Source organism: Citrobacter sp. 50677481, from assembly GCF_001463265.1.
GTDB classification, from domain to species: domain Bacteria; phylum Pseudomonadota; class Gammaproteobacteria; order Enterobacterales; family Enterobacteriaceae; genus Citrobacter_A; species Citrobacter_A sedlakii.
Genome location: NZ_LNHZ01000027.1, coordinates 57672 through 115188, shown reverse-complemented (window position 1 = coordinate 115188; position 57517 = coordinate 57672). Strand labels below are relative to the sequence as shown.

The window sequence follows — 57517 nt, the reverse complement described above, 5'->3', positions numbered from 1 at the left end:
CAAGCGAAAGGTGAACAGGCCAAACAGGCTGGCGCTGAAGGCTAACATGACCAGCATCATCACGCCGATAAACCACGGGTTCTGGAACTGTATTCCCCACCCCAGTGCCTGGTTGCTCAGGCGCAGAATGGTCATTAACAGCGACAGCGCCATGAACGACGCCAGTATGCCGACCACCGAAGCAAGGAACTGGCGACGGACCTGCCGGCGACTTTTATCTTCCACCAGCAATACCGAACCCAGCTTCATAGCCAGTACCGGCAGCACGCAGGGCATAAGATTCAGGATCAAACCGCCCGCCAGCGCCATCAGCACGACCTGCCAGAGCGGTAACCCGCCGCCGACCGCGGCGGGCGCATCGCCAGGCGTAAGTTCACTCTCCTGCGCAACCTCGTTATCCGCCAGCACCAGCGTCAACGGTTGGCCGCGCAGATCGGGCGCGCCTTCTCCCCAACTGTCGTGAACCGGAACCGTCGCCCGCATCGTGTCACCGTCAACACGAATATGCGGTTTGCCAAAATCCACCTCCCCAACGCTATCGAGAAACAACGCGGGATCCGTCCAGCCTGCGCTCCGCTGCGCCGTCACGATCAGTTCGCCGGGACGCGCGTCGGCCTGAAGCGTATCCGTCAGCCCTTGCGCCAACGGAATGCGCCCCATCGCCTGAGCGTAATCGTGGGCAAAGCCAGCATCCCGGGAAGATGGCGTGACGGAAAAGGGATAATCGGTGAGCAGACACACGTTGCTACAGGTAGAAAGCGTCAGCACGCCAGCAAGCGTGGCGGGCGCTTTCCCCTGAACGCGCAACGGAAACGTGACGCGCTGGTGATAGCCCTGGGTGGTGATACCGGCAACGTCAAAACGCGCGGGCGTCGGCCAGAACCAGTTGACGGCTGGCGAGTTCTCTTTCCACGCGATGGACGGCGCAATGCCGCCTTCGCCGGGCGAACGCCAGTAGGTTTTCCAGCCGTTTTCCAGCTTGACGTCTATGAGCAGGCGCGTTTCACCCTGCGCAGTGGTGTCCGCACGAACCCGTACGCTGGCATGATCGTTCTGCGGGGAACGCAACCAGCCGCTCTCTGCCGCCCAGGATACGGGCAGCCAGAGGAATAACAGACAGATCAGCGCCTGCCTGAATGCAAGAATCATAATTTTTCTCCATGAATGATTAACTAACTGTGCAGCACAGCCGGTCTGTCATTCACGGAAGACGCAGAATCGGAGATGGACCCGTAGTCCGGGCGGAGAAATAACGCGTTGCGGAAAGAACGGTAAACGCACCGTCCGTCGCGGGGTTAGCAGGGCAAGGAGTAGACAAAACGCCAGTATCGCGCCTTCGAAAACCACCGGCGGCGCGGCAAGCAACGATTTTGCACTGAGCTCACACGGCGTGACGGGCGTTGCGTCATCCGGTGCCGACGAGGGCGCAGAAACGACCGTCGTCGCCGTGGCCGTGTCCATCTGCAACGCATGCAGGCCCGCCATGCGCTGCGCGGTACAAACTATCACCACAACACATGCCAGGCAGAGAAACCACCATCCCATCCGTTGACGTTTCGCCATTACACCCTCACTCATTGACGCGAGTTATCTTAGCCACTGTCGGGGAATAAGCAACTGTTGGGCTGTAAAGTTATGTGGGTCATAAGGTTGGCATACGGCGACGGGAGGATTACCCTACACTTAACGGTGACACCTTTTCAGGGATCCCTTCAGCCTGTATTGATTAACCCGAGAGAACGCTATGGAATTAAAGGATTATTACGCCATCATGGGCGTGAAGCCGACGGACGATCTCAAGACGATCAAGACCGCTTACCGCCGACTGGCCCGCAAGTACCATCCAGATGTCAGCAAAGAAACCGACGCCGAAGCCCGCTTTAAAGAAATTGCCGAGGCGTGGGAAGTGTTGAGCGACGAGCAGCGCCGCGCTGAATACGATCAGCTGTGGCAGCACCGTAACGACCCGCAGTTTAACCGTCAGTTTCAGCAGGGCGAAAACCCGCGCTACAACGCCGAAGATTTTGACGATATTTTTTCCTCCATTTTTGGTCAGCAAGCGCGGCATACGCGTCAGCGTCACGCCAGCCGCGGCCATGATATCGAAATCGACGTTGCGGTCTTTCTTGAAGAAACGCTGGCGGAACATAACCGCACCATCAGCTATAACCTGCCGGTATATAACGCGTTTGGCATGGTAGAGCGCGAAATGCCTAAAACGCTGAACGTAAAAATCCCGGCGGGTGTGGGCAACGGTCAGCGGATCCGCTTAAAAGGCCAGGGAACCCCGGGCGAAAACGGCGGGCCGAACGGCGACCTGTGGCTGGTGATTCATATCGCGCCCCATCCGCTGTTTGACATAGTGAATCAGGATCTGGAGATCGTGGTGCCACTGGCGCCATGGGAAGCCGCGCTGGGTGCGAAAATTGCGGTGCCTACGCTGAAAGAGAGCATTCTGGTGACCGTTCCCCCCGGCAGCCAGTCCGGGCAGCGCTTGCGCATTAAAGGCAAAGGCCTGGTAAGCAAAAAACAGACCGGTGATTTATACGTGGTCATCAAAATTGTGATGCCGCCGAAACCTGACGAACACGCACGCGCGCTGTGGCAGCACTTGGCGGAGGCGCAGTCGGGGTTTGATCCGCGCAAAGACTGGGGGAAAGCATAATGGCTAATGTCACCATCACCTTCACGGTTACTGAATTTTGTCTGCATACCGGCGTCACGGAAGAGGAACTGAATGAGCTGGTCGGGTTGGGTGTGATTGAACCGTATGACGATACCGCTCCCGGCTGGCAGTTTGACGATCGCGCCGCAGCGGTGGTACAGCGCGCGCTCCGGCTGCGTCAGGAACTGGCGCTGGACTGGCCGGGTATCGCCGTTGCCCTTACTCTACTGGAAGACAATACGCGTTTGCGCCAGGAAAATCGCCTGCTGCGCCAGCGGCTTTCGCGCTTTATTGCCCATCCATAAATTCCGGGCGGCGAAAGCTGCCCTTTTATCCAGCAATGATATAAATCAACGCTGACGCTGTCGGATCACCGTAGAATAGTAGCATCTAGAATACCACTTTATGGGAAGCCGTGGGCCATGAGCGATAAGAAACGAACGCGCTGGCAGCGCCGTCCGGGAACGACAGGCGGTAAACTCCCTTGGCATGACTGGCGCAACGCCACCAGTTGGCGTAAAGCGACGCAGTTTCTGATGTTGGCGATCAATGGGTATATTGGCGTGACCTTTTATTACTGGGTGCGCTATTACGAAACCGGCGGAGCCAGCCTGTATCTGCCCCGCCCTGGCGGAATTGAAGGCTGGCTACCTATCGCCGGTCTGATGAATCTGCGCTACACGCTGGAAACCGGATTTCTGCCGCCAATTCATGCTGCCGCCATGCTGTTACTGGTGGCCTTTATGCTAACCAGCCTGCTGCTGAAAAAATCTTTCTGTTCGTGGCTGTGTCCTGTCGGTACGCTGTCGGAACTTATCGCCAATCTTGGGAAGCGGCTCTTTGGCCGTCATTTCAGTCTTCCCCGGTTTCTGGATATTCCCTTGCGGGGACTAAAGTATCTTTTGCTGGTCTTTTTTCTCTCTATTTCGTTGTCGATGCCTGCGCAGGGTATACAGTATTTTCTGATGTCCGCCTACGGCATTATTATCGATGTCAAAATGCTCGATTTCTTTCGCCATATCGGCACGATAACGCTCCTCAGCGTCGCGCTGCTGGTGGTCCTGAGCTTATTTATTCGTCACGCCTGGTGTCGCTATCTGTGTCCTTACGGCGCATTGCTGGGGCTGTTATCTCTGCTTTCACCGTTCAAAATCCGCCGTAATGCCCGTCGCTGTATTGACTGTGGTAAATGCGCGAAAAACTGCCCGTCGCGTATTCCGGTAGATAAGCTGATCCAGGTGCGCACCGTGGAATGTACGGGCTGTATGACCTGCGTGGAGTCCTGCCCGGTCGCCCAGACCCTGAGTTTTTCTCTGCGCACGCCTGGCGGAGAGACAGGTAAACGGCACGGCGCGCTGTCCGGGGTGACGATGACGCTGCTGGTGTTAGGGATTATGTTCGCCAGCGTGGCGTTCGCGATGCTGGCAGGCGTGTGGGAAAGCCCGGTGCCAGAACATCTCTATTTTCGCCTGATTCCGCAGGCAGGCGCCATTGGGCATTAAATCCGAGCCGGATGAGGACGTCATCCGGCACGAAAGATTTATTCCGGCTTCTGGTCGTCGGCGATACCATCCTCGATAAAATCTTTATCCAGTTCTTCCGCGTTGCCTTCATGATCGCGCCCGGAAAGAATGTTCCAGCAGGCGATAAACAACGCGGCGACCAACGGACCAATCACAAAGCCGTTAATGCCGTAGATTTCCATGCCGCCCAGCGTGGTGATCAGGATCAGGTAGTCCGGCATCTTCGTGTCTTTGCCGACCAGAATCGGTCGCAGAATGTTATCCACCAGACCGACAATCACCATAAAGAAACCGACGATAAAAAAGCCCTGCCACAGCTGCTGCGTCGCAAACAGATAAATGGCCGCAGGCACCCAGACAATGGCAGAGCCTACCGCCGGGATAAGCGACAGGAACGCCATCAGCGCGCCCCATAAAATACTGCCTTCGATTCCGGCAATATAAAACGCAATCCCGCCCAGCGTCCCCTGCACTATCGCCACCACAACCGTACCTTTTACCGTCGCGCGGGAAACGCCGGCAAATTTCGCAAACAGATGCTGCTTCACAAAGTCTGACAGGGGAAGCGAATCGAGGATCTGACGCACCAGAAAAGGCCCGTCTTTTAGCAGGAAGAACAGCAGATACAGCATTACGCCGAAACTGATGGCAAAGCCAAAGGTTCCTTTGCCAATCAGAAACGCGCTACCTGCCAGATACTGCCCCCCTTTCAGGGCCACCTCAGAGAGTTTTTGTTGGATTTCCGCAGCGCTGTCGAGATTGTGATCGGCAAGAAACGTTCGCGCCCAGTCAGGCATATGGGCAAATAAACTCGCGATCACCTCCGGAAACTGGGCGTTATTATTCTGTAGCTTGACGTAAACGACGTTCAGTTCGAAGGCCAGCGAGGAGAGGATGAGTGTCAGCGGAATGAAGACGATCAGACAGATAATCCCCAGCGTCAGCAGTGACGCCAGACCATTGCGTTCTCCCAGCGCGACGCGCAATTTGTTCTTTATGGGATAAAAAATAACCGTAAGGATCGCAGCCCAAAGGATAGCGGAGAAGTACGGTGACAAAACATCGAAGAACACCCATGTCACCATAACCAGCAGGAAAAGGAAAAATCCTTTTGTCAGTCCGTTAAAACGCATTAGTCAGTCCTGTAAACAAAACAACTCTTTGGACTATAGGTCTGATTGGGAATTTTACAATCCCGGAGAGCAGGAAAAATGCGGCAACAAAGGCGCCCCCTTTCCATCGTGCGTTGTGGAAATGGCCACTCAAGAGCCAGAGCAGGCATAATTATTACTCTCTCTCTGGCAAAACCACCCAATCTGTCATAATTTTAGGTGTTAATATTTTATAGCCAATAGTTCTCGCCGATATTTTTCTTGCCAGAATCATCTGAGGCGAGGTAAATCAGAACCAACAAAATATTACTGTCGGCATTTCTATTTTGCAGCTTACCGCTTCGCTTTATTTGATCAAAAAATGATCGCATTTTAATTAGTAACGTAAAGTTATGTATAGCTTTCAATAAGATTTTTACCGCTTACCTGCTGAATTAAAAAGAAAAATAAAAAGAGATAACAAAAACGATCGTTTTTCAAGGACTTACATCACCTTGAAACATAGTGAAACGTTGTTTACTTTTAGAAACAAGCCTACACCAGCCTATTTCAAATGATATCAAGAAGTGCGTAACTTAAAGGAGTTAAGTGTGAAGTGGACAGTAATTGACACAATTGCATGCCCTAATACTGGTATTGCGTTTTCCAGCATCGTCAGCCTAAAAATGCTCAAACTGGTAATTTGGTATGAAGGAGATGTCATTATTCCAGCCGGATCAACAATTGAACCTTTTGCGGAAGGCATAAAAATTGATGGAGAATATCATCCACTAAAAGTCTACAATATCACGACGCTTAAACTTTCTGTCTGGCGCGAAATGAAAGAGAAAATTAAATGTCCGGAAAGCAGTCGCGACGACGATGATCTCTGCCTTACCCCCTTCAAATGCGCACTCAAAGTTTGCCCTTACGGTAAAAAACGCCCACAACATTCATTGGTGTCCTGAAGGACTCTTTCAACAAGGATGTGCTTACGCGCGCGTCTGTTAGGTATAACGAGCAAGCATCGCTTCCGGGATGGGGCACAGCGCGGAGTCCGCTCGATAGACGGGTTGCGATGCCTATTCGCCCGCGACGCAAAAGGTGACGCGTTTTTTATCGCCGACCAGCTTATCCTGTACTTCCATTCTGACGACTGACTGGAGGTTTCCTGTGTGTGGACGCTTGCACAAGCTCAAACCAGTGAAGAGCATCTTGCCTACCAGGCAGACGAAGCCTGTCGTGACATAACATACGACCCGGTATAGCCGGAGAGTAACTCCGGCTGAATTTATCCGAAGTATCCAAAAAGACGAAGATCTCTGATTTAGCATTGCACTGATTTTGGACCAGGGTCACCGCAACAAAGAATATAGTTTGCTGTCATAGAGGTTACCGTTCTTATATGCTGCCTTTTTTAACACGCCCTCTAATTCAAAACCGTTTTTTTCAAGAATCCTGCATGATCCCAAATTATGAGAAAAGACGGTCGCATATAATCGGATGATATTGTGATCCTGGAATGAAAGCTGCACCATCTGTTTTACAGCTTTTGTCATGATCCCTTTTCCCCAGTGATCTTCTCCAAGCCAGTATCCAAGTTCTGCGCTTTTCTCATACATATCACAACCTACTTTAATACCGATACCGCCCACCGCTTGACCGTCAATGACGATTGCAAGGTTGCGAGTTTTCTTTAAATCTTGCGTTTGGCAAAATTCAATAAAGCGCACAGCATCTTCTTCCGTATAGGGGTAGGGAAAGATATTTCTCAAATTTCGGGCAATGTTCCGGTTATTTGCATGATGGACCAGGTCGTGAACATAGCCTAAAGACCATTCTTTTAATTCCATAAATTTTCTCCTAAAGCTATAACAACCTTTCCAAACCAAGACCACTTATTAAACACCGATTCTTTTTACTCCCGGTCATTTTGCTAATCCAATCAACAAAACCACCATCGCCGATCTCAATTTGCTCGTTATCTTTTTGTACATAAATCTTAAAGTTGATTCCTTTGTAGTAGTTGTTGTTCTCACTTTTTAGATCAACAGAAACAGGAGTATCAGGAAACATCTCTTTTACAGCAGAGTACATTTCTTCAAAAAAGTCCTCATAGGCTGTATACCCAGTTCGCCGTCTTAGCACAATCGACATTTTACGATGGTATCTTGTCTGTACTAAATGATCATAGAATTGAAGATGGTGCTTTAACAGCTCCTTTTCACACAGATAAGAGCCCTTATCCTTTGCGGCGGATACAATGCAAAAAATCCCAAAATGTGCATATAAATTTTCGCCTTCCCACTTCTGACCTCTGACCACGCGTGACGTCGTCGCATAATGTGTACAGCGGGTATGGTCAATTTGGTTGTTCAATATATCATTGGAAAGCATGATTGCCAGAATATTAGACGGGTCGGAAAGCACCTCAACATTCCGTACCGCACTTAATACATTGTTTTGGTTTACACAGCCAAACACACTACAACTGCCAATCGGTGCAACCGGGGACAACAGTTTGTTTGTAATTCCGGCTTTTGATGTCATTGATAATAGTTCAAGCTCCAACTGGTGCAGTTTAATCGGATCAAAGCTGCCGGGAGCAACAAAGCGATTTTCCCTGAAAGCATGCAGGACTTTTTGTGGTGAGGATTTCGCTGTCCTTAGTAAAAAAAGTTTCAATAAAAGAGAATTGAAGTCTGCTGTATTTAAAGAACATATTCTGTCGAAAAAGTCCTGTACTTCTATTTTTTCTAATATTCTCTTGCAAATTTTGTCCATGAAAATCTCTCTTTTTTACAGCATAGTAAAAGTGTTTTTCAGCATAGTAAAAGTGAGAAATCCTATCAAGGTCAATTGACCCGACATTATAAATATGGCACACTTTTTTGGAGTTGTGTCATATCCTTAATCAAAAACGTGTTGTTACTATATGAAATTATCCCCTCGTTCTCGCAAGTGCTGATAGCCCTATTCAAACTCCGAATGGGGGTGTTAATTTCCTTTGATAAATTTGCTTTTGTGAGATTTTGCAAAGTGTCTCGTCGATAATGCATCAGAATACTTCTCAAAAGTCTTTCTTTCACGGTAAGGCTTAGTATATGTTCTACCAATTCAGCGTTTATTATCAATTTATTTGCTAATTCTTTAATTAAAAATTTAGTAGCTTCAAAATCAGATTGTAACCATGACAGAAAGTCTGTTTTATAAAGACGTTTGGCAATACATGATGTAATGGCTGTAATTTCAACGGGTTTCCTTCCATCGTAGAATGGTTCTATTTCACCGAAAAAACTTCCTTTTTCATACAAATGCAGAGTAGCAAATGTTCCGTGAGGGCTTTGAATATACGCCTCAACTGTGCCCTCCATCAAGAAATAAATGTAGTTATTCTCCCGCTCTGCAAATAATATTGTTTCATTGGGATTATATATTTTAGTTTCCAGCTTCTCTTTCATACGGCTAGGTATAATATCATAAAAGAACATTGCACTCTCCTCTTGTTATTCAAAACTATTACCATAAATATTGTTGTAAAGAAAACGCCTAAATTAACTTCAGGCAACCAATATTTTATTCGTACTTTAACTTTTTTCTTCTTCCAACACTAAGCTTTTCCAGAGTGTGCGGTTTGTCGCTTTCGCCCACCTCACGTACCCAGACATATTCAGCCCGGCCAAAAATCTGTTGGCTGGCGCAAAATTGATTTGAATAACGGCACAGAAAGAATGCCCGAGACTGTCACCTGACGCGCTGGTGCTTTACAACAACGATCGTGGTCAGTTCATCCGCAAGACATTTAATAACCGCTGGCTTAAGGCTGTACGTGCAGTACAAAGCGAACTGGGCCATGAACTGGATTACACGTTTCATGTTATTAAGGCAAAAGCTATTTCAGATTTTGAGGGTAGCAACAGGGATAAGCAGCTTTTCAGCGGTCACAAAACAGAAAGCCAGGTGCTCATCTACGACAGGAAGGTACAAATCAACCCGACACTTGATCGTCCGGTTATTGGGGAAAAGTGATTTTTTATGCAAATGGAGGGGTGGGATATTCTTCGAGAATATTCTTTTTTTATTGTTCGCCCCTAAAAACAAAGGGGCTACCTTTCGGTAACCCCTTGTTTAATCTGGCGGAAGCGCAGAGATTCGAACTCTGGAACCCTTTCGGGTCGCCGGTTTTCAAGACCGGTGCCTTCAACCGCTCGGCCACACTTCCGGAATGAGGCGCACTATAAACATCCCGATGCGCCGTGTAAAGCCCGAATGTGTTTGTTTGCCTGAAAAACAGTCAAAATGCTGTTAATCGACTGAAATAACAACACATTGACCATTTTAACAGCACAATCTTCAGCCTTTGAGCGTGCAGGCGCTTTATGACCGTGAAACCTGATGAAGATCAAATGAGTAAAGATGGGTAAAACCGCTATGTCATCGCCTGGGATTTCATTATCTTCTGTCATTAATTACATCTGTCATCATAAGAGAGTGACTCATGGATCGTATTGTTAGTTCTTCACATGACCGTACATCGCTACTCAGCACCCATAAAGTGCTGCGCAATACCTATTTTCTGCTGAGCCTGACGCTGGCGTTTTCTGCGATCACGGCGACAGCCAGTACCGTATTGATGCTACCTTCTCCGGGTCTGATTCTGACGCTGGTCGGTATGTATGGTCTGATGTTCCTGACGTATAAAACCGCGAACAAGCCAAGTGGTATTATCTCCGCGTTTGCCTTTACCGGCTTCCTTGGCTATATCCTTGGCCCGATTCTGAACGCTTACCTTTCCGCGGGGATGGGTGATGTGATTGGCATGGCGCTGGGCGGCACCGCACTGGTGTTCTTCTGCTGTTCAGCCTACGTACTGACTACGCGCAAAGATATGTCCTTCCTCGGCGGTATGCTGATGGCAGGTATTGTGGTGGTGCTGATCGGCATGGTTGCAAATATCTTCCTGCAACTGCCAGCGCTGCATCTGGCGATTAGCGCGGTATTTATCCTGATTTCTTCAGGCGCCATTCTGTTCGAAACCAGTAATATCATCCGTGGTGGTGAGACCAACTATATTCGTGCAACGGTTAGCCTCTACGTTTCGCTGTACAATATCTTTGTCAGCCTGCTCAGTATTCTGGGTTTCGCCAGCCGCGACTAAGCTGACGGTATAAACACGAACGGAGAATGCTTGCGCATTCTCCGTTTTTTTATGCCTGATTCCCGCGACAGAGGTATGTCGGATAGAGGCGATCCTGGATTAACCAGACTGAAGGCGCCACTTCCGCAATGGACAGATAATAACGCGCGTCGGCGTGCGCGAAACTTCCCCACTGTGCGTCCGGCGTGTCATCATTGTGCCGCCGCCAGGTCTTCGTATAGGTCAGTACAATGACGTTATTATCCTCTCTCGGCGTCCAGGTAAAATTCATGTCGCGATCGATAATCATGTCACGTCCACCAGCCTTCGCCGCACCTTTATAGGTGGTAAGCCCCGTACCGTCACGATGAAAATAAAACTGTGCAACCGCGTTCACCCTGACTTCACTCTCTTTGCCCTGGTTGCGGGTGAAATTAAACTCCGTTGTGCAGGCAATGACGTCATGACTTCTCGACCACGACGGGTAAAAATATGTCGCCAGCGCGCCGCCAATCAACGTACCGCAAACGCCATACAAAAGTTTGTTTTTCATTTTCCTGCCCCACTCTTATAACGGATCGTTTTACAGAAACGGCTCTTACTTTCCGGACAGGCGCCGATAAAAACCTCATCGGCCTTCGCAATGGAAAATCTGGCGCTGAAATAATAAATGTCGTAATTCTCTCTCTGACACTCCACTTTGTTTTCTGCCAATAACGCCGCCAGTTTCGCGATGACCAACGGGCGCCCGTGATCGTTAATTAACCAGATACGTCAACGCTTCACGACGTTGCAGATCCATATCCTTAACGATCGTCTGGCGATGCGCGACATTGTCTGCCTGCTTACGAAAGCACCGCGTCGTTCAACCTGTTGGCGGACTGAATTTGGCCTAACCGTCAGAGAACTCACGGTACTGTGTCTGCTCATTAAAGGCTTGCCTGTCCATCGCGTCGCCCGCGCGACGCAGATGTCCGAGAAGCAGGTTTCAACGCACAAATGCAATGCGCTAAAGAAGCTCAATGCCAGCAATCTGCTGCAATTACTCATCTGAGCAGTCTTATCGGCTGCGCGGATATTTGCTACACTGCGACCTGTTTTATGATAACGACAGACTGCTATGTTGATTTTTGAAGGCAACGAAATAGAAACCGATAGCGAAGGCTATTTGAAAGACACCACCCAGTGGAGCGAACCGCTGGCGATAGTCATTGCTGAAAACGAAGGCATTACCCTCTCGCCTGAACACTGGGAAGTGGTGCGTTTCGTCCGCGACTTTTACCTGGAATTTAATACCTCACCGGCCATTCGCATGCTGGTCAAAGCGATGGCGAATAAATTCGGCGAAGAAAAAGGCAACAGTCGCTACTTGTATCGCCTGTTTCCGAAAGGGCCGGCGAAGCAGGCTACCAAAATCGCCGGCCTGCCCAAACCGGTAAAATGCATTTAATAGCGAATACTGAATCCGGTGAGTTCTTCGCGCGAACGGTGCGGTTCACTTAGCACTCTGTCAACCCGGGCAGAGCGTGGACCGCCGTCTTTCAGCCACCTCATTAGTTTTTCAACCTGTTCGGCTTCGCCGCAAGCCACCACTTCTACACTGCCATCGTCCATGTTTTTCGCATAGCCGGTCACCCCCAGCCGCCGCGCTTCCTGCTGGGTGGTATAGCGAAACCCCACGCCCTGCACCCGGCCATGTACCCACGCGATTATGCAGACTCTCGACATTGCTCTTCTCCTTCTCTTGCCCGGGCGCGTTGCAAATCCACGAAAAACTCAGGACAATGGCGCCCATTTCTTTGAATCGACAGAATTGTAAATTATGAGTGTACGTTTAGTGTTAGCCAAAGGGCGCGAAAAATCTTTGCTTCGTCGCCATCCGTGGGTCTTTTCCGGTGCCGTTGCCCGAATGGAAGGTAAAGCCAGCCTCGGCGAAACCATCGATATTGTTGACCATCAGGGTAAATGGTTAGCCCGCGGCGCGTATTCTCCGGCATCGCAGATCCGCGCGCGCGTCTGGACGTTCGACCCGTCTGAATCTGTCGATATCGCCTTCTTTACCCGTCGACTGCAACAGGCGCAGCAGTGGCGCGACTGGTTGGCCGAAAAAGATGGCCTTGACAGCTATCGTTTGATCGCCGGTGAATCCGATGGCTTGCCAGGCGTGACCATCGACCGCTTTGGCTCATTTCTGGTACTGCAATTACTGAGCGCTGGCGCTGAATATCAGCGTGCCGCATTGATTAGCGCGCTGCAAGCGCTGTACCCGGAATGTGCGATTTATGACCGTAGCGATGTCGCGGTACGTAAAAAAGAGGGAATGGAACTGACGCACGGCCCGGTGACCGGCGAGCTTCCGCCTGCCCTGTTGCCGATTGAAGAACACGGTATGAAACTGCTGGTGGATATTCAGGGCGGCCATAAAACCGGGTATTACCTGGACCAGCGCGACAGCCGACTGGCGACGCGGCGTTATGTGGAGGATCAGCGTGTTCTGAACTGTTTCTCTTATACCGGCGGTTTTGCCGTTTCTGCACTGATGGGCGGCTGCCGTCAGGTGATCAGCGTCGATACGTCACAGGAAGCGCTGGACATTGCAAAGCAAAACGTGGAACTGAACAAACTGGATCTGCGCAAAGCTGAATTTGTCCGCGACGACGTTTTCAAACTGTTGCGAACCTATCGCGATCGCGGCGAGAAGTTTGATGTGATCGTGATGGATCCACCGAAGTTTGTCGAAAATAAAAGCCAACTGATGGGGGCCTGCCGGGGTTACAAAGACATCAATATGCTGGCGATTCAGTTACTGAATCCGGGCGGCGTACTGCTGTCCTTCTCCTGTTCTGGCCTGATGACCACGGATTTATTTCAGAAAATCATCGCAGATGCGGCAATAGATGCTGGTCGTGATGTACAATTTATAGAGCAGTTCCGTCAGGCCGCCGATCATCCCGTGATCGCCACCTACCCGGAAGGGCTGTATCTGAAAGGGTTTGCCTGTCGCGTCATGTAACTTGAAAAGTGGAATGTTACCCTCATATAAAAGGTAATGATTTCCCGGGAGGTGACTATGATTGCCAGCAAATTCGGTATCGGCCAGCAGGTCCGCCATTCCCTGTTAGGTTATCTCGGAGTGGTCGTGGATATCGACCCGGTCTATTCGCTCGAAGAGCCGTCGCCTGATGAGCTGGCGGTTAACGACGAGCTTCGTGCCGCTCCGTGGTATCACGTGGTAATGGAAGATGATGACGGTCAGCCGGTGCATACCTATCTGGCCGAAGCGCAGTTAAGCAGCGAGACGCAGGATGAACATCCTGAGCAGCCATCCATGGATGAGCTTGCTCAAACCATCCGCAAGCAGCTGCAGGCGCCTCGTCTGCGTAACTAAGATTGTAAGGCCCGACAGCGTTTCGCTATCGGGCCTTCTGTTATACGTGCTTTGCCAGTCCCAGACGCGGGATCTCAATGGCCGGGCAACGATCCATCACGACCTTCATCCCGGCCTCTTGCGCCAGCACCGCTGCCTGCTCGTTAATCACGCCCAGTTGCATCCACAACGTTTTCGCGCCAATCGCGATGGCTTCCTGCGCAACGCCCCAGGCCGCTTCAGAGTTGCGAAACACATCGACCATATCCACCTTTTCCGGAACCTCCGCCAGCGTCGCGTAGCCCTGTTGACCGAGCAACGTTCTCCCTGCCACCTTTGGTGAAACAGGAATGACGTGATACCCCTGGTCGAGGAGATACTTCATTACCCGGTAGCTGGGACGGTCGGGTTTGTCGCTTGCCCCCACCAGCGCAATTGTGCGGGTAGAGTTCAAAATATCAGCAATATCACTCTCTTTCATCGTCTTTCTCCAGGCTGTTTAGCCAAGTGTACGACAATCCTGCCAACCCAACCACGTGCGCCATACGCAAGTATGAGAGCAAAAGTCGAAAATATGTCTATATGTTAGTGAACATGATTTTCGAAAAATCTTGATACATTCTTACCGGCGGTTTGTGGACAGGAGGATCTTATGAAAACCGGCACCGTGACTGTAATACTCGCCTTATGTTTGCCGGTAACCGTCCTCGCCACGACGCTTCGTCTGTCAAATGATATCGATCTGCTGGTACTGGACGGCAAAAAGGTCTCCAGTTCTCTGCTGCGCGGCGCAGACAGTATTCAACTGGACAATGGTCCTCATCAGATTGTTTTCCGGGTTGAGAAAACCCTGCGGTTTAACAACCAGGAAGAGCGGCTGTATATTTCCCCACCACTGGTGATGAGCTTTGATACGCAACAGGTCGGTCAGGTTAATTTTCACCTGCCACGTCTGGAAAACGAACGCGACGCGGGCCATTTTGACGCCGCGCCGCGTCTGGAACTTCTGGACGGCGACGCCATGCCTATCCCGGTAAAACTCGATATTCTTTCCCTGACTACACGCACAAAAATCATTGATTTTGAAGCCGAAACTGAGCGCTACAACAAAGCAGCGAAACCCGCGTCGCTGCGCCAGTTTGCCACGATGATGGCGGACGACAGCACGTTGCTTTCGGACGTTTCGGAGCTGGACACCGCTGTGCCGCAGTCGCAAACGCTCACCGAGCAACGGCTGAAATACTGGTTTCGTCAGGCCGATCCCCAAACCCGAAGCCGTTTTTTACGCTGGGCAGAAAAACAACCCTCTTCATGAGGTTGTTGCGCCGTGCGGCATTTTTTTTCTCTTTCTCTTGCAGCGTCAGTCACTTCCAGTACTCTGTAGCAAAGCCAACAACGGAATAAAAATATGGAACTGACAACCCGTACATTACCGGCGCGCAAACATATTGCGCTGGTCGCTCACGATCACTGCAAACAAATGCTGATGAACTGGGTGGAACGGCACCAGCCGCTGCTGGAAAAGCACGTTCTCTATGCCACCGGCACGACCGGGAACCTGATCCAGCGCGCAACAGGCCTGGACGTCAACGCGATGCTGAGCGGCCCAATGGGGGGCGATCAGCAGGTTGGCGCGCTGATCTCGGAAGGAAAAATTGATGTCCTGATCTTTTTCTGGGATCCGCTGAACGCGGTACCGCACGATCCGGACGTGAAAGCGCTGCTGCGTCTGGCGACTGTCTGGAATATTCCGGTCGCCACGAACGTCGCTACGGCGGATTTCATCATCCAGTCGCCTCACTTTAATGACGATATAGACGTCCTGATCCCGGACTACCCGCGCTATCTGGCGGAGCGTCTGAAGTAAACGGATTGAGGCGGCAACTGCCGCCTGATGTCAGGGCTTTCTGGCGACCGGCACATCAAGCGCTTTCAGGTCCGCAACAAAGCGTGACGGATTCTCTTTGTTATAAAGTAACCAGACGCGATGCCGAGCGCGCGTTAACGCAACGTAAAACAGGCGTCGCTCCTCGGCATCCGGGAAATCTTCCATCTGCGGCAGCAGCGCTTCTTCCATGATCGATTCCCGCGCCGGAGCCGGAAATCCATCGCTGCCCTCCTGCAAACCCACGACGATAACGTAATCTGCCTGCTGACCTTTACTGGCGTGGACAGTCATAAAATCAAGCTGCAGCTTCGGCCAGCGGGTCGTCGCTTTCTCCAGACTTTCCGGCCTGAGATGATGATAACGCGCCAGCACGAGGATCCGTTCATCCGCTTTTGCATAGCCGGAAAGCTTATCCAGCAGCGCGTCAAGCTGGGTTTCATCCAGCAGCGTCACCGCCTTTTTATCGCCGGTTGTCAGACTGTTCAACGGTTTCTTTAGCTGATGGGGGTTCTGCTGGATAAAACGGTTCGCGACTTCGCCTATCCGGTTGTTGAAGCGATACGTAGTGTCTAGATCGCAGCGGTCTCCTTCGCCAAAGGTTTGATGGAAAGCGGTGGTTAATGAAAGCTGAGCGCCGCTGAATCGGTAAATAGCCTGCCAGTCATCGCCGACGGCAAACAGGGTGGTATGGCTGTTTTGCTTACGCAAGGCGGCCAGCAACGCCGCACGCTGTGGAGAGATATCCTGAAACTCATCCACCAGTATGTGCTTCCACGGGCTGATGAAGCGTCCTTTCTCCAGAATCACTATCGCCTGATGGATGAGTCCGGAAAAATCAACCGCGTTTTCAGCTTTCAGCGCGCTCTTCCAGGCCTTCAGCAACGGCGCCATCAATTTGATACGCTTGCTGAACAGATCGCGGATGTCCTCGGGCGCACTGGCGATCATTTCCGCCTGAGCGCCGCCGTGCATGCGCATCAGGCTGACCCAGCGATCCAGACGTGGCGCCAGACGGCGCTGTAACGTCTTATCATCCCAGAAGTTTCCTTCGGCCACCGTCCACTGCATTTCCTCTTCCAGCCACTGTCGCCAGCCCTTCGCCTGCGCCTTTTTCTCGCTGCACTGCTGACGCCACGTATTGATAAACAGCGTATTCCGCGCCGCGGCGTCATTTTCCAGTTTGCTGATGGTTGGCACTTTTTTACTGCCCTGCTGAATAATATGCAGCGCAAGGGCATGAAATGTGCGTGCGGTAATCTCATCGGTATGCAGACGCTCGCGGATACGCTCATCCATCTCCTGCGCCGCTTTACGCCCAAACGCCAAGAGCAGAATTTGTTCAGCGGCCGCGTCACCTCGCGCGAGCAGCCAGCCCGCCCGCGCCACCAGCACGGAGGTTTTACCGCTTCCCGCACCGGCCAGCACCAGCAGAGACTGTTCGCCATTTACCACCGCCCGCGCCTGAGCCGGATTTAACGGCGAGGATTCCACCTGCTGAAAGAACGCCGCATGTTCGCTCAGCATCGTTTCGGTATAAGCCTGGTTATGCCGCAGGCGACAACCTTCGATATCGTTAAGCCATGCCTGGCACTGCTGCAGCGCCTCGCGACAGTTATCGAACGCGTCAAGCCGGCTGACGGGCAACGGCAAGGCGGCAAACGCGCGCAGGATCTGCTGTCGTAAACCGGCGGTCTGCTCACGCGTTAGCCAGGCGTTTTGCCCCGTACGCGCGGCGATAGAGGCAAGCTGTTCCTGAAGTACGCCCGCGGCAACTTCACTCATCTCCTGGCTCCACTGCTGCCAGCGGGCATTGAGGTGATGGTGAAAACGCTGGGTTTCCGCCCATTCGGTTCCGTGTAGACGCACCACTTTTTCATCCGGGAGAACAAATTCCAGTTCACCCCACACCAGACCGCGCTTACAGTGAATAGCCATTAACTGATTGAACGGAATAAGGTATTCGTGGCGATCGCCCGACACTTTTATCCCGGCATTAAGAATCACCGCCCGATCGTAGGGGTGTTGCGCCAGACGTTTTCCCAAAGAAGTTGCTTTCAGTTCCATGACTCAGTCGATCCAGACAAAGAGGATTTCTTCTCAGTGTAACCGCCAGAGAATACGTGCTCCAGCCCAAAAAAACGTTACAATTGCCGACAATAACCAAAAACCAGAAGCAACCGAGGGTTTATGCGTACCGTTCTGAATATTTTGAATTTTGTGTTGGGTGGTTTTGCGACAACGCTGGCCTGGTTACTGGCGACGCTGGTCAGTATCGTTCTGATCTTCACTCTGCCCCTGACTCGTTCATGCTGGGAAATTACGAAACTGTCGCTGCTGCCTTATGGCAACGAAGCGATTCATGTTGATGAACTGAATCCGGCGGGCAAAAGCGCGCTGATGAATACCGGCGGGACGCTGTTGAATATTTTCTGGCTGGTTTGCTTTGGCTGGTGGCTGTGTCTGATGCACATCGCTTCCGGTATCGCCCAGTGCATCACCCTCATCGGTATCCCGGTTGGGATCGCAAACTTTAAAATTGCCGCTATTGCTCTGTGGCCGGTAGGACGGCGCGTTGTCTCGGTGGAAACCGCGCAGGCTGCGCGTGAAGCCAACGCGCGTCGCCGTTTTGAGTAATCAGGACTGAAAGCCGTTATGTTGAGTCCCCTGCTTCGCCGTTATACCTGGAACAGCACCTGGCTGTATTACGTGCGGATTTTTATCGCCCTGTGCGGCACGACCGCCCTTCCCTGGTGGCTGGGCGATGTTAAGCTGACTATCCCGTTGACTCTGGGGATGGTTGCCGCCGCGCTGACCGATCTCGACGATCGGCTTGCCGGGCGGTTGCGCAATCTGATCATCACGTTAATTTGTTTTTTCATTGCTTCCGCTTCAGTAGAACTGCTGTTTCCTTATCCCTGGCTGTTTGCCATTGGCCTGACGCTGTCGACCAGCGGGTTTATTCTGCTCGGCGGGCTTGGCCAGCGCTACGCCACAATTGCCTTTGGCGCGCTACTGATCGCCATTTACACCATGCTGGGAACGTCGTTGTACGCCGACTGGTATCAGCAGCCCGTTCTGCTGCTGGCGGGCGCTATCTGGTACAACGGGCTGACGCTCATTGGCCATCTCCTGTTTCCCATTCGCCCCCTGCAGGATAACCTGGCGCGCAGCTACGAGCAGTTAGCGCACTATCTGGAACTGAAATCGCGACTGTTTGACCCGGACATAGAAGATGAAAGCCAGGCGCCGTTATACGACCTTGCGCTGGCTAACGGCCAACTGATGGCGACGCTGAACCAGACTAAAGTCTCCCTGCTGAGTCGACTGCGCGGCGATCGCGGCCAGCGGGGAACGCGCCGTACTTTGCATTATTACTTCGTGGCTCAGGATATCCACGAACGCGCGAGTTCATCGCACATTCAGTATCAGACGCTGCGTGAGCATTTTCGCCACAGTGACGTCATGTTCCGCTTCCAGCGTCTGATGTCGATGCAGGGCCAGGCCTGCCTGCAGTTGTCACGCTCAATTTTGCTGCGTACGCCGTATCAGCACGACCCGCATTTTGAACGCGCCTTCACCCACCTGGATGCCGCGCTTGAGCGGATGCGCTCCAGCGGCGCGTCGGCTGATTTGCTGAAAACGCTGGGCTTTTTGCTGGCGAACCTGCGAGCTATTGATGCGCAACTGGCGACCATAGAATCAGAGCAGGCGCAGGCCATGCCGCGCGCGGAAACAGAAAATCAGCTCGCCGATGACAGTCCGAACGGTCTCAGCGATGTCTGGTTGCGCCTGAGCCGTAACTTCACGCCGGAATCCGCCCTGTTCCGCCATGCGGTGAGGATGTCGTTAGTGCTCTGCATCGGATACGCCATTATTCAGGTCACCGGTATGCATCATGGCTACTGGATCCTGTTGACCAGCCTGTTCGTTTGTCAGCCCAACTATAATGCGACCCGACACCGTCTGGCCTTGAGGATTATCGGTACGCTGGTCGGGGTGGCTATTGGCATTCCTGTCCTGTGGTTTGTGCCTTCGCTGGAAGGGCAACTTATCTTACTGGTCATCACCGGCGTCCTGTTTTTTGCCTTCCGTAACGTACAGTACGCCCACGCCACGATGTTTATTACCCTGCTGGTGCTGTTGTGCTTTAATCTGCTTGGCGAAGGTTTCGAGGTCGCGCTGCCGAGGGTCATAGACACGCTGATCGGTTGCGCCATCGCCTGGGCGGCAGTCAGCTTTATCTGGCCGGACTGGCGTTTTCGCAACCTGCCGCGGGTATTACAACGCGCAACCGATGCCAACTGCCGCTATCTTGACGCGATTCTTGAGCAATATCATCAGGGGCGCGACAATCGCCTGGCCTATCGCATTGCGCGACGAGATGCGCATAATCGCGATGCCGAACTGGCTTCCGTGGTGTCGAATATGTCGAGCGAACCGGACGTAACCGCCCAAACGCGTGAGGCAGCGTTCCGTTTACTCTGCCTCAACCATACGTTCACCAGCTACATTTCCGCGCTGGGGGCGCATCGTGAGCAACTGACCAACCCCGAGGTGCTGGCATTACTGGATGACGCAGTGTGCTACGTTGATGATGCCTTGCATCATCTCCCGGCTGATGAACAGCGCGTACAGCTGGCGTTGGCCGAACTCAAACACCGTATCCAGCAGCTTGAACCGCGTCCGGACAGCAAAGAACCTCTGGTGGTTCAGCAGGTAGGATTGCTGGTGACGCTGCTGCCGGAAATTGGCCGACTGCAGCGCCAGATCACTCAATCTTCACCGGAAACAGCGGCTCCTTTGTCAGCGTCTTAACCCACGCCGCAAGCTCCTGGCGACGCGTCGCCGGGAGTGCCGCTTCATGAATGCCATAAATTGCGCCTTCCAGAATGTAGAGGATTTTGTCGGTAATCGACTTGTTGATTTGTCTCAACCGAAGCCAGCACATTTTGGCGCCCAAAACACGGAGCGTACTGACATCATAAACGCCCGCTTCGTTAAGCAGACTCTCAAGATGAAAGGTCATATTTGGCAGATCTTTGAGCCGTTGCGTTGCCCCCCGCAGGTGTTTTTCTTTCAACGCCGCATCCAGGGAATATTTCGACAAGCGGATGAGTTTTTGCTGATCGCGCCAGAGACTTTCATCAACCTGATAGTAATTGAGCATAACGGGGCGTCCGCGCTTCATAAAGGTCAACCAGACAGGTGAGTGCTTTACGCAGTACTGTACGCTTTGTTCACAGGCACGGAGATAAAGCTCGCCATCGGCGACCATGGCAAACACCGTGTCGTTGATGGTCAGACTGTAGCTGCCAAACAGCGATCGATAACGGACAGTCCCCAGAGAAGATAAATATTCCTGTGATTTATTGATCCTGTCATAGGAGTGTACTTTCATAAAATTCCCTTTTAAATCATAAAGTAAATAAATGATTTGCCGTCACGGATCCGTTAACGACGAAAATAGGCAACTTATTCTCAGGGGGCAAGTTGTATTTCGTTTTTACCGCAACGATGAATAAAAATTGCGAGTTTGTTTCCGAAAATAAAGTTGATCTTTCACGGCATCAGGGTTACTGTACATCCATACAGTAACTCACAGGGCTGGATTGATTATGTACACTTCAGGCTACGCAAATCGTTCTTCGTCATTCTCCTCAACAGCGAACAAAATGGCGCGCGTTTCAACCGAGAAAGCCACTGCCGGGCTTATCAGTGAAGTGGTCTATCGTGAAGACCAGCCCATGATGACGCAGTTACTGCTGTTACCGCTTCTTCAGCAGTTAGGGCAGCAGTCTCGCTGGCAGCTGTGGCTGACGCCGCAGCAAAAATTGAGCCGCGAATGGGTTCAGTCGGCCGGGTTGCCGCTCTCTAAGGTCATGCAGATTCGTCAGCTCTCTCCCTGCCACACGCTGGAATCGATGGTTCGCGCATTGCGCACAGGCAACTACAGCGTGGTCATTGGCTGGCTGGCCGACGAGTTAACGGAAGAGGAGCATGCCGAATTGGTTAAAGCCGCTGATGAAGGAAATGCGATGGGGTTTATCATGCGCCCGGTTAGCGCGCATACCCATCCGACGAGACACCAAACTGGGCTAAAAATTCATTCTAATTTGTATCACTGAGTAAAATTAGGATTTATCCTGGAATTTTTTTTCGCCTTGTCCACTTTTTTTAAGGCGTATTGAATTTTTTGCGCGAACGCTTGTCGGAAGCGGTTTCCGCGTATTTTTCCTCGTAATTTCGACATCCAAAATGTTAAATATTTTGTATACAAGCGTTTTTTTTTCATATGCCTGACGGAGTTCACACTTGTAAGTTTCCAACTACGTTGTAGACTTTACATCGCCAGGGGTGCTCGGCATAAGCCGCAGATATCGGTAGAGTAACTATTGAGCAAGGCCCCCGGTGAAGGATTTAACCGTGTTATCTCGTTGGAGATATTCATGGCGTATTTTGGATGATAACGAGGCGCAAAAAATGAAAAAGACAGCTATCGCGATTGCAGTGGCACTGGCTGGTTTCGCTAACGTAGCGCAGGCCGCTCCGAAAGATAACACCTGGTACACTGGTGCTAAACTGGGCTGGTCTCAGTACCACGACACTGGTTTCATCAACAACAATGGCCCGACCCACGAAAACCAACTGGGCGCAGGTGCTTTTGGTGGTTATCAGGTTAACCCGTATGTTGGCTTTGAAATGGGTTACGACTGGTTAGGTCGTATGCCGTACAAAGGCGACAACATCAACGGCGCTTACAAAGCTCAGGGCGTTCAGCTGACCGCTAAACTGGGTTACCCAATCACTGACGATCTGGACATCTACACTCGTCTGGGTGGTATGGTATGGCGTGCAGACACCAAGGCTAACGTACCTGGTGGCGCATCCTTCAAAGATCACGACACGGGTGTTTCCCCAGTATTCGCAGGTGGTATCGAGTGGGCTATGACTCGCGACATCGCTACCCGTCTGGAATACCAGTGGACCAACAACATCGGTGACGCTAACACCATCGGTACGCGTCCAGACAACGGTCTGCTGAGCGTGGGTGTTTCTTACCGTTTTGGTCAGCAGGAAGAAGCTGCGCCGATCGCTCCGGCACCGGCTCCGGCTCCAGAAGTACAGACCAAGCACTTCACTCTGAAGTCTGACGTTCTGTTCAACTTCAACAAAGCTACCCTGAAACCAGAAGGCCAGCAGGCTCTGGATCAGATGTACAGCCAGCTGAGCAACCTGGATCCGAAAGACGGTTCCGTAGTGGTTCTGGGCTTCACTGACCGTATCGGTTCTGACGCTTACAACCAGGGTCTGTCCGAGAAACGTGCTCAGTCTGTTGTTGATTACCTGATCTCTAAAGGTATCCCGGCTGACAAAATCTCCGCACGTGGTATGGGCGAATCCAACCCGGTTACTGGCAACACCTGTGACAACGTGAAAGCTCGCGCTGCCCTGATCGACTGCCTGGCCCCGGATCGTCGCGTTGAGATCGAAGTTAAAGGCGTTAAAGACGTTGTAACTCAGCCTCAGGCTTAAGTTTCCGTCTACTAAAAACCCCGCTTTGCGGGGTTTTTTTATGCCATTTTTCAGCCGACACGCTAGCAGTATGGACAACTATTCCTTGCCCAACAGCGCCTGCAAATCCTGCTTTAGCGAGGACATTTTGCTGGCATACTTTTCTTTATTCTCGGCGTCTTCAATCAGTTGCACGATCGTCTCTGACAAAGTTTTACCACGCCGTTGCGCCAACCCCGCCAGTCTCTGCCAGACCATAAACTCCAGATCGATTGATTTTTTGCGCGTGTGCTGATGTTCAGCATTAAAGTGCCGTTTACGTCTTGCGCGTATTGTCTGCTTCATTCGGTTAAACAGCGCCGGATTCATATGCTCTTCAATCCAGACGTTCACCCGCACAGGTTCATTTTCGAGGGTAAGCAACATCTCCACGGCGTCCTGGGCAGCACTGGCTTCCACATAGCGGGTGATCAATTCTCCCTCGCGATGCTTCTTCACCAGATACTTCCACTTCCAACCGCTTTCAAGATTCTCAAGTTGTTGATATTTCATAGCGATCTCAATGTTACCGTGTCACTCTTATCAGAATATCAGCTTTTTCGCCTTTCGAAGAAAAGAATCTTCATGCTGTGAGCGACGCGACACCTGCCACGACGTTTTGCTCTCGCTTTCCCTGTGTGAAGCGGTGAGGTTTGCGGTATAATCGCGTCTTTTACAACAGACTAAAAAACATCAACTTTGACCATTACGAAACTTGCATGGCGTGATCTGGTTCCTGATACAGAAAGTTATCAGGAAATATTTGCACAGCCACACGTCATTGACGAAACCGACACGTTACTCAGTGATACTCAACCACGCTTACAGTTTGCCCTGGAGCAGTTATTACAGCCCAGAGCCTCTTCTCCTTTTATGTTGGCGAAAGCCCCCGAGGAGCTTGAGTATCTCAATCTTCTTGCAGAGGCTGCGCGCACGCTGCAACACGATGCCGGTCGCCTGACGGGCGGCCACTACGAGGTTTCCGGGCATACCATCCGTTATCGTGAGGCAGAACGCGCGGAAGATAATTTTGCGACCACTTCACAGGTGGTGATTGCCGACTGGGTAGAAGCGGAGCAGCTTTTTGGCTGCCTGCGTCAGTTTAACGGCGACATCACTCTGCAGCCGGGTCTGGTGCATCAGGCCAACGGCGGCGTGCTGGTGATCTCGCTGCGTACCCTGCTCGCCCAGCCGCTGCTGTGGATGCGTCTGAAAGCCATTGTCAGCCGCGAGCGCTTCGATTGGGTCGCCTTTGATGAATCTCGCCCACTGCCGGTTTCTGTGCCTTCGATGCCGTTGAAGCTCAGCGTGTTGCTGGTGGGCGAGCGCGAATCGCTGGCCGATTTCCAGGAGATGGAGCCGGAGCTTGCGGAACAGGCTATCTACAGCGAATTTGAAGATAACCTGCAAATTGTGGATGCAGAGTCCATGATTCAGTGGTGCCAGTGGGTGACCTGGATCGCAAAGCGTAACCAGTTGCCGACGCCCGCCCCTGACGCCTGGGAAGTGCTGGTGCGTGAAGCCGTGCGCTATACCGGCGAGCAGGATACGCTGCCGCTGAATCCGCTGTGGATCATCAGGCAGTTCACTGAAGTGGCTCCGCTCTGCCAGAATGATCTTTGCAGCGGTGAGCAACTAAGCCTGATGCTGGCGCAGCGCGAATGGCGCGAAGGTTTTCTCGCGGAGCGCATGCAGGATGAAATCCTCCAGGAACAAATCCTGATTGAAACGGAAGGGGAACGCATCGGCCAAATCAATGCCCTGTCGGTGATTGAATTTCCGGGCCATCCGCGCGCTTTTGGCGAGCCTTCGCGCATCAGCTGCGTGGTGCATATCGGTGACGGCGAATTCACCGATATTGAGCGTAAAGCCGAGCTGGGCGGTAATATCCATGCGAAAGGCATGATGATCATGCAGGCGTTCCTGATGTCGGAACTTCAGCTTGAACAACAGCTTCCCTTCTCTGCTTCGCTGACATTCGAGCAGTCCTACAGTGAAGTGGACGGCGACAGCGCCTCGATGGCTGAACTTTGCGCCCTCATCAGCGCGCTGGCGGACGTGCCGGTTAATCAGAATATTGCGATTACCGGTTCCGTGGACCAGTTTGGCCGCGCTCAGCCGGTCGGCGGGTTAAACGAGAAGATCGAAGGCTTCTTCACCATCTGCCAGCAGCGTGAGCTGACCGGCAAGCAGGGCGTCATTATTCCTGCGGCCAACGTCAGGCATCTCAGTCTGCCACCCGCACTACTGAAGGCTGTAGAAGAAGAGAAATTCACTATCTGGGCGGTGGATGACGTGACCGACGCGCTACCGCTGCTGTTAAATCTGGTGTGGGATGGCGAAGGCCAGACGACGCTGATGCAAACGATCCAGGAGCGTATCGCCCAAGCGACGCAACAGGAAGGGCGTCATCGTTTTCCCTGGCCGCTGCGCTGGCTGAACTGGTTTGTTCCGAACTGATCGGACTTGTTCAGCGTACACGTGTTAGCTATCCTGCGTGCTTCACTAAAATAAGGCTTACAGAGAACATGGTAGATAAACGCGAATCCTATACAAAAGAAGACCTTCTTGCCTCTGGTCGCGGTGAACTGTTTGGCGCAAAAGGCCCACAATTGCCAGCGCCGTACATGCTGATGATGGACCGTGTCGTCAAAATGACCGAAACCGGCGGCAACTTCGACAAAGGTTATGTTGAAGCAGAACTGGATATCAATCCGGATCTTTGGTTCTTCGGATGCCACTTCATCGGCGATCCGGTTATGCCGGGCTGTCTGGGTCTGGACGCTATGTGGCAGTTGGTTGGATTCTATCTCGGCTGGCTCGGTGGCGAAGGTAAGGGCCGCGCTCTCGGCGTAGGCGAAGTGAAGTTTACCGGACAGGTTCTGCCTACGGCAAAAAAAGTCACCTACCGTATCCACTTCAAGCGTATCGTTAACCGTCGCTTGATCATGGGTCTGGCTGATGGCGAAGTGCTGGTAGACGGTCGTCTGATCTACACCGCGAACGATCTGAAAGTCGGCCTGTTCCAGGACACATCCGCATTCTGATTTAGCCGCTGCAGCACTGTCAATGCACAGTAAATTGCGCGCTTAATAAGGCGAAACCTCCGCAATGCGGAGGTTTCTTTTTCTAAAGAGACAGAATCAGGCCATTACCACCCTGTCAGCCATGGCTTCTCGCCAACCTCCCAGCCAGTGCGACCTCTGATTCAGCGTCTGATAGGGACACATTTCTTTTGAGCGTCCGGCAATGCCGGCCTGATAACCACGTTGATGTGCCCGTTCCAGGCGATCTCGTTTTTGTCTCTTCATGCCTCGTTTCCCTCATACTTGTATCTGGTGGAAAAGAAAACAGTGATTACGAAATGTGCAATCACACTAAACGAATACCGCGAAACCCTTCTTGCGTCAATGCGCAAAATTCACACCAATGTCATATTTGTGAGCTACTGAATAACTCAGTTGTACAAAAAATGTGAGACGGAACAACTTCCTGTTTCCCGCGTCGGGCATAAAAAAACCGCCGTAAACGAGGGGTTCACGGCGGTAAGATTTACAAAAGTTTAAACTAGCGAAGCTGCTTCAGTTCCTGTGCGATAGCGGCGGCCTCCTCACTCCACGCAGTCGCCAGCACTTTCACCATTTCATCGTAACCGTCTTTGGTCTGCATGGCTTCAATGTGGAAAGGACGCTTAATCAGCTGTCCCTGATGGTTCAGCAGCCATTCTCCGCTCACAATCACCTTGCCATCGTAGCGACCGTGAAAACCAGAGACCGTCACATTAAGCGTGTCCTGCATCGTTCCCAGCGGCTGAGAGGCGACTACCCATCCGGGCAACTGCGTACTCAGGTTGGCGACCAGCGTATTGCGTAGCTGTTGATCCAGCGGGCTGGCCCACAGGTTATTGTTGGCAATGACGTACTGGACGTCGCTGGTCTGATAAACCACTCCGTTTCCGGCGAGATAATCCGGCACCGCAACCTGCTCCACCCACAGCAGACGGTTGCTCTGACTCACCGTACTTTGCGCGCCGCTATGGGCAACCGGAAGCTGGTAATAGCTCTTATTTTCTCCACCTGAGCTGCATGACGTCAGCCAGAACGCCATCATCGCCACTAGCCACTTTTTCATTGTTTCGCCCTCTTAGGCTCTGGATCTTTCTTGTCCTTCGCTTCAAACACCAGCGCGTTGCTCTTTTCATTCAGGGTTTTCAGCACCGGTTGCAGCTCACGAAGCACCTGATCGAGACGCTGCATATCCGCAACCATCTTGTTGTAGGCGGCGGACCCCGGCTGGAAGCCCTGCATACTGCGGTTCAGTTCACGTAAGGTGTTCTGCATATCCGCTGGCAGCTGTTGCATCGACTGGCTGGAGGTAATCTTGTTCATATTGTCCAGCGTCGTTTGCAGATGCTTCATTGTGCGCTGGCTTTCCGACAGCGTATTGGTCGCCTGCTGGATCATCGGATTCAGCGGCAGGTTGTTGATCTTATCCAACGCTTCCATCAGTCGCTGCTGGATCTGCGCCAGTCCCCCGCTTACCGTCGGGATGATTTGATAACCGTTAAATTCGCGAATGCCGGTTAACGGCGGCTCTTTCGGATAAAAGTCGAGATCGACATACAACGCGCCGGTCACCAGATTGCCGGTTTTCAGCGAGCCACGCAGACCCCGTTTGAGCAGATCGGCCAGATGCGCACCGACGTCTGTCTCTTCACCCAGTTGCGCTTTCAGGCGTTCAGGTTCAATGCGCACCAGCACCGGAATGCGGTAATCGTTATTAAACACCTGACGCATGTTCGGCATAAAGAATGGCACCTTGCTCACGGTCCCCAGACGAATACCGCGGAACTCGAGCGGTGCGCCCGGCTGCAAACCGCGAATCGAATCTTTAAAAAACATCAGATAGTCGATATGGTCGGTATACAGCGAATCCTGAATGCTTCGTTGATCGTCATAAAGCCTGAAGGCGCTTTTTTCAGCTACCGGTTGGCCCTGTTCAAGCCCTTCCGGCACGTCAAAGCTAACACCGCCGCCAAACAGCGTACTGAGGGAGCCCATCTCAACGCGCATCCCCGCGGAGGTCAAATCCACCGCTATCCCACTGTCCTTCCAGAAACGCACATTGCTGGTGACCAGGCGATCGTTTGGCGCATTGATGAACAGCTGGTAGCTAATGGTGCGCCGCTGCGCATCGAAAGTGCTGGTTTCAACGGAACCGACGCGATACCCGCGAAACAGTACCGGATCGCCCGGACTCAGCTGTCCGGCTTTTTTGCTGTCCAGCACAACACGGATACCTTTCGCATCGGGCGGCGCCAGCGGTGGGGAATCCAGCAACTGATAATTTTCCGGCTGGCTGCCTTTACGACCCGGCTGCAACTCAATATAAGCGCCGGAAAGCAGCGTACCCAGACCGCTGATCCCTTCTCGGCCCACCTGCGGCTTCACCACCCAGAAGACCGAGTCCTCATGCAGCAACTTTTCCATTCCGGAATTGAGGCGCGCTTTAATTTCTACATGTGTAAGATCGTCAGTCAGCGTCGCGCTTTCCACCACCCCGACGTCCACGCTTCGGCTCTTGATGGTGGTTTTCCCCCCTTCAATCCCCTCAGCGTTGGTGGTGATCAGGGTCACTTCCGGCCCCTGATGACTGTAGTGATAAAACAGGACCCATGCCCCAATGAGTGCGGTGACGATGGGGAAAATCCACACGGGAGACCAGTTTTTCACCTTCTGAACTTTGGCTTCCCCATTTTTAGATTCCATGCTGTCCGGACTCCTCATGGTCTGGTTCACGATCCCACGTCAAACGCGGATCAAATGTCATCGCAGAAAACATTGTCATTATGACGACTAAAGCAAACATCAATGCACCCATCGCAGGATAAATATTCATTAGCCCTCCCATACGCACCAGCGCAGAGAGTACGGCAATCACAAACACGTCGATCATCGACCAGCGGCCGACAAATTCCACTACCTCATAAATCAGGTGCATGCGCTCGCTGTCGCGTCGGCCATGGCCTTTGGCATCCCAGCACAGCCAGGCTATCGCGATCATTTTCAGCGTCGGCACCATAATACTGGCGATAAAAATCACCGCCGCGACCGGGTAAGAGCCTTCGCTCCACAGCAACACCACCCCGGCCAGAATGGTCGAGGGCATTTTGGAGCCTAACAAATCAGTGATCATGATCGGCAGGATATTGGCCGGAAGATAGAGCATGATTGAAGTAAACAGTAACGCCAGCGTCCATTGCAGGCTGTTTCTGCGGCGCACGTAGCCCGTCGTCTGACAGCGCGGACAAACATGCTGCTCAGCTGGCAGGATTGCCGTACAACACGGACAGGAGCGCAGCCCCTGGCGGATACCCGGCACGCCAGGCTTCAGGGTTTGCCGGATAGCGGGCATCGGGGCAATATCATCCCACAGCCAGCGGCGGTCGACGCACTGGAACGCGCGCAATTGCAGCACGCAAAACAGGCACCACGGAACAAAACTGCTGCCCACGCCAATATCGCCATACGCCATCAGCTTAACAAAGCTCACCAGCACGCCCGCGAGAAAGATCTCCGCCATCCCCCAGCTTTTCAACTGAAACAGGATACGCGCAAGCCATGCCTTAATCCGTCCAGGCATCTCTACCCTGTTCACCAGCAGCAAAATGGTCAATAAACAAAATGCCGGAACGAGTTGAACAAATAAGATAAAGAAGGTGCCGAGGCTGGCGTAATTTTCAGAAAAGAGCACGCCGGGAATTTCCAGCAGTTTAACTTCACTGTTCACCCCGGCGACATTCATGTTCACAAATGGGAACAAGTTTGACAAAAGCAGCATAAACAGCGCCGCTAATACGTAGGCAGTGGGACGCTGCCTCGGCGCGTCCCATTCTGTCGTCAACGTTGTGCCACATCGCGGACATGCCGCTTTCTGCCCATGCTCAAGGTGGGGCAAAGCCACCAGCATGTCACACTGCGGGCACAATATGTGCTTTGCGGCATGGTGATGTTCGCACATATGCGCTCCTTTCATTACGCGCCGTTTTTCAACGCTTCAAGGTATTCCCAGCGCTCGAAGGCCTGTTCAAGTTCCTGCTCCGCTTGCGCTAAGTCGCCGAGAACCTGCTGCGTTTGTTCATGTGGCTGGCTAAAAAAGGACGCATCCGCAACCTGCGCCTGTAACGCCTCCAGTTTCGCCTCCAGTTCTTCCAGCAACTGAGGCAACTGTTCCAGCTCGCGCTGCAGTTTATAGCTTAGTTTGCTACTGCCGCGTTTTACAATTTCTGCTTTTGGGGCAACCACTTCTTGCGCTTTCTTCACCGCTGACTGCGTAAACGCCAGATGCTGTTCCTGCTGCCCGCGCGCGTCGTGGTAACCGCCGACATAGCGGCCAATTTTGCCATTGCCTTCAAAGATCCAGCATTCGGTCACGGTATTGTCGACAAACTGACGGTCGTGACTAACCAGCAAAACGGTGCCCTGGTAACCGTCGATCAGTTCCTCCAGTAGCTCCAGCGTTTCGACGTCCAGATCGTTGGTAGGTTCATCGAGGATCAATAAATTGCTGGGCTTAAGGAACAGCCGCGCCAGCAACAGTCGGTTGCGTTCACCGCCGGAAAGCGCGCGCACCGGCGTCATCGCCCGCTTAGGATGGAACAGGAAGTCCTGCAGATAGCCCAGTACATGGCGTGGCTTGCCATTCACCATCACTTCCTGCTTACCTTCCGCCAGGTTATCCATGACCGTTTTATCCGGATCCAGCTCGGCGCGGTGCTGATCGAAATAGGCCACTTCCAGCTTTGTGCCGACGTGGATACGCCCGCTGTCCGCCTTAAGCTGGCCCAGCATCAGTTTAAGCAACGTGGTTTTACCGCAGCCGTTGGGGCCAATTAGCGCAATTTTGTCGCCGCGCTGCACCTGGGCGGAAAAATCGTTAACCAGCTGTTTGCCGTCGATCTGATAATTGACGTTTTCCATTTCAAAAACGATCTTGCCTGAGCGGGTTGCTTCTTCAACCTGCATCTTCGCGGTGCCCATCACTTCGCGGCGTTCGCTGCGTTCGCGTCGCATCGCTTTGAGCGCGCGCACGCGACCTTCATTACGGGTACGGCGGGCCTTGATCCCCTGGCGGATCCACACCTCTTCCTGCGCCAGTTTGCGGTCGAACTCGGCGTTCTGTAACTCTTCCACGCGCAACGCTTCTTCTTTTTCCAGCAGATAGTGATCGTAATTACCCGGATAGGTCACCAGCTTGCCGCGATCAAGATCGACAATACGGGTCGCCATGTTGCGAATAAAAGAGCGGTCGTGGGAGATGAAAATAATCGTCCCGTTGAACGACTTCAGGAAGCCCTCCAGCCAGTCGATGGTTTCAATATCGAGATGGTTAGTCGGTTCGTCCAGCAGCAGTACGCGCGGATTACTGACGAGCGCCCGGCCCAGCGCCGCCTTACGCAGCCAGCCACCGGAAAGCGCAGACAGCGCGGCGTTAGGATCGAGCCCCAACTGCGCCAATACTTCGTTGATCCGGTTTTCCAGTTGCCAAAGATTGTGGTGGTCGAGTTGCTCTTGCACCTTCGCCAGCTCGTTAAGGTTTCGCTCGCTCGGATCGGTCATCACCAGACGGGAAACGTCATGGTAACGCTTGAGGTATTCCGCCTGCTCCTCAATGCCTTCCGCGACAAAGTCGTACACGGTGCCTTCGACGTTACGCGGCGGATCCTGCTGCAACCGCGCGACGATCAGATCCTGTTCATAAATAATGCGACCGTCGTCCAGGCCCTGCTCACGGTTAAGGATCTTCATCAGCGTTGATTTTCCGGCGCCGTTGCGGCCCACCAGACAGACGCGTTCGTTATCTTCGATATGCAGTTCTGCGTTATCAAGAAGCGGCGCGTCGCTGAACGACAGCCATGCGCCATGCATACTGATTAATGACATTTACTTATCCTTTCAGGCTGCGGTAATCAGCCAGCAGTTGTGGATCTGGCGGTTGCGGGCAAAGTCCTGGGAAAGCGTTTTTTGGGTGATTTCTTGTGCTTTCAGCCCCAGCGCCGCCAGACCGTCGAGATCCATACGGAATCCGCGTTTATTGTTGGAGAACATGATCGTGCCGCCTTTACGCAGCAGACGCTTTAAATCTTTCATCAGCGCCAGGTGATCGCGCTGAACGTCAAACGCGTCCTCCATCCGCTTCGAGTTGGAGAACGTGGGCGGGTCGATAAAAATCAGGTCAAACTGTTCCGTCGCTTCGCGCAGCCAGGCGAGACAGTCGGCCTGAATCAGACGATGCGCGCGGCCACTTAAGCCATTCAGACGCAGGTTACGTTCCGCCCACTCCAGATAGGTTCGCGACATATCGACTGTCGTCGTACTACGCGCCCCGCCCAGGCCCGCATGGACGCTGGCGCTGCCGGTGTAAGAGAACAGGTTAAGGAAGTCTTTCCCTTTGCTCATCTGCCCCAGCATTCGACGGGCAATACGGTGATCAAGGAACAGGCCGGTATCAAGATAGTCGGTGAGATTTACCCACAGACGGGCGTTGTACTCACCGACTTCAATGAATTCGCCCTTCTCGTTCATCTTCTGATACTGGTTTTTCCCCTTTTGCCGTTCACGGGTTTTCAGCACCAGCTTGTTTGGCGCAATGTCGAGTACCGACAGCGTTGCCGCAATAATGTCAAACAGCCGCTGACGCGCCTTTTGCGCATCCACGGTTTTCGGCGGCGCGTATTCCTGGATAACCACCCAGTCAGCGTAACGATCCACCGCGACGTTATATTCCGGCAGGTCGGCATCGTACAGGCGATAGCACTCAATGCCTTCCTGACGGGCCCATTTATCCAGCTTTTTGATGTTTTTACGCAGACGGTTAGCGTAATCTTCCGCCACCGTGGCCGGTTTGCTGTCCGGCGTGGTTTCGGCGATATGATAATTTTTCTGCACACAGTCCAACGGGCCGTTTTTCGCTTTGAACTGCTTGTCAGCGCGCAGTTGCAGGCTGCTGAGCAGATCCGGTGAGGCGCTGAACAACGACAGGTTCCAGCCGCCAAACTGGTTCTTCATCGTGCGCCCAAGCAGGCTGTGCAGCGCAATCAGCGCCGGCTCGCTGTCCAGACGCTCACCGTACGGCGGGTTGCTGATCACCGTCCCGTACGGTCCTGTCGGCAGCGGGTTGCTCAGTTGCGCTACGTCTTTCACCTCAAACGAGATCAGCTCGCCGATCCCCGCGCGACGGGCGTTGCTGCGCGCGCGTTCGATCACCCGCGCGTCGCTATCGGAGCCGTAAAAACGCGAACCATAATCCGCCAGCCCTTTGCGCGCTCGGGTTTGCGCGTCGGCTTTCACTTCCTGCCAGATGGCTTCGTCGTGTTGCGCCCAGCCACTAAAGCCCCAGCGCCCACGGTGCAGACCCGGCGCGCGATCGGTGGCCCACATTGCCGCTTCAATCAGCAACGTGCCGGAACCACACATCGGATCAAGCAGCGGCGTCCCCGGTTGCCAGCCGGAACGCATCACAATCGCCGCCGCCAGCGTCTCTTTGATGGGCGCAAGACCGGTTCGGTCGCGATAGCCGCGCAGATGCAGACCGTCACCGCTTAAGTCCAGCGCGATACTGGCGGTGTCTTTATTCAGCCAGACGTCAACGCGGATATCCGGCGATTCACGGTCCACATTCGGACGCGGTAAATTCTTACGGGTAAAGGAATCCACAATCGCGTCTTTTACCTTCAGCGCGCCGTACTGGCTGTTGCGGATGGTGTCGTTCAGGCCGCTAAAGTGAACAGCAAAGGTGGCGTCCGGGGAAAACATCGCCGTCCAGTCGATCGCCATAACCCCCAGATAGAGATCTAAGTCACTGTAAACTTTGCACTCACTCAACGGTAAAATAATGCGCGAGGCCAGGCGACTCCACATCAGGCTCTGGTAAACAAGCCGGGTGTCGCCCTTGAAATGGACACCACCCTGAACAACCTGACACTCTACGGCGCCGAGGCTTTCCAGTTCAGTTTTTAACAGCTCTTCCAGCCCACGGGCCGTACTGGCAAACAAAGAATTCATATCGTCACTTATACTCGAAGAAAATTGCTGCGCATTATAGCTAAACTGACGCCTATGTCATAAAGTTGAGGGCTTATTTCTTTCGAGGGACTGTACCGTGCTGACGTTAACCCGCCTATTCATTCACCCCGTCAAATCCATGCGCGGCATTGGACTGACCCATGCACTGGCAGACGTCAGCGGACTGGCTTTCGATCGGATTTTTATGATAACCGAAGCGGACGGCACCTTCATTACCGCCCGTCAGTTTCCGCAGATGGTACGTTTTACCCCCTCTCCTCTGCATGATGGCCTGCATCTGACCGCGCCGGATGGCAGTTCCGCCATCGTCCGGTTTAACGATTTCGCCGCACAGGACGCGCCAACAGAAGTATGGGGGAATCATTTTACCGCCCGCATCGCACCGGAGGCCATCAACCAGTGGCTGAGCGGCTTCTTTTCCCGCACCGTGCAGTTGCGCTGGGTCGGGCCTCAACTCACCCGCCGGGTTAAGCGCCATGCGAGCGTCCCACTCTCCTTTGCCGATGGCTATCCTTATCTGCTGGTGAATGACGCCTCGCTGCGCGATCTTCAGCAGCGTTGCCCGGCAGGGGTTCAGGTTGAACAGTTCCGCCCGAACCTGGTGGTTTCTGGTGCCAGCGCGTGGGAAGAGGATACCTGGAAAGTGATTCGCATCGGCGACGTTATCTTTGACGTGGCGAAACCCTGCAGTCGCTGCATTTTTACCACCGTCAGTCCGGAAAAGGGGCAGAAACACCCGTCAGGTGAACCGCTGGCGACGCTTCAGACCTTCCGCACCGCGTCGGATAATGACGATGTGGATTTCGGTCAGAATCTGATCGCCCGAAACAGCGGCGTCGTCCGGGTCGGCGATGAGGTGGAGATTTTGTCAACCGGCCCCGCGCGCGTCTATGGCGCGGCCGATACGGATGACATCCCCGACGCCGCGCCGCAGGCAGACGCCTCGGTCAGCATTGACTGGCAGGGGCAGGCATTTCGGGGTAATAATCAGCAGGTGCTGCTTGAACAACTGGAAAACCAGGGAATTCGCATACCCTATTCTTGTCGGGCGGGGATTTGCGGCTGCTGTCGTATCACATTGCTGGAAGGCGAAGTGACTCCGCTGAAAAAGTCCGCGCTGGGCCCGGACGGCACAATTCTGAGCTGCAGCTGTGTGCCAAAAAGCGCGCTGAAGCTGGCGCGTTAAACCGCCTGTTCCAGACTGTAGCTGCTGGCGGTCAACTGCGGCTTCAGTCTGTCGTTCATGATCTTTATCGCATCGCCAAGCTGCATCGTTCGTCCCGCCACCACGACGCCGGGCTGAGCAAGTAAGCACAGCGCGGCGTTGTCGCCAGGTTCCACCACCAGCAAATTGACCTGTTCCTGGGTATCGCTTAACCAGACGCAGGCGGTATCGCCTGTCGTCGGCGACCAGTTATCATTATGCGCCACAAAGTGCCAGCTTTTCGGCATTTGCGGCTTCAGATAACGAATCGCCACCAGCGCATTGAGCACCAGTTCCGCTTTTTGTTCCCGGGAAAGCTCCAGGTCACGGCATTTTTCTTCAAAGGAGAAGTAAAGCGCTGCGTCATCAACGCAGAAACCAGACGGCGAAAATGCATCCGGGGTGAGCATTTTGCGGGCAAAACGCGAGCGAAATAACATGCCATTGGCTAAATCGAGCATCATACGGTCATGCTCTTCGTCATAATACCAGCGCCAGTTATCGTCAGGTTTAATTCGCATTTTTCTCTCCCCTCTCCATTGACCTGTTGCAAAATTGTCCCTTTTTGCCGCTTCGCTTATTGCTTTTATAAGCAAAGCTTAAAATGTCTAAATAAGCAACAGTGAAAGAATATAAAACAACCAGGCGCGGAAATAAACCCCTGGTTGTCTGATATTCTGATATAGCGCGGGAAAAAAAATCAAATATGGGTGACGATTTCTTTAATCAGCGGCGGACCTTTAAAAATAAAACCGGAATAAATCTGTACCAGTGTTGCACCGGCGGCCATCTTCTCGCGGGCGGCGATGACCGAGTCGATCCCACCTACGCCAATAATGGGCAGTTGGCCTTTTAATTCCTGGGAAAGTCGACGGATAATTTCTGTGCTTTTTAATTGCAGCGGACGACCACTTAAACCGCCCGTTTGATCGCAATTTTTCATTCCCTGGACCAGAGAACGATCGAGTGTTGTATTGGTCGCAATAACACCATCAATATTATGGCGAACTAAACTGTCGGCAACCTGGATCAGTTCTTCTTCTGAAAGATCCGGCGCGATCTTGACGGCGATCGGAACATATTTTTGATGGATCGTTTGCAGATCGTTTTGTTTATTTTTAATTGCGCTTAGCAGATCGTCCAACGCGTCGCCATATTGTAAGGTACGTAATCCCGGTGTATTTGGCGAGGAGATATTAATCGCGATGTAACCGGCATAAGCGTAGATTTTTTCCATACAAATCAGATAGTCATCTTTACCCTGCTCGACCGGTGTGTCTTTATTTTTACCGATATTAATGCCGAGCACGCCGTCATAATGGGCCTTTTTAACATTCTCAACCAGGTTATCCACCCCGTGATTATTAAAGCCCATGCGGTTGATCAACCCTTCAGCATCAACCAGGCGAAAGAGCCGCGGCTTGTCGTTGCCCGGCTGCGGACGTGGAGTAACGGTGCCGATCTCGATCGAACCAAACCCCATCGCGCCCAGGGCGTCGATACATTCGCCGTCTTTATCCAGACCGGCAGCCAGTCCAAGGGGATTCTTAAAGGTTAACCCCATGCAAGTGACCGGCCTGGCTGGCACTTTCTGGCGGACTAACGCTTCAAAAGGCGTACCCTTAATGCGGCGTAATTGCTGAAACGTAAATTCATGAGCGCGCTCTGGATCGAGCTGAAAAAGGGCTTTACGAACGAAGGGGTAGTACATGAACTCTCCTGGATTCCCGGTGTGCAGACCGGGGGCGTATTATGGGTGATATCGCACAAAAAGGGAATTGACCTGCGGCAATAAAAAGCAATCGTTTCCCCCGCTGTGCCCTTTTTATGCTTTTTTCACATTTTCAATCCCGCATAAATCATTTCGGTTCCCGCCTCTCCTCTGACAGACTGCAAAAAATGTTATCAATGTTACTTAAAAGCAAACATTAAGTTATAAGGGAGAAGGCAACTATGCGCGTCATCACTCTGGCGGGAAGCCCACGCTTCCCCTCTCGCTCCAGTGCGTTACTGGAATACGCCCGTGAAAAGCTTAACGCGCTGGACGTGGAGGTTTGGCACTGGAATCTGCACAACTTCGAACCAGCAGATCTGTTATATGCGCGCTTCGACAGCCCGGCGTTGCACATCCTGACGGAACAGCTTAAGCAAGCGGATGGCCTGATCGTCGCCACACCGGTCTATAAAGCAGCCTATTCCGGCGCCCTGAAAACACTGCTTGATATGCTTCCGGAGCGGGCGCTGGAAGGCAAAGTGGTGTTACCTGTGGCCACGGGGGGTACCGTTGCGCATCTGCTTGCCGTTGACTATGCGCTAAAGCCGGTGCTTAGCGCCCTCAAGGCACAAGAAATCCTGCACGGGGTCTTTGCCGACGATACCCAGATCATTGAGTATCAACATGCCCCCAGCTTCACCCCCAATTTACAGTTGCGGCTCGACGACGCGCTGGAAACCTTCTGGCAAGCACTGCATCGCCGCGAGGTTCCCGCCCCAGCTTTCACGGTTCAGCGAGGCGCGGCTCATGCTTAATTTATTAAAACAACCTTTACTGGCATTCGGCGGCCTGCTGGCGCTTTCAGCCGCAACCTTCGCTGCGCCTTCGTCACCAGACGCGCTACGCATTGGTTATCAGAAAGGCAGCATCAGTATGGTTCTTGCCAAAAGCCATCAACTTCTGGAAAAGCGCTATCCGCAGACCCGTATTTCCTGGGTCGAATTCCCGGCCGGACCGCAGATGCTTGAAGCCCTTAACGTGGGCAGTATCGATCTGGGCAGCACCGGCGATATTCCGCCGATTTTCGCTCAGGCCGCCGGCGCGGATCTGGTCTATGTCGGTGTTGAACCAGCGAAACCGAAAGCGGAAGTGATACTGGTGCCGGAATCCAGCCCCATCCGGACGGTGGCGGAGCTGAAAGGGCATAAAGTGGCGCTTCAGAAAGGTTCCAGCTCGCACAACCTGCTGTTACGCGCACTCCAGCAAGCTGGATTGAAATTTACCGATATCCAGCCAACGTGGCTAACACCTGCCGACGCCCGCGCCGCTTTTCAGCAGGGTAACGTAGATGCATGGGCGATTTGGGATCCTTACTATTCTGCGGCGCTGTTGCAGGGTGGCGTGCGCGTGCTTAAGGACGGTAGCGACCTGAAACAAACCGGTTCGTTCTATCTCGCCTCACGTCCCTACGCAGAGAAGAACGGCGTGTTTATTCAGGGCGTGCTGGACACCTTTAGCCAGGCCGACGCGCTGACGATTTCGCAACGCCCGGAAAGCATTACCTTGCTGGCGAAAACCATGGGATTACCGGAACCGGTGATCGCCGCCTATCTCGATCATCGCCCGCCGACCACCATTTCCCCGGTCAGCGCTGCCGTTGCGGCGCTGCAACAACAAACGGCAGACCTGTTTTACGACAACCGTCTGGTGCCGAAAAAGATTGATATTCGCCAGCGCATCTGGCAACCCACTCAACAGGAAGGAAAACAGCTATGAGCCTGAATATGTTCTGGTTTTTACCGACTCACGGTGACGGCCACTTTCTGGGAACGGATCAGGGTTCTCGTCCGGTGGATCACGGTTATCTCCAGCAGATCGCGCAGACGGCCGATCGTCTGGGATTCACTGGCGTACTGATCCCGACCGGGCGTTCCTGTGAAGATGCCTGGCTGGTCGCCGCCTCGATGATCCCGGTCACCCAGCGTCTTAAGTTCCTGGTGGCATTACGGCCAAGCGTCACGTCGCCCACGGTGGCGGCACGCCAGGCGGCGACGCTTGACCGGCTCTCTAACGGTCGGGCGCTGTTCAACCTGGTGACCGGTAGCGATCCACAGGAACTGGCGGGCGATGGGGTCTTTCTCGATCACACCGAGCGCTATGAAGCCTCCGCCGAGTTCACCCAGGTCTGGCGACGGTTATTGCAGGGTGAAACGGTTGATTTTAACGGCAAGCATATTCATGTAAACGGCGCGAAACTGTTTTTCCCGCCGGTTCAGCAACCGTATCCACCGCTCTATTTTGGCGGTTCCTCCGAGGTTGCGCAGGAACTTGCTGCGGAGCAGGTCGATCTGTATCTGACCTGGGGTGAACCGCCCGATCAGGTAAGAGAGAAAATCGCCCAGGTGCGCGCTAAAGCAGCGGCTCGCGGTCGCACCTTGCGCTTTGGTATTCGTTTGCATGTGATTGTGCGCGAAACCAACGAAGAGGCCTGGCGCGCGGCGGACCGGCTGATCGCGCATCTCGATGACGAAACCATCGCGAAAGCGCAGGCCGCTTTCGCCAGGACGGACTCCGTGGGGCAGCAACGGATGGCGTCACTGCATAACGGCAAACGCGATAATCTGGAAATCAGCCCTAACCTGTGGGCAGGCGTGGGGCTGGTACGTGGCGGCGCAGGCACAGCGCTGGTGGGAGACGGCCCAACGGTGGCGGCGCGTATTCAGGAATATGCCGCGCTGGGTATCGACAGTTTTGTGTTATCTGGCTATCCGCATCTGGAAGAGGCCTGGAAGGTCGGCGAACTACTCTTCCCGCACCTTGACGTTGCTATACCGGACGTTCCGCAGCCGCAGCATCTGCATTTGCAGGGAGAAGCCGTGGCGAATGACTTCATTCCGCGTAAAGCCGCCCAAAGCTAAGGAGGATGAACATGGCTACGCCCCTTGAAAAAAGATTGTTGCGCGCTGCCCCCTGGTTTTTGCCGGTGGGTATTGTGGCGGTCTGGCAACTTGCTTCCTCCCTGGGCTGGCTTTCCGGTCGCATTTTTCCGTCGCCGGAAGGGGTGATCGCCGCGTTCTGGACGCTTTCCGCCAGTGGTGAGCTTTGGCAGCATCTGGCGATCAGCGCCTGGCGCGCGCTGATCGGCTTTTCGATCGGCGGTTCGCTCGGCCTGGCGCTGGGCCTGGTCAGCGGCCTGTCGCACTGGGGAGAACGCCTGCTGGATACGTCCATTCAGATGTTGCGCAACGTACCGCATCTGGCGCTAATTCCACTCGTCATCCTGTGGTTTGGCATTGACGAAACCGCGAAGATCTTTCTGGTGGCGCTGGGTACGCTGTTTCCGATTTACATCAACACTTGGCATGGGATCCGCAATATCGATCGCGGACTGGTGGAGATGGCGCGCAGTTATGGGCTTTCCGGTTTGTCGCTGTTTTTGCATGTGATTTTACCCGGTGCCCTGCCCTCGATCATGGTTGGGGTTCGTTTTTCACTTGGACTAATGTGGCTGACGCTCATCGTGGCAGAGACTATCTCGGCCAATTCCGGTATCGGCTACCTGGCAATGAACGCCCGGGAATTTCTGCAAACGGATATCGTTGTCGTCGCCATTATTCTTTACGCCCTGCTCGGCAAGCTCGCCGATGTCAGCGCGCAACTGCTGGAGCGCCTCTGGCTGCGCTGGCATCCCGCTTATCAATTGAAAAAGGCCGCTGTATGAATACCGCCCGACTGAACCAGGGTACGCCGCTCCTGCTGAATGCGGTGACAAAGCGATATGCGCAAAACACGGTGCTGAACGGGTTGGATCTGCATATTCCGGCCGGTCAGTTTGTCGCGGTGGTCGGACGTAGCGGTGGCGGTAAAAGCACGCTGCTGCGCTTGCTCGCCGGGCTGGAGGCGCCCACCGACGGCGCGTTACTGGCAGGTACTACGCCGCTGACGGAGATGCAGGGGGACATCCGCATGATGTTTCAGGATGCGCGCCTGTTGCCGTGGAAGTCGGTGATGGATAATGTCGGTCTGGGACTGAAAAGCGGCTGGCGGAACGCCGCACGTCAGGCGCTGTCTGCAGTAGGGCTGGAAAACCGGGCGGAGGAATGGCCCGCAGCGCTTTCCGGTGGACAAAAGCAGCGAGTGGCGCTGGCACGCGCGCTTATCCATCGTCCCGGGTTGCTGTTACTTGACGAGCCGCTCGGGGCGCTGGATGCGCTGACCCGACTGGAAATGCAGGATCTTATCGTATCACTGTGGCAGGAACATGGCTTCACGGTGCTGCTGGTGACCCACGACGTCAGCGAGGCTGTGGCAATGGCCGATCGCGTACTGCTGATCGAAGCGGGCAAGATCGGGTTGGATCTTACGGTGGATATTGCGCGACCACGTCGTCGGGGGTCCGTGCGTTTAGCGGAGCTGGAAACGGAGGTGCTGCAACGGGTGATGCAGCGAGGCGAAACGACGCAACCGGTGCGTCGGCATGGCTGATTAACCGCATGCTGTCGCCTGGTCAAATCAGCGCCACCCGGTAAATTACCCGGTGGCGCTGATTATTTATCGCCCCTAAGAAACGGCAGGTCGACGCATCAGGCAAGCGCTTTCGCGATCTTCTCGAACAGATCGCCGGACAGATTCTCCAGCCCTTTCAACTGTTCAAGCGCGGCGCGCATTTTTTCCTGGCGCGGCAGGTCATAACGCTTCAGACGAATCAGCGGTTCTATCAGCCGCGACGCCACCTGCGGGTTACGGCTGTTCAGCTCGGTTAACATGTCAACCAGGAACTGGTAGCCACTGCCGTCCTCGGCGTGGAAAGCCGCCGGATTACTGCCTGCGAAGGCGCCAATCAGCGAACGCACGCGGTTCGGGTTGCTCATACTGAACGAACGGTGCTTCAGCAAGCCGCGCACCGTTTCCAACACATTTTCCGCAGGGCTGGTGGATTGCAGGATAAACCATTTATCCATCACCAGACCATCCTGATGCCACTTATCATCATACTCCTGCATCAGCGCGTCGCGGCACGGTAGCTGTGCGGCCACCGCTGCAGAGAGCGCGGCCAGCGCATCGGTCATATTGTTGGCTGTATGGTATTGCTTGCTCACCAGCGTATCGGCAAGCTGCGTTTCGCCAAAGGCGAGGAAACGCAGGCAGGTATTGCGCAAGGTGCGCTTACCGATATCCCCGTGCTCCACACGATACGTGTCCAGATGATTCGCGTTATAGATGGCGAGGAATTCATCCGCCAGTTCTGTCGCCAGCGTCCGGGTCAGGGCTTCGCGTACCTGGGCAATCGCCAGCGGGTCGATAATCTCAAACAGTTCAGCCATTTCATTTGCAGAAGGCAGCGTCAAAATTTCCGCCGCCAGCGCCGGATCAATCGTCTCATCCAGCAGCACCGCGCGGAAGGCGTCGGCAACATGCACCGGCAGCGAGAGCGGTTGCCCCTGCTGAACGCGCGCGACGTTCAGCTTGATCCAGGTCGCCAGCAGGCTCTGCGCCGCATCCCAGCGCGAAAAGTCGTTACGCGCGTGACGCATCAGGAAGGTCAGCTGCTGATCGCTCCATTTATATTCCAGTTTCACCGGCGCGGAAAACTCGCACAGCAGCGCCGGAACGGGCTGGAAATAGACGTTATCAAAAACAAACGTTTGTTCCGCCTGCGTGACGTTGAGCACCGGATTCACCGGATGGCCCCCCTTGCGCAGCGGGATCACCTTACCTTCGTTGTCATACAATTCGATGGCAAACGGGATGTGCAGCGGCAGTTTTTCCGCCTGATCCGGCGTGGGTGGCGTGCGCTGGCTGATGGTCAGCGTGTACTGTTCGGTTTCCGGATTGTAGTCATCTTTAACCGTCACAATCGGGGTGCCGGACTGGCTGTACCAGCGACGGAAATGGGAGAGATCGATATTGGACGCGTCCTCCATCGCCTGGACAAAGTCGTCGCAGGTAGCGGCGCTGCCGTCATGACGCTCAAAATAGAGCTGCATTCCCTTCTGGAAGTTTTCTTCTCCCAGCAGCGTGTGGATCATACGGATCACTTCCGCCCCCTTTTCGTAAACCGTCAGGGTATAGAAGTTATTCATTTCGATGACTTTGTCCGGGCGGATGGGGTGCGCCATCGGACTGGCGTCCTCCGCAAACTGTAACCCACGCATCGTACGCACGTTACTAATGCGATTCACCGCGCGGGAACCGAGATCGGAGCTGAACTCCTGGTCGCGGAACACGGTTAAGCCTTCTTTCAGGCTCAACTGGAACCAGTCGCGGCAGGTGACGCGGTTACCGGTCCAGTTGTGGAAATATTCATGACCGATCACCCGTTCAATATCGAGGTAGTCTTTGTCGGTGGCGGTGTCGGTTCGCGCCAGCACGTATTTGGAATTAAAAATGTTGAGGCCTTTGTTCTCCATCGCGCCCATATTAAAGAAGTCGACAGCGACAATCATATAAATGTCGAGATCGTATTCCAGACCAAAGCGCTCTTCGTCCCACTTCATGGAGTTTTGCAGCGAAGTCATCGCCCATGGCGCGCGGTCCAGATTGCCACGGTCAACGTACAATTCCAGCGCCACTTCCCGGCCTGAACGGGTGGTAAACGTATCGCGCAGCACGTCGAAATCGCCAGCCACCAGCGCAAACAGGTAGCACGGTTTCGGGAACGGATCCTGCCACTGAACCCAGTGGCGACCGTTATCCAGGTCGCCCTCTGCAACGCGGTTGCCGTTAGACAGCAGGAACGGATATTTGGCTTTATCGGCGATAATTTTGGTAGTAAAGCGCGCCAGCACGTCTGGTCTGTCGAGATACCAGGTGATATGGCGAAAGCCTTCCGCTTCGCACTGAGTACACAGCGCGTCGCCGGACTGGTACAGCCCTTCCAGCGCGGTATTTGCCGCGGGGCTGATCGCATTAACAATGCGCAGGGTAAAACGCTCGGGCAAATTGCTGAGGACCAGTTGGCCCTCGTCTTCTTTATAGTCCGTCCACGGTTCATCGTTAACATGGACGGAGATCAGCGTCAGCGCTTCGCCATCGAGTTTAAGCGGGGCATCGGATGCGCCATGACGAACAGCCTGGCTCACTGCCGTGACCAGGGTTTTTTCAGCATCCAGGTCAAAGGTCAAGTCAATATCAGTAATCTGGTAATCCGGCGCACGGTAGTCGTGGCGGTATTTGGCTTGTGGCTGTTGTGTCATAAAAAAACCTTTCGCATCTTTTATAGAGTCTCGACTCCAGTCTATTCCTGTTGCGCAAATCGCGCTACGCAGAATGTTCATCTTTTCAGGCACAAAGCCTCTTGTTGCTACATTTTTATAACACGAGGCACGAAATGCACTCGACCCGAAAGTCAGCTTATGGTGTGATCGGGGTTCAATAAATCGCTAAACAAGGTATACTCCAGCGGTTTTCTTAGTTGTTTATTGTACTAAACGCTCCCGTGAGAGGATGCTACTGCGCACCTATGACACAATTCGCTTCTTCTGTTCTGCACTCGTTGCTGGATACAGACGCTTATAAGTTGCATATGCAGCAAGCCGTATATCACCACTACTATGATGTGCAGGTAGCGGCGGAATTTCGTTGCCGTGGCGACGATCTGCTGGGTATTTATGCTGACGCCATTCGCGAGCAGGTCAACGCCATGCAGCATCTTCGCCTTCAGGAAGATGAGCATCAGTGGCTCTCTGGACTGCCTTTCTTCAAAGCGGATTACCTGAACTGGTTGCGCGATTTTCGCTATAACCCGGAGCAGGTCTCGGTCAGCAATGATAACGGTAAGCTCAATATCCGCTTAACCGGCCCGTGGCGTGAAGTCATCATGTGGGAAGTTCCCCTGCTGGCGGTGATAAGCGAGCTGGTGCATCGTTATCGTTCTCCGGAAGCGGGCGTCTCTCAGGCGCTTGATACGCTCGAAAGTAAACTTGTCGATTTCTCTGCGTTAACCGCCGATCTCGATATGTCTCACTTCCACCTGATGGATTTCGGCACCCGCCGCCGTTTTTCCCGCGAAGTGCAGCAGGCCATTGTCCAGCGCCTGCAGCAGGAGCCGTGGTTTGTCGGCACCAGCAACTACGATCTCGCTCGTCGTCTCTCCCTGACGCCGATGGGAACCCAGGCCCACGAATGGTTTCAGGCGCATCAGCAAATCAGCCCGGAACTGGCGACCAGTCAGCGTGCGGCGCTTGCAGCGTGGTTGCATGAATACCCTGACCAGTTGGGGATCGCCCTGACCGACTGTATTACCATGGATGCGTTCTTGCGCGACTTCGGCGTCGAGTTCGCCAGTCGTTATCAGGGGTTGCGGCATGACTCCGGCGATCCGGTGGAATGGGGTGAGAAAGCTATCGCCCACTATGAAAAACTGGGCATCGACCCGCAGAGTAAAACCCTGGTCTTTTCTGATAATCTCGATCTGCGCAAAGCGGTCGATCTGTATCGCCACTTCTCTTCACGGGTGCGGCTGAGCTTCGGCATCGGTACGCGCCTGACCTGCGATATTCCGCAGGTGAAGCCGCTGAACATTGTTATCAAGCTGGTGGAGTGTAACGGCAAGCCCGTTGCCAAGCTGTCCGACAGCCCAGGCAAAACCATTTGTCACGACAAAGCGTTTGTTCGCGCGTTGCGCAAAGCCTTCGATTTACCGCATATCAAAAAAGCCAGTTAACAGCTTAAGGGAGCCGCTACGGCTCCCTTTTCACGTTTATTTCCGAAATCTTCTTCTTTGCTAACGAATTCTGCTTGTCTGATGGCAGATGCCAGGTAACATAGGTATTCCCCCGTTTCGGGGACGTGTTTTTATATTGGACTACTAACAGAGAGAATATTATGAGCGTTGTGCCTGTAGCCGACGTACTCCAGGGCCGCGTAGACGTTGACAGCGAAGTCACCGTGCGCGGATGGGTACGTACCCGCCGAGATTCAAAAGCTGGCATCTCCTTCCTCGCCGTTTATGACGGTTCCTGCTTTGATCCTGTACAGGCCGTCATTAATCATTCTCTGCCCAATTACAATGAAGAAGTGCTGCGTCTGACCACCGGTTGCTCGGTTATCGTTACGGGTAAGGTAGTGGCCTCACCGGGACAAGGGCAAAGTTTCGAGATTCAGGCGACGAACGTGGAAGTCACCGGTTGGGTGGAAGATCCGGACACTTACCCGATGGCGGCGAAACGCCACAGCATTGAATACCTGCGTGAAGTGGCGCATCTGCGTCCGCGCACCAACATGATTGGCGCGGTCGCCCGCGTTCGCCATACCCTCGCGCAGGCGCTGCATCGTTTCTTCGACGAACAGGGCTTCTTCTGGGTGTCCACTCCCCTTATTACCGCGTCCGATACCGAAGGCGCGGGCGAAATGTTCCGTGTGTCGACGCTGGATCTGGAAAACCTGCCGCGTAACGAGCAGGGTAAAGTCGATTTCGATAAAGACTTCTTTGGTAAAGAGTCATTCCTGACCGTATCCGGCCAGTTGAACGGCGAAACTTACGCCTGCGCACTGTCGAAGATCTACACCTTCGGCCCGACCTTCCGTGCCGAAAATTCCAACACCAGCCGTCACCTGGCTGAATTTTGGATGCTGGAGCCGGAAGTCGCGTTTGCTAACCTGAACGACGTCGCCGGACTGGCGGAAGCCATGCTGAAATATGCCTTCAACGCAGTGCTGACTGAACGTGCAGACGACATGAAGTTCTTCGCGGAGCGCGTAGACAAAGAAGCGATTTCACGTCTGGAACGCTTCATTGAAGCTGACTTCGCCCAGGTGGACTACACCGATGCGGTCACGATCCTGGAAAACTGCGGTAAGAAATTTGAGAACCCGGTGTACTGGGGCGTCGATCTCTCCTCAGAGCATGAGCGTTATCTGGCGGAAGAGCACTTTAAAGCGCCGGTCGTGGTGAAAAACTATCCGAAGGACATTAAAGCGTTCTATATGCGCCTTAACGACGACGGGAAAACCGTTGCCGCGATGGATGTTCTGGCGCCGGGCATTGGCGAGATTATCGGTGGTTCCCAGCGTGAAGAACGTCTGGATGTGCTGGATGCCCGAATGCTGGAAATGGGCCTGAATAAAGAAGATTACTGGTGGTATCGCGATCTGCGTCGCTACGGTACGGTTCCGCATTCTGGCTTTGGCCTCGGCTTCGAACGTCTGATCGCCTACGTCACCGGCGTGCAGAACGTACGTGACGTGATCCCGTTCCCGCGTACACCGCGCAACGCAAGTTTCTAATCTCGACGTCAAAAGGCCAGCGCTGCTGGCCTTTTTATGATATCAACTGTCAATTTCTGTGAATAATTTGGCAGCAATGTAAAGATCAACCGCCTTCCCCTTCCGTCCTGTTACGTCATATTTCGTACAAACCAAAATCCCTGATATCACTACGGATTAGTTTATTCTCATCCATTAGTACTTTTTTTAAACAATTGCACAGCATTCCAGACGGCTACAACACGGCATACGCGAAAGCAAAGGTGCTGATTTTCTGTTCGATTTTTTACACTTATCTGAATTAAAGATAAGAAAATCATATATATAGATATGACTGCCGATATTTGAAGCGGAAACAGGTTCGAAACTTGATATCGTTCACAAAGTTCCAAAAATGAAACATATAGTTACATATTTTTTCTTTTTGAAACCAAATCTTTATCTTTGTAGCACTTTGACGGTAGCGGAACGCTGGTTTGAATGGAAAGATGCCTGTCAGACACATAAAGACACCAAACTCTCATCAATAGTTCCGTAAATTTTTATTTACAGAAATTATTGGCGGCAGTGGCAGGTGTCATAAAAAAACCAATGAGGGTAATAAATAATGATGAAGCGCAATATTCTGGCAGTGGTGATCCCTGCCCTGCTGGCTGCCGGTGCGGCAAACGCTGCAGAAGTCTATAACAAAGACGGCAACAAACTGGATCTGTACGGTAAAGCGGTAGGTCTGCATTATTTTTCTAAAGGCAACGGTGAGAACAGCTACGGTGGCGATGGCGACCAGACCTATGCCCGTCTTGGTTTCAAAGGGGAAACACAGATTAATGACCAACTGACCGGTTACGGTCAGTGGGAGTATCAATTCCAGGGTAACAACTCTGAAGGGGGTTCTGACGCGCAGAGCGGCAACAAAACCCGTCTGGCGTTCGCGGGTCTGAAATTCGGCGACGCGGGCTCCTTCGACTACGGTCGTAACTACGGTATCGTTTACGATGCGCTGGGCTACACCGATATGCTGCCTGAATTTGGCGGCGATACCGCCTACAGCGATAACTTCTTTGTGGGTCGCGTAGGCGGCGTTGCGACTTACCGTAACTCCAACTTCTTTGGTCTGGTTGAAGGCCTGAACTTCGGCGTTCAGTACCTGGGCAAAAACGAACGCGCAAGCACCTATGAGGTTGACGGCGATGACAACAACTTCAGCGACGTGCGTCGTTCTAACGGCGACGGCTGGGGTGGCTCTCTGAGCTATGAGTTCGAAGGCTTCGGCATCGTCGGTGCTTACGGCTCCGCCGATCGTACCAATGCGCAGACTAACCCGGCTCTGCGTGGCCAGGGTGATAAAGCTGAGCAGTGGGCAACCGGTCTGAAATATGATGCGAACAACCTCTATCTGGCGGCAAACTACGGTGAAACCCGTAACGCAACGCCAATTAGCGGCGGTTTTGCTAACAAAACCCAGGACATCCTGTTAGTCGCGCAGTACCAGTTCGACTTTGGTCTGCGTCCCCGTCCATCGCCTACACCAAATCTAAAGCGAAAGACGTAGAAGGTATTGGTAATGAAGATCTGGTGAACTACGTGGAAGTTGGCGCCACTTACTACTTCAACAAAAACATGTCCACCTACGTTGACTACATCATCAACCAGATTGATTCTGACAACAAACTGGGCGTAGGCTCCGACGACACCGTCGCAGTCGGTATTGTTTACCAGTTCTAATAGCAGACCCCTTTGTTAAATGCCTCAAAAACAGGACTTCGGTCCTGTTTTTTTATGCCTGTCAGCGGAATCTCGCGACTTCACAAAACCTTGAGAGTTTTCACGTCTAACGGTTGGCATTTTGTAAATCTCCCGTTAACCTGATAGCGGAATTCCCTTCTGTAACCACAATGGAACCTCGTCATGTTTGAGAACATTACCGCCGCCCCTGCCGACCCTATTCTGGGCCTGGCCGATCTGTTTCGTGCTGATGACCGCCCTGGGAAAATTAACCTCGGGATCGGTGTCTATAAAGATGAAACTGGCAAAACGCCGGTGCTGACCAGCGTTAAAAAAGCCGAGCAGTATTTACTCGAAAATGAAACAACAAAAAACTACCTCGGCATTGACGGTATTCCGGAATTTGGCCGTTGCACCCAGGAACTGCTGTTCGGGAAAGGCAGCGCGCTGATTAACGACAAGCGCGCGCGCACGGCGCAAACACCAGGCGGCACCGGGGCGCTACGCGTCGCGGCAGACTTCCTGGCGAAAAACACGGCGGTAAAACGCGTATGGGTGAGCAACCCGAGCTGGCCGAACCATAAGAGCGTCTTTGGCTCTGCGGGTCTTGAAGTCCGTGAGTATGCGTATTACGACGCAGAAAACCATGCGCTCGACTTCGACGCGCTGCTAAACAGCCTCAGCGAAGCCCAGGCAGGCGATGTGGTGCTGTTCCACGGCTGCTGCCACAACCCAACCGGCATTGATCCGACGCTTGAGCAGTGGCAAACGCTGGCTCAGCTTTCTGTCGATAAAGGCTGGCTGCCGCTGTTTGACTTCGCATACCAGGGATTTGCCCGTGGTCTGGAAGAGGACGCTGAAGGGCTGCGCGCTTTCGCCGCGCTGCATAAGGAGCTGATTGTTGCCAGCTCCTACTCAAAAAACTTTGGTCTGTACAACGAACGCGTGGGCGCCTGTACGTTGGTCGCCGCCGATGCGGAAACCGTTGATCGCGCGTTCAGCCAGATGAAGTCTGTCATTCGCGCCAACTACTCTAACCCGCCAGCCCACGGCGCTTCCGTTGTCGCCACCATTCTGAGCAACGACGCGCTGCGAGCGATTTGGGAGCAAGAACTGACCGACATGCGTCAGCGCATTCAGCGCATGCGTCTGCTGTTCGTGAATACCCTGCAGGAAAAAGGGGCAAACCGAGATTTCAGCTTCATTATTAAGCAGAACGGCATGTTCTCCTTCAGCGGCCTGACCAAGGAACAGGTGCTGCGTCTGCGCGAGGAGTTCGGTGTTTACGCCGTCGCCTCCGGTCGGGTTAACGTTGCCGGAATGACGCCAGACAACATGGCGCCGCTGTGCGAAGCCATCGTCGCGGTTCTGTAAGCGACCCGGAAAACAGAAAGCCCGCTGAAACAGCGGGCTTTTTTACTGGCGCGTGGCACCGGTCTGGAGCGCATTGAATGCCTGGCTACATACCGTTACCAGACAGGCATTTCATCCTGGAGGAAAGGATTATGCAGACGTTCGTACCCCAGCGTCGACAGCGGCCCATGCCCCGGAATAAAGGTCACTTCATCGCCTAACGGCAGCAGCTTACGCTTAATGGAGTCAATTAACTGACTATGGTCACCGCGTGGAAAATCGCTGCGCCCCACCCCGCCTTTGAAAATCACGTCCCCGGAAATGAGCAACTGAGACGATTTATCAAAAAAGACGATGTGTCCTGGCGTGTGGCCCGGGCAATGTAACACCTGTAAAGTCACATTCCCTACGCTGACAGTCTCTCCTTCATTCAACCAGCGGTCAGGCGTTAAAGGCTGACACTCGTCGAGGCCGAACATGCGACTCTGGGCAGGCAGTCCCTCAAGCCAGAACTGATCTTCTTTTTCCGGACCGATAATCGGGACGCCGTAGTGCTGCGCCAGCTCTGCCGCCGCCCCCACGTGATCGAGATGTCCGTGAGTGAGCAGGATCTGCATCAGCGTTACGCCGCTGGCGTCCACTTCCTGTTTGATTTTCCCGGCATCGCCACCAGGATCGACCAGCGCTGCCAGACGGGTTTGCTCACACCAGATCAAGGAACAGTTCTGGGAGAACGCGGTGACCGGAATAATACGATAGTTCATACTTCCCCTGTTTCGTTAATCACCAGTGCCGTACGGGACCGGTGTCAATATGCACAAAGTTACTGCGTGGGTAGTATCCTACACCACCAGCGCGCATAGATAACGCGGCTTTGCGAATATTGCTTAACGAAACGCCTTCAATATGGAAATCCATTGCCTGGCCTTTGGTGTGGTAGCTTTTTTTAGCGACTCCACGACTGTGGGCGCGCAATTCATTATTGGTATCGAGCGAACGATAACCGGAAATCAACTGGACGGGTTTACGGGAGCCGAGTAGCCCCTGCAGGCGGAAAAGCTGGTCAAACAGTCCTGGATCGATGGACTTCACCTTGTTTGCGCGGTAGTCGCGGAAAAAATGGTTAAGTTTGGCTAATTCATCCTGAATGTAAGCTCTGCCATCAAAAAATTCCGCTTTGATTGACTCACCGGTATGAAGATTATTGAGAGTCAAAATACGCGGACGCGGGGTAGAGAGAGTGGCAAACGCAGGCACGGGCAAGATGGCAGCTCCCAGGGCAGCACCACCTAACGCCAGCAGTTTGCGGCGATTAGCGTCAAAATTGTCCATGGTAATAAGGTCTACAGGTAAAAGGTCATCAACAATATGCTTTAGCGCACGAAGGGCACCTTAACTGGCAAAAAAGCCGCCGTCAAGATGGCCCAAGCCCAGCAGTGGCGGGGCTTCTGGCCGGATAGCCCCGTGACTGCCAAATATTACGACAACAGATTTATCAGAACTTCTTCATTTACCTGATTAATTGTTCCGCTTTTGCCACAATTTGTGCGCTGGATCGCGCTATCTGGTCATAATTGTAAATATCTGTGCGATATTCCGTTCGTCCATCGGCTCCCACGAACGCGGTCAGATAATAAAGATTGACCGGAATCGTCTGGCGAATATTGACGTAGCGGGTATCCCCCTGCTTCAGAGCGTCAGAGATGCGGGTATTATTCCAGCCAGCATCCTGTAGCAACATATTGGCAAGCTCAGAGGCCTTGTTTACGCGCACGCAGCCGGAGCTTAACGCCCGGGAGTCCCGTTTGAACAGATTATGGTTCGGCGTATCATGCAAATAAATAGCATCTGAACTGGGCATGTTAAATTTATACCGTCCCAGCGAGTTATGCGCGCCGGGCGCCTGCTGGAAACGAAACGGCAGATTCGACGGCGTAATGGTGGACCAGTCGACCTGCCACGGGTCAATCGCCTCCCTGCTGTTCCAGCCGCGCATCACCGTATAGCCGTGACGTTCCAGATAGCCCGGGTCATTCCAGACCTTCGGCAGAATGTCTTTTCTCGCCAGCGTCGGCGGGACATTCCACGGCGGGTTGACCACCACATTATTCAGGGCGCTGCTCATCATCGGCGTTTTACGATCGGGACGCCCTACGATAACCCTCGACGCCAGCACCTGGTTGCCGTTCTGATAATAAACCAACGAGTAGGCCGGGATATTAACCATGATCCCCGTCGACAGGTCAGCCGGAAGTAAGCGCAGACGCTGGATGTTCAATGCCAGCACCCCTGCGCGCTGTGCCGGGGTGACGTTCAGCCAGTCGCGGGTCGCAGGGCCAATCGCCCCGTCCGCGCCCAGTCCCTGCCAGGTCTGGAAGCGTTTGACCGCCGCGACAAGCTCTTTATCATAAGCCGCGCGTACGGCTGGCGCTGGCTTGCTGCGCGGCGCGCTCTGCGGCGAGGACTTCGCGTCGGGTGCGTCAACGGCGACGGCTGACGGACTGACCACTGCCTCTGATGGCGTTTCATCGCCGGGTAGCGCGATCTTCGGTCCTCCTTCAAGCATCCCGGTACGCTGGAGGATTTCGCGCAGCGCCGGAACATCATTACTCCACTGTCCCGGACGCAGCGTCGCTTTCCCGGTCAACTGCGGCCATGGACGGGAATCGCCGACCAACTCCAGCAGCGACGCATGCATCGACGCGTATTGCGGGTGTTGCGGCGCCAGCCCGGCGATAAAAGCAGGCAGTTGACCGTTATCCAGCGCGACCTGCCACTGGTTAATCACCGACAGCGGCGGCGTCGTCATTGCGTACGGCTTGCTGCTGTAGAGCCAGCGGTTGCCTTTGACCGGAATATTGGCGATAAAGTGCAGGTACCCCATCATCGCGTCAGACAGAACGACATCGCGCGTTAATCCGCTGACGGACGGATCGGTGAGTAGCGCCACCCAGTGGGTGAACTGTGGCTGGAAGCCCGCGATCGCCACCTCAGCCAGTTGCTGCTGGAAGGCTTTCACCGCATCACGGTTCTCCCACATCGGCCGCATATCACGCGCCGCATACAGCAATTCCAGTTGATTCATATAGACAGGGGTGTACCCTGCAGGCAACCGGGACTGAAGCTCCGCGCGCGCTTTTTCCGTCGCGCCTTCAGGAAGGGGCTGGAGACCCGCCATCACAGCCGTTGCGGCGGACTGCGCCTGCGGCTGAGCGAGACTTTGTTCATTGGCGACGACAGGACTGCCGCCAGCGATAACCTCAGGCTCATCAGCCTGAACATTGAAGTGTGGAGCGAATGTTACAGCCAGGCACAAACTGAATGCCGAAAGCCGACGACCACCAAATTGATTAAGCAACATCCCTTGCCCCCTGGTTGCTATATGACATGCCCGCACATCCGGGGCTTTTTCCTATTATAGAAAGGCTGACAGGCGTTTACCTAACCTTATGTAAAGGAATTTAAAGATAACTCAGTATGAGAAGGTTGTTAAGTGGGCAGAAAAAATCCCCGTGTTTTAAGCACGGGGAAAGAACGAAAAGGACGCCTTACTCGGTAATGGTTAATGTGGTCTCGACATCATACTTGTAAGACCATTGCGTGCCTTTACTTTTGCCTAAAAGCTGTATCGTGCCGCGATAGACTCCCGCAGGCAAAGACGCATTTGTTGAGGAAGAATACACGAGATTCGCCCAGACAGGCGCATTGGCCTCGTAACAAGGCTGCCCATAAGAGTTCAGCTGGAAGACATTACAGGCTGTGGCGCGACGTCCCTGAACGATCACATTCCACGTTTTCCCGTTCTGATCGGTCATTGGCACCGTGAGCGGGCTGGAGCCCATCACGTCGGAAATTAGCGAGTCTGGCCCCTGTGTATCGCCCGTCGTCACGAATGCCATATCAGGGATGCCTCCAATATGCTGTGAGTCCCAGTTATCGCCTTGTACGGTGGTGCCGACAACCGAGATGTCCCAGCTCCCCCGGTAATCATCAATGAAGGTGACCGCTTTATTGGTTAACTCTGAGTTGCCAATGGTGGCCTTTACCGTGACCTGCCCAACCGTAGAGCCCGACAGTTTAACCGTAGCGATACCTCCGCTATCGGACTGCGTTTCAGTAGCAGAAAGCGAATTCAGCGTCGTGCTCCAGGAAACCGTCGCGGAAGGCAAGGGATTATTATTACCGTCGACCACTTCAGCACGGTAAGTGACTTCGCCCTTCCCGACATAGGCTGAGTCAGCGCTTGGGGTTAATTTTGCCAGCGTTGCCGTCTTCGCATCCGCAGTAAAGGTAACACTATTACCCGAATGTGCTCCTGAAGGATTAGCGTCTGGCGTTGCAGTAACCGTTACCACGCCTGATTTCACGGAGGTCCCCTCCGTTGTGGCGCTGCCGCTACTGTCAGTTTGACTGCTTTGCGGGGACAGTGTGACGCCATCCAGGTCAGCACGCCAGTTTACCGATGCACCCGTTAAGACGTTGCCATTTTCATCCGCAACTGTCGCTGTCCAGCTGATTTTTTCCTGACCATCGGCAACCGCCGTCGCGGTGTTTGCTTTTACATCCGTCACCTGCGCGGTTGCCACATTCCCGATGACCTGGAGTTGTGCCGTCTGGCTGCTGGCGCCTGCCGCTGCGGTCACCTCGATATTCCCCGCCTTCAGGCTTGAGAATTGGGTCTTCGCGATCCCCTGAGCATCCGTCGTTGATGCACTTTCACTAAAGCGGCTGCTCGTTTCACTGCTACTCCAGTTTACGATTACGCCTGAAATTGGGTTCTGGTTGGCATCAATAACCTTCGCTGTTAGCGTCACGTTATCTTTACCCGCAATAATTCCCGACATTTTATCCGCGCTGAGTGACGATACAGTCGCCGTTCCTGGATCGCCAGTGAACGTTAAATCGCCTAACGTTTTTGTGCTTCCATTGATGCTGGCTTCGACGCTGTAGCGGTCCACCGTGGTCGTTGTCAGCAGCACATCCGCAACCCCATCGGCCTGCGTGGTGGAGCTTGTCGCAGACAACTGACCTGTGGAGGGCGAAACAGCCCATTTTACTTCAGCGGCGGACAGCGGGTTTTCATTTGCATCCACAACCGTTGCGCTAACTTTTATTGCCGCAGTTCCATTGGCTAGCGCACGTTGTTTGTCGCTACTTAACGCCCCAACGCGTGCAGTCGTTGGATCAGCCGTAAAAATCACGGCTTCAGCCTGGAAAGGCGCGCTCTCACTGGTTCGCGCAGTGACAATAACGCTACCCGCTTTCTTCGAGCTTACAGTCATTGCAGCGACGCCATTCGCATCACTGATCGTCTGATTCTGGCTTAATGTGACATTACTGTTGTCCGCTGACCAGTTAACGGTAATATCCGGTAAAGGAAGACCTTCCGCATTTCTGACCGTCGCTTCATAACGGATAGTGCTGGCGCCATCGGCAACTTGTTTTGTGGTGCTTACCGTAATACCGTCAATTTTCTGCGTACTACTATCCGCAACAAAGGTAATGGGATCTGTGGTTTGCGCCTTGCCATTATTAACGCTTGCGCTCACCGTCACTGTTCCCGTCTTCGCTGACTTCAGACTCAATGTTGCCTTACCCTGTACGTCCGACACCGACGTCTTTTCAGTGATTTTTGTGCCGTCCGTTTTATTAACGACCCAGTTAACCGTCACTCCGCCCAGCGGATGATTGGCATTATCCGTCACCTGGGCGGTAATGATGTCGGTATCATTATTGTTTGCCACGACCTGCTTCTTCGCGGCAGAAATAGCGCTGACCTCTGCGCGGGTTATATCTGCGGTGAAACTCAGCGAAGGGGTGCTAATCGCGTTGCCCTGCAGCAACTGAGCTGTCACAACTGTGGTGATCACTGCCGTACTGCTTACCTGAATTTGCGCGGTACCGTTAGCATCTGTCAGCGTAGTGTTCGCGGACAATTTTGCCTGCGGATTATCGGCCGACCAGTCAACAGTCGCGTCTTTCACGACATTACCGTTTTGATCGGTGACATGCGCGGTCAGGGTTAGGGGCGTGACGCCGTTCGCCAGGGCGCTGGTTGCGGGGACATCCACAGCGGTGAGTTGCGCAGCGCTTTGCGTAGCCTCTTCAGTCAGCTTCGCGCTGGCCAGCTTCACGTTTCCGTCAATCAACGGTTGAATCGTCAGTGTTTCAGCCTGTGTGCCCGCCGTCACGGTAGCAACGTATACGCCAGCTGACGTCTCGTTAAAGTGACCAATCGTCGCGTTCTTCTCTGCTACCTCACCGCCCACCTGCGCGGTGTTCATTTTCGCAGCGCTTAGCGTAGCCGTCAGTCGTGCCGCCAGTCCGCTCGCATTTTCGCCAGACGTTGTTTTGAGACTGACAGTAACATTGGCCGTTGAAGCGCCATCAGCAGGAATGCTGGCGGGTGAGACCACCGTGGTCGACTGCAGCGTAGTGACATTAATGCCGCTCACGTTGACCTTCATTTCGCTGGCGTCAGAAGCGTTGCCTTTTTTATCCCACGCAATAGCTTTGAGGGTGTAGCTATTGACGCCACTTCCCTGCCAGGCGGGTAAGGTGAAAACAAACTGCTCCGCACTTCCGCCGGAACTGATCTTGCCGCCGTTGCTGAGAAATGAAGCCGCCTGCCATTCAATGCGTTCAAGACCATATTTGGTTTTTACTTTCGCTGTCACGGATTGTTTAGTCTGTTCTTCCCCCTGAATCGCCGTGGGTAATGACAGTGAAATGAGTTCCTGTTTGCGGTATTCAAGTACAATATTATTGTTACGGTCGACGAGATCCTGACGGCTTCCCATCAGAGAGCGACGCTGAGCCAGCGCAGAAGGATCGAGCTGATCGCGCAAAGGCACGCCAGGCGACCAGTTTACGCTGAGATTGAGCTGCGTATCGTTCTGGCCGCTTTTGCCCATTTTTTGATTTGCACCGAGGGTAATCAACGGAACAGGGGTATAGTTGAGGCCTAAGGTGACGGCGTAAGGATTTTTCTGTCGATCGTCTTCATCGT

At 53.4% G+C, this 57517-nt stretch carries 52 protein-coding genes, 1 tRNA gene and 2 pseudogenes (2 of these 55 only partly in view); 28 read left to right on the top strand and 27 right to left on the bottom strand.

Translation table 11 applies throughout. From position 1 onward, the window contains the following. Both APU02_RS06275 and APU02_RS06270 read right to left on the bottom strand, forming a co-directional pair. A protein-coding gene (locus tag APU02_RS06275; RefSeq protein ID WP_060569574.1) for a protein-disulfide reductase DsbD domain-containing protein crosses the window boundary here: on the bottom strand, window positions 1–1149 show its 5' portion. Its footprint begins 732 nt before the window's first position; 1149 of the gene's 1881 nt are visible here — the first part of the coding sequence; it begins with the start codon at window positions 1147–1149; its stop codon lies beyond the left edge, outside the window. Between the two features lie 48 nt (window positions 1150–1197). After that, a complete protein-coding gene (locus tag APU02_RS06270; protein ID WP_042288212.1) occupies window positions 1198–1563 on the bottom strand; it encodes a hypothetical protein in 366 nt (121 codons plus the stop codon). 181 nt (window positions 1564–1744) lie between these two features. Between APU02_RS06270 and cbpA the strand changes: the two genes are divergently transcribed. The 3 genes from cbpA (at window position 1745) to APU02_RS06255 (ending at window position 4167) form a co-directional block, all read left to right on the top strand. Then, window positions 1745–2665, top strand: a complete 921-nt coding sequence (gene cbpA, locus APU02_RS06265; protein ID WP_060569573.1) for a curved DNA-binding protein — start codon at window positions 1745–1747, stop codon at window positions 2663–2665. Continuing rightward, complete coding sequence (gene cbpM / locus APU02_RS06260) at window positions 2665–2970, top strand: chaperone modulator CbpM (protein ID WP_042287937.1); 306 nt, start codon at window positions 2665–2667, stop codon at window positions 2968–2970. The genes cbpA and cbpM overlap by 1 nt, the downstream gene beginning before the upstream one ends. A 117-nt stretch (window positions 2971–3087) precedes the next feature. Continuing rightward, window positions 3088–4167: a 4Fe-4S binding protein gene (locus APU02_RS06255; protein WP_060569572.1), complete on the top strand. Its 1080-nt coding sequence runs from the start codon at window positions 3088–3090 to the stop codon at window positions 4165–4167. Window positions 4168–4205: 38 nt separating this feature from the next. On the opposite strand, the gene APU02_RS06250 is transcribed toward APU02_RS06255, so the two are convergent. After that, window positions 4206–5321, bottom strand: coding sequence for an AI-2E family transporter (locus tag APU02_RS06250; RefSeq protein ID WP_060569571.1), 1116 nt, complete (start codon window positions 5319–5321; stop codon window positions 4206–4208). 569 nt (window positions 5322–5890) lie between these two features. On the opposite strand from APU02_RS06250, the gene iraM reads away from it, so the two are divergent. Continuing rightward, window positions 5891–6247: an anti-adapter protein IraM gene (gene iraM, locus APU02_RS06245; protein WP_042287946.1), complete on the top strand. Its 357-nt coding sequence runs from the start codon at window positions 5891–5893 to the stop codon at window positions 6245–6247. A 387-nt stretch (window positions 6248–6634) separates the two neighbouring features. Here iraM and APU02_RS06240 read toward each other — a convergent pair whose 3' ends face one another. The 3 genes from APU02_RS06240 to APU02_RS06230 all read right to left on the bottom strand — a co-directional run bounded on the left by APU02_RS06240 (window position 6635) and on the right by APU02_RS06230 (window position 8770). Beyond that, window positions 6635–7132: a GNAT family protein gene (locus tag APU02_RS06240; protein WP_060569570.1), complete on the bottom strand. Its 498-nt coding sequence runs from the start codon at window positions 7130–7132 to the stop codon at window positions 6635–6637. A 16-nt stretch (window positions 7133–7148) separates the two neighbouring features. Beyond that, window positions 7149–8063: a hypothetical protein gene (locus APU02_RS06235; protein WP_060569569.1), complete on the bottom strand. Its 915-nt coding sequence runs from the start codon at window positions 8061–8063 to the stop codon at window positions 7149–7151. Window positions 8064–8149: 86 nt separating this feature from the next. Then, the gene (locus tag APU02_RS06230; RefSeq protein WP_060569568.1) at window positions 8150–8770 is read right to left on the bottom strand and encodes a Crp/Fnr family transcriptional regulator; all 621 of its coding nucleotides are present in this window, start codon (window positions 8768–8770) and stop codon (window positions 8150–8152) included. A 226-nt stretch (window positions 8771–8996) separates the two neighbouring features. Between APU02_RS06230 and APU02_RS06225 the strand changes: the two are divergent. Beyond that, window positions 8997–9308 (top strand): annotated as a pseudogene (locus tag APU02_RS06225) (integrase); the annotation flags it as partial. A gap of 105 nt (window positions 9309–9413) precedes the next feature. Here APU02_RS06225 and APU02_RS06220 read toward each other — a convergent pair. Both APU02_RS06220 and APU02_RS26550 read right to left on the bottom strand, forming a co-directional pair. Then, window positions 9414–9501: transfer RNA gene (locus APU02_RS06220), tRNA-Ser, on the bottom strand. Window positions 9502–9514: 13 nt separating this feature from the next. After that, complete coding sequence (locus APU02_RS26550; protein ID WP_060569566.1) at window positions 9515–9745, bottom strand: hypothetical protein; 231 nt, start codon at window positions 9743–9745, stop codon at window positions 9515–9517. Between the two features lie 32 nt (window positions 9746–9777). Between APU02_RS26550 and yccA the strand changes: the two genes are divergently transcribed. Continuing rightward, entirely contained in the window at window positions 9778–10437 is a 660-nt protein-coding gene (gene yccA / locus APU02_RS06210; RefSeq protein ID WP_012905355.1) for an FtsH protease modulator YccA, read from the top strand. Window positions 10438–10486: 49 nt separating this feature from the next. On the opposite strand, the gene APU02_RS06205 is transcribed toward yccA, so the two are convergent. Then, window positions 10487–10969, bottom strand: coding sequence for a hypothetical protein (locus APU02_RS06205; RefSeq protein WP_060569565.1), 483 nt, complete (start codon window positions 10967–10969; stop codon window positions 10487–10489). Window positions 10970–11206: 237 nt separating this feature from the next. On the opposite strand from APU02_RS06205, the gene APU02_RS06195 reads away from it, so the two are divergent. Both APU02_RS06195 and tusE read left to right on the top strand, forming a co-directional pair. Continuing rightward, entirely contained in the window at window positions 11207–11470 is a 264-nt protein-coding gene (locus APU02_RS06195) for a LuxR C-terminal-related transcriptional regulator (RefSeq protein WP_060569563.1), read from the top strand. A gap of 66 nt (window positions 11471–11536) precedes the next feature. Beyond that, complete coding sequence (gene tusE, locus APU02_RS06190) at window positions 11537–11866, top strand: sulfurtransferase TusE (protein WP_042287980.1); 330 nt, start codon at window positions 11537–11539, stop codon at window positions 11864–11866. Here the strand turns inward: tusE and yccX are convergent. Further along, window positions 11863–12144, bottom strand: a complete 282-nt coding sequence (yccX, locus tag APU02_RS06185) for an acylphosphatase (RefSeq protein WP_060569562.1) — start codon at window positions 12142–12144, stop codon at window positions 11863–11865. The genes tusE and yccX overlap by 4 nt on opposite strands. Before the next feature lie 94 nt (window positions 12145–12238). On the opposite strand from yccX, the gene rlmI reads away from it, so the two are divergent. Both rlmI and hspQ read left to right on the top strand, forming a co-directional pair. Beyond that, window positions 12239–13429: a 23S rRNA (cytosine(1962)-C(5))-methyltransferase RlmI gene (rlmI, locus tag APU02_RS06180; RefSeq protein ID WP_060569561.1), complete on the top strand. Its 1191-nt coding sequence runs from the start codon at window positions 12239–12241 to the stop codon at window positions 13427–13429. A gap of 57 nt (window positions 13430–13486) precedes the next feature. Further along, complete coding sequence (hspQ, locus tag APU02_RS06175; RefSeq protein ID WP_042287987.1) at window positions 13487–13804, top strand: heat shock protein HspQ; 318 nt, start codon at window positions 13487–13489, stop codon at window positions 13802–13804. 40 nt (window positions 13805–13844) lie between these two features. On the opposite strand, the gene APU02_RS06170 is transcribed toward hspQ, so the two are convergent. Next, window positions 13845–14264 (bottom strand): CoA-binding protein, encoded by a 420-nt coding sequence (locus APU02_RS06170; RefSeq protein WP_042287990.1) that lies wholly within the window; start codon window positions 14262–14264, stop codon window positions 13845–13847. 171 nt (window positions 14265–14435) lie between these two features. On the opposite strand from APU02_RS06170, the gene APU02_RS26075 reads away from it, so the two are divergent. Beyond that, window positions 14436–15098: a DUF2057 family protein gene (locus APU02_RS26075; protein ID WP_042287992.1), complete on the top strand. Its 663-nt coding sequence runs from the start codon at window positions 14436–14438 to the stop codon at window positions 15096–15098. 93 nt (window positions 15099–15191) lie between these two features. Then, window positions 15192–15650: a methylglyoxal synthase gene (gene mgsA / locus APU02_RS26070; protein ID WP_042287996.1), complete on the top strand. Its 459-nt coding sequence runs from the start codon at window positions 15192–15194 to the stop codon at window positions 15648–15650. Window positions 15651–15680: 30 nt separating this feature from the next. On the opposite strand, the gene helD is transcribed toward mgsA, so the two are convergent. Further along, a complete protein-coding gene (gene helD, locus APU02_RS06155; RefSeq protein ID WP_060569560.1) occupies window positions 15681–17735 on the bottom strand; it encodes a DNA helicase IV in 2055 nt (684 codons plus the stop codon). A 123-nt stretch (window positions 17736–17858) separates the two neighbouring features. On the opposite strand from helD, the gene APU02_RS06150 reads away from it, so the two are divergent. After that, complete coding sequence (locus APU02_RS06150; RefSeq protein ID WP_042288001.1) at window positions 17859–18305, top strand: YccF domain-containing protein; 447 nt, start codon at window positions 17859–17861, stop codon at window positions 18303–18305. Window positions 18306–18323: 18 nt separating this feature from the next. Further along, on the top strand, window positions 18324–20486 hold the full coding sequence (gene yccS, locus APU02_RS06145; protein WP_060569559.1) for a YccS family putative transporter: 2163 nt from the start codon (window positions 18324–18326) through the stop codon (window positions 20484–20486). On the opposite strand, the gene APU02_RS06140 is transcribed toward yccS, so the two are convergent. After that, window positions 20440–21069, bottom strand: coding sequence for a TfoX/Sxy family DNA transformation protein (locus APU02_RS06140; RefSeq protein WP_042288007.1), 630 nt, complete (start codon window positions 21067–21069; stop codon window positions 20440–20442). The two genes, yccS and APU02_RS06140, sit on opposite strands and share 47 nt — an antisense overlap. Window positions 21070–21286: 217 nt before the next feature. On the opposite strand from APU02_RS06140, the gene sulA reads away from it, so the two are divergent. Continuing rightward, a complete protein-coding gene (gene sulA, locus APU02_RS06135) occupies window positions 21287–21796 on the top strand; it encodes an SOS-induced cell division inhibitor SulA (RefSeq protein ID WP_042288011.1) in 510 nt (169 codons plus the stop codon). Window positions 21797–22151: 355 nt separating this feature from the next. Next, window positions 22152–23204: a porin OmpA gene (ompA, locus tag APU02_RS06130; RefSeq protein WP_060569794.1), complete on the top strand. Its 1053-nt coding sequence runs from the start codon at window positions 22152–22154 to the stop codon at window positions 23202–23204. Window positions 23205–23282: 78 nt separating this feature from the next. On the opposite strand, the gene matP is transcribed toward ompA, so the two are convergent. After that, window positions 23283–23735 (bottom strand): macrodomain Ter protein MatP, encoded by a 453-nt coding sequence (matP, locus tag APU02_RS06125; RefSeq protein ID WP_042288017.1) that lies wholly within the window; start codon window positions 23733–23735, stop codon window positions 23283–23285. A 186-nt stretch (window positions 23736–23921) separates the two neighbouring features. On the opposite strand from matP, the gene APU02_RS06120 reads away from it, so the two are divergent. Further along, entirely contained in the window at window positions 23922–25682 is a 1761-nt protein-coding gene (locus APU02_RS06120; protein WP_060569558.1) for a Lon protease family protein, read from the top strand. 68 nt (window positions 25683–25750) lie between these two features. Next, window positions 25751–26269: a bifunctional 3-hydroxydecanoyl-ACP dehydratase/trans-2-decenoyl-ACP isomerase gene (gene fabA, locus APU02_RS06115; RefSeq protein WP_060569557.1), complete on the top strand. Its 519-nt coding sequence runs from the start codon at window positions 25751–25753 to the stop codon at window positions 26267–26269. A 96-nt stretch (window positions 26270–26365) separates the two neighbouring features. Here the strand turns inward: fabA and rmf are convergent, their stop codons facing one another. The 6 genes from rmf to rlmKL all read right to left on the bottom strand — a co-directional run bounded on the left by rmf (window position 26366) and on the right by rlmKL (window position 34285). Next, window positions 26366–26533, bottom strand: coding sequence for a ribosome modulation factor (gene rmf / locus APU02_RS06110; RefSeq protein ID WP_012905338.1), 168 nt, complete (start codon window positions 26531–26533; stop codon window positions 26366–26368). A gap of 256 nt (window positions 26534–26789) precedes the next feature. Then, window positions 26790–27353: a membrane integrity-associated transporter subunit PqiC gene (gene pqiC / locus APU02_RS06105; protein WP_060569556.1), complete on the bottom strand. Its 564-nt coding sequence runs from the start codon at window positions 27351–27353 to the stop codon at window positions 26790–26792. Beyond that, the gene (gene pqiB / locus APU02_RS06100) at window positions 27350–28990 is read right to left on the bottom strand and encodes an intermembrane transport protein PqiB (RefSeq protein WP_060569555.1); all 1641 of its coding nucleotides are present in this window, start codon (window positions 28988–28990) and stop codon (window positions 27350–27352) included. The genes pqiC and pqiB overlap by 4 nt, the downstream gene beginning before the upstream one ends. Next, window positions 28980–30242: a membrane integrity-associated transporter subunit PqiA gene (gene pqiA / locus APU02_RS06095; RefSeq protein WP_042288031.1), complete on the bottom strand. Its 1263-nt coding sequence runs from the start codon at window positions 30240–30242 to the stop codon at window positions 28980–28982. The genes pqiB and pqiA overlap by 11 nt, the downstream gene beginning before the upstream one ends. A 14-nt stretch (window positions 30243–30256) precedes the next feature. Continuing rightward, complete coding sequence (locus APU02_RS06090; RefSeq protein WP_060569554.1) at window positions 30257–32164, bottom strand: ABC transporter ATP-binding protein; 1908 nt, start codon at window positions 32162–32164, stop codon at window positions 30257–30259. Window positions 32165–32176: 12 nt separating this feature from the next. After that, entirely contained in the window at window positions 32177–34285 is a 2109-nt protein-coding gene (gene rlmKL / locus APU02_RS06085) for a bifunctional 23S rRNA (guanine(2069)-N(7))-methyltransferase RlmK/23S rRNA (guanine(2445)-N(2))-methyltransferase RlmL (RefSeq protein WP_060569553.1), read from the bottom strand. Window positions 34286–34382: 97 nt separating this feature from the next. On the opposite strand from rlmKL, the gene APU02_RS06080 reads away from it, so the two are divergent. Then, window positions 34383–35492, top strand: coding sequence for a YcbX family protein (locus APU02_RS06080; RefSeq protein WP_060569552.1), 1110 nt, complete (start codon window positions 34383–34385; stop codon window positions 35490–35492). Here the strand turns inward: APU02_RS06080 and zapC are convergent. Together zapC and pyrD are read right to left on the bottom strand one after the other, a co-directional pair. Further along, the gene (zapC, locus tag APU02_RS06075) at window positions 35489–36031 is read right to left on the bottom strand and encodes a cell division protein ZapC (protein ID WP_042288043.1); all 543 of its coding nucleotides are present in this window, start codon (window positions 36029–36031) and stop codon (window positions 35489–35491) included. The two genes, APU02_RS06080 and zapC, sit on opposite strands and share 4 nt — an antisense overlap. A 179-nt stretch (window positions 36032–36210) precedes the next feature. After that, the gene (pyrD, locus tag APU02_RS06070; RefSeq protein WP_060569551.1) at window positions 36211–37221 is read right to left on the bottom strand and encodes a quinone-dependent dihydroorotate dehydrogenase; all 1011 of its coding nucleotides are present in this window, start codon (window positions 37219–37221) and stop codon (window positions 36211–36213) included. Between the two features lie 242 nt (window positions 37222–37463). On the opposite strand from pyrD, the gene ssuE reads away from it, so the two are divergent. Genes ssuE through ssuB form a run of 5 tightly spaced genes read left to right on the top strand, consistent with a single transcriptional unit; the run spans window position 37464 to window position 41709 of the window. Next, window positions 37464–38039 carry an NADPH-dependent FMN reductase gene (gene ssuE / locus APU02_RS06065; protein WP_060569550.1) on the top strand — a complete coding sequence of 192 codons (576 nt, stop codon included), beginning with the start codon at window positions 37464–37466 and terminating at the stop codon, window positions 38037–38039. Beyond that, on the top strand, window positions 38032–39000 hold the full coding sequence (locus tag APU02_RS06060; RefSeq protein WP_060569549.1) for a sulfonate ABC transporter substrate-binding protein: 969 nt from the start codon (window positions 38032–38034) through the stop codon (window positions 38998–39000). The genes ssuE and APU02_RS06060 overlap by 8 nt, the downstream gene beginning before the upstream one ends. Then, entirely contained in the window at window positions 38997–40142 is a 1146-nt protein-coding gene (ssuD, locus tag APU02_RS06055) for an FMNH2-dependent alkanesulfonate monooxygenase (protein WP_060569548.1), read from the top strand. Before APU02_RS06060 ends, ssuD begins: the two co-directional genes overlap by 4 nt. 11 nt (window positions 40143–40153) lie before the next feature. After that, on the top strand, window positions 40154–40945 hold the full coding sequence (gene ssuC / locus APU02_RS06050) for an aliphatic sulfonate ABC transporter permease SsuC (protein ID WP_060569547.1): 792 nt from the start codon (window positions 40154–40156) through the stop codon (window positions 40943–40945). Next, window positions 40942–41709 carry an aliphatic sulfonates ABC transporter ATP-binding protein gene (ssuB, locus tag APU02_RS06045; RefSeq protein WP_060569546.1) on the top strand — a complete coding sequence of 256 codons (768 nt, stop codon included), beginning with the start codon at window positions 40942–40944 and terminating at the stop codon, window positions 41707–41709. The genes ssuC and ssuB overlap by 4 nt, the downstream gene beginning before the upstream one ends. Before the next feature lie 98 nt (window positions 41710–41807). On the opposite strand, the gene pepN is transcribed toward ssuB, so the two are convergent. Then, on the bottom strand, window positions 41808–44420 hold the full coding sequence (pepN, locus tag APU02_RS06040; protein ID WP_060569545.1) for an aminopeptidase N: 2613 nt from the start codon (window positions 44418–44420) through the stop codon (window positions 41808–41810). Between the two features lie 266 nt (window positions 44421–44686). On the opposite strand from pepN, the gene pncB reads away from it, so the two are divergent. From pncB to aspC, 4 genes and pseudogenes are all read left to right on the top strand, one after another. Further along, window positions 44687–45889: a nicotinate phosphoribosyltransferase gene (pncB, locus tag APU02_RS06035; protein WP_042288068.1), complete on the top strand. Its 1203-nt coding sequence runs from the start codon at window positions 44687–44689 to the stop codon at window positions 45887–45889. 161 nt (window positions 45890–46050) lie between these two features. After that, a complete protein-coding gene (gene asnS, locus APU02_RS06030; protein ID WP_042288071.1) occupies window positions 46051–47451 on the top strand; it encodes an asparagine--tRNA ligase in 1401 nt (466 codons plus the stop codon). A gap of 586 nt (window positions 47452–48037) precedes the next feature. Next, window positions 48038–49155 (top strand): annotated as a pseudogene (ompF, locus tag APU02_RS06025) (porin OmpF). Between the two features lie 183 nt (window positions 49156–49338). After that, window positions 49339–50529, top strand: coding sequence for an aspartate transaminase (gene aspC / locus APU02_RS06020; protein WP_060569544.1), 1191 nt, complete (start codon window positions 49339–49341; stop codon window positions 50527–50529). A 95-nt stretch (window positions 50530–50624) separates the two neighbouring features. On the opposite strand, the gene APU02_RS06015 is transcribed toward aspC, so the two are convergent. The 4 genes from APU02_RS06015 to APU02_RS06000 form a co-directional block, all read right to left on the bottom strand. Further along, window positions 50625–51272, bottom strand: a complete 648-nt coding sequence (locus APU02_RS06015) for an MBL fold metallo-hydrolase (RefSeq protein ID WP_060569543.1) — start codon at window positions 51270–51272, stop codon at window positions 50625–50627. 19 nt (window positions 51273–51291) lie between these two features. Then, window positions 51292–51840 (bottom strand): YcbK family protein, encoded by a 549-nt coding sequence (locus tag APU02_RS06010; RefSeq protein ID WP_042288084.1) that lies wholly within the window; start codon window positions 51838–51840, stop codon window positions 51292–51294. A 178-nt stretch (window positions 51841–52018) separates the two neighbouring features. Next, entirely contained in the window at window positions 52019–53869 is a 1851-nt protein-coding gene (gene ldtD / locus APU02_RS06005) for a L,D-transpeptidase (protein ID WP_060569542.1), read from the bottom strand. A 187-nt stretch (window positions 53870–54056) separates the two neighbouring features. Continuing rightward, on the bottom strand, window positions 54057–57517 hold the 3' portion of the coding sequence (locus APU02_RS06000; protein WP_060569541.1) for an inverse autotransporter beta domain-containing protein. The gene runs 769 nt beyond the window's last position; 3461 of the gene's 4230 nt are visible here — the last part of the coding sequence; its start codon lies off the right edge, out of view; it ends in the stop codon at window positions 54057–54059.

Bases quoted from the DNA above. Each gene is read 5' to 3' on its own strand.
- APU02_RS06270 (WP_042288212.1), bottom strand. From the start codon at position 1,563: ATGGCGAAACGTCAACGGATGGGATGGTGGTTTCTCTGCCTGGCATGT.
- cbpA (WP_060569573.1), top strand. From the start codon at position 1,745: ATGGAATTAAAGGATTATTACGCCATCATGGGCGTGAAGCCGACGGAC.
- cbpM (WP_042287937.1), top strand. From the start codon at position 2,665: ATGGCTAATGTCACCATCACCTTCACGGTTACTGAATTTTGTCTGCAT.
- APU02_RS06255 (WP_060569572.1), top strand. From the start codon at position 3,088: ATGAGCGATAAGAAACGAACGCGCTGGCAGCGCCGTCCGGGAACGACA.
- APU02_RS06250 (WP_060569571.1), bottom strand. From the start codon at position 5,321: ATGCGTTTTAACGGACTGACAAAAGGATTTTTCCTTTTCCTGCTGGTT.
- APU02_RS06240 (WP_060569570.1), bottom strand. From the start codon at position 7,132: ATGGAATTAAAAGAATGGTCTTTAGGCTATGTTCACGACCTGGTCCAT.
- APU02_RS06235 (WP_060569569.1), bottom strand. From the start codon at position 8,063: ATGGACAAAATTTGCAAGAGAATATTAGAAAAAATAGAAGTACAGGAC.
- APU02_RS06230 (WP_060569568.1), bottom strand. From the start codon at position 8,770: ATGTTCTTTTATGATATTATACCTAGCCGTATGAAAGAGAAGCTGGAA.
- APU02_RS26550 (WP_060569566.1), bottom strand. From the start codon at position 9,745: ATGACAGAAGATAATGAAATCCCAGGCGATGACATAGCGGTTTTACCC.
- yccA (WP_012905355.1), top strand. From the start codon at position 9,778: ATGGATCGTATTGTTAGTTCTTCACATGACCGTACATCGCTACTCAGC.
- APU02_RS06205 (WP_060569565.1), bottom strand. From the start codon at position 10,969: ATGAAAAACAAACTTTTGTATGGCGTTTGCGGTACGTTGATTGGCGGC.
- tusE (WP_042287980.1), top strand. From the start codon at position 11,537: ATGTTGATTTTTGAAGGCAACGAAATAGAAACCGATAGCGAAGGCTAT.
- yccX (WP_060569562.1), bottom strand. From the start codon at position 12,144: ATGTCGAGAGTCTGCATAATCGCGTGGGTACATGGCCGGGTGCAGGGC.
- rlmI (WP_060569561.1), top strand. From the start codon at position 12,239: ATGAGTGTACGTTTAGTGTTAGCCAAAGGGCGCGAAAAATCTTTGCTT.
- hspQ (WP_042287987.1), top strand. From the start codon at position 13,487: ATGATTGCCAGCAAATTCGGTATCGGCCAGCAGGTCCGCCATTCCCTG.
- APU02_RS06170 (WP_042287990.1), bottom strand. From the start codon at position 14,264: ATGAAAGAGAGTGATATTGCTGATATTTTGAACTCTACCCGCACAATT.
- APU02_RS26075 (WP_042287992.1), top strand. From the start codon at position 14,436: ATGAAAACCGGCACCGTGACTGTAATACTCGCCTTATGTTTGCCGGTA.
- mgsA (WP_042287996.1), top strand. From the start codon at position 15,192: ATGGAACTGACAACCCGTACATTACCGGCGCGCAAACATATTGCGCTG.
- helD (WP_060569560.1), bottom strand. From the start codon at position 17,735: ATGGAACTGAAAGCAACTTCTTTGGGAAAACGTCTGGCGCAACACCCC.
- APU02_RS06150 (WP_042288001.1), top strand. From the start codon at position 17,859: ATGCGTACCGTTCTGAATATTTTGAATTTTGTGTTGGGTGGTTTTGCG.
- yccS (WP_060569559.1), top strand. From the start codon at position 18,324: ATGTTGAGTCCCCTGCTTCGCCGTTATACCTGGAACAGCACCTGGCTG.
- APU02_RS06140 (WP_042288007.1), bottom strand. From the start codon at position 21,069: ATGAAAGTACACTCCTATGACAGGATCAATAAATCACAGGAATATTTA.
- sulA (WP_042288011.1), top strand. From the start codon at position 21,287: ATGTACACTTCAGGCTACGCAAATCGTTCTTCGTCATTCTCCTCAACA.
- ompA (WP_060569794.1), top strand. From the start codon at position 22,152: ATGAAAAAGACAGCTATCGCGATTGCAGTGGCACTGGCTGGTTTCGCT.
- matP (WP_042288017.1), bottom strand. From the start codon at position 23,735: ATGAAATATCAACAACTTGAGAATCTTGAAAGCGGTTGGAAGTGGAAG.
- fabA (WP_060569557.1), top strand. From the start codon at position 25,751: ATGGTAGATAAACGCGAATCCTATACAAAAGAAGACCTTCTTGCCTCT.
- rmf (WP_012905338.1), bottom strand. From the start codon at position 26,533: ATGAAGAGACAAAAACGAGATCGCCTGGAACGGGCACATCAACGTGGT.
- pqiC (WP_060569556.1), bottom strand. From the start codon at position 27,353: ATGAAAAAGTGGCTAGTGGCGATGATGGCGTTCTGGCTGACGTCATGC.
- pqiB (WP_060569555.1), bottom strand. From the start codon at position 28,990: ATGGAATCTAAAAATGGGGAAGCCAAAGTTCAGAAGGTGAAAAACTGG.
- pqiA (WP_042288031.1), bottom strand. From the start codon at position 30,242: ATGTGCGAACATCACCATGCCGCAAAGCACATATTGTGCCCGCAGTGT.
- APU02_RS06090 (WP_060569554.1), bottom strand. From the start codon at position 32,164: ATGTCATTAATCAGTATGCATGGCGCATGGCTGTCGTTCAGCGACGCG.
- rlmKL (WP_060569553.1), bottom strand. From the start codon at position 34,285: ATGAATTCTTTGTTTGCCAGTACGGCCCGTGGGCTGGAAGAGCTGTTA.
- zapC (WP_042288043.1), bottom strand. From the start codon at position 36,031: ATGCGAATTAAACCTGACGATAACTGGCGCTGGTATTATGACGAAGAG.
- pyrD (WP_060569551.1), bottom strand. From the start codon at position 37,221: ATGTACTACCCCTTCGTTCGTAAAGCCCTTTTTCAGCTCGATCCAGAG.
- ssuE (WP_060569550.1), top strand. From the start codon at position 37,464: ATGCGCGTCATCACTCTGGCGGGAAGCCCACGCTTCCCCTCTCGCTCC.
- APU02_RS06060 (WP_060569549.1), top strand. From the start codon at position 38,032: ATGCTTAATTTATTAAAACAACCTTTACTGGCATTCGGCGGCCTGCTG.
- ssuD (WP_060569548.1), top strand. From the start codon at position 38,997: ATGAGCCTGAATATGTTCTGGTTTTTACCGACTCACGGTGACGGCCAC.
- ssuC (WP_060569547.1), top strand. From the start codon at position 40,154: ATGGCTACGCCCCTTGAAAAAAGATTGTTGCGCGCTGCCCCCTGGTTT.
- ssuB (WP_060569546.1), top strand. From the start codon at position 40,942: ATGAATACCGCCCGACTGAACCAGGGTACGCCGCTCCTGCTGAATGCG.
- pepN (WP_060569545.1), bottom strand. From the start codon at position 44,420: ATGACACAACAGCCACAAGCCAAATACCGCCACGACTACCGTGCGCCG.
- pncB (WP_042288068.1), top strand. From the start codon at position 44,687: ATGACACAATTCGCTTCTTCTGTTCTGCACTCGTTGCTGGATACAGAC.
- asnS (WP_042288071.1), top strand. From the start codon at position 46,051: ATGAGCGTTGTGCCTGTAGCCGACGTACTCCAGGGCCGCGTAGACGTT.
- aspC (WP_060569544.1), top strand. From the start codon at position 49,339: ATGTTTGAGAACATTACCGCCGCCCCTGCCGACCCTATTCTGGGCCTG.
- APU02_RS06015 (WP_060569543.1), bottom strand. From the start codon at position 51,272: ATGAACTATCGTATTATTCCGGTCACCGCGTTCTCCCAGAACTGTTCC.
- APU02_RS06010 (WP_042288084.1), bottom strand. From the start codon at position 51,840: ATGGACAATTTTGACGCTAATCGCCGCAAACTGCTGGCGTTAGGTGGT.
- ldtD (WP_060569542.1), bottom strand. From the start codon at position 53,869: ATGTTGCTTAATCAATTTGGTGGTCGTCGGCTTTCGGCATTCAGTTTG.